The 57,671-nt window shown below is 60.0% G+C and carries 47 protein-coding genes and 1 pseudogene (1 of these 48 running past the window's edge); 20 read left to right on the top strand and 28 right to left on the bottom strand.

Annotated elements, in window-relative coordinates; translation table 11 throughout:
• The 8 genes in view from AC0L3S_RS28140 to AC0L3S_RS28105 are tightly spaced (each overlapping or abutting the next) and all read right to left on the bottom strand, a layout consistent with a single transcriptional unit that may run on beyond the window.
• A protein-coding gene (locus AC0L3S_RS28140; protein WP_473282743.1) for an SCO family protein crosses the window boundary here: on the bottom strand, nt 1–557 show its 5' portion. 217 nt of this gene lie to the left of the window's left edge; only the first 557 of its 774 coding nucleotides appear in the window; the start codon lies at nt 555–557; its stop codon lies beyond the left edge, outside the window.
• The gene (locus AC0L3S_RS28135; RefSeq protein WP_473282741.1) at nt 554–961 is read right to left on the bottom strand and encodes a hypothetical protein; all 408 of its coding nucleotides are present in this window, start codon (nt 959–961) and stop codon (nt 554–556) included. Before AC0L3S_RS28135 ends, AC0L3S_RS28140 begins: the two co-directional genes overlap by 4 nt.
• Nucleotides 951–2,012, bottom strand: coding sequence for a hypothetical protein (locus AC0L3S_RS28130; RefSeq protein WP_473282739.1), 1,062 nt, complete (start codon nt 2,010–2,012; stop codon nt 951–953). The genes AC0L3S_RS28135 and AC0L3S_RS28130 overlap by 11 nt, the downstream gene beginning before the upstream one ends.
• A complete protein-coding gene (locus AC0L3S_RS28125) occupies nt 2,009–2,536 on the bottom strand; it encodes a c-type cytochrome (RefSeq protein WP_473282737.1) in 528 nt (175 codons plus the stop codon). The genes AC0L3S_RS28130 and AC0L3S_RS28125 overlap by 4 nt, the downstream gene beginning before the upstream one ends.
• Nucleotides 2,533–3,060, bottom strand: coding sequence for a DUF3341 domain-containing protein (locus tag AC0L3S_RS28120; RefSeq protein ID WP_473282735.1), 528 nt, complete (start codon nt 3,058–3,060; stop codon nt 2,533–2,535). The genes AC0L3S_RS28125 and AC0L3S_RS28120 overlap by 4 nt, the downstream gene beginning before the upstream one ends.
• Nucleotides 3,057–4,424: an NrfD/PsrC family molybdoenzyme membrane anchor subunit gene (gene nrfD / locus AC0L3S_RS28115; protein WP_473282733.1), complete on the bottom strand. Its 1,368-nt coding sequence runs from the start codon at nt 4,422–4,424 to the stop codon at nt 3,057–3,059. The genes AC0L3S_RS28120 and nrfD overlap by 4 nt, the downstream gene beginning before the upstream one ends.
• A complete protein-coding gene (locus AC0L3S_RS28110) occupies nt 4,421–7,279 on the bottom strand; it encodes a 4Fe-4S dicluster domain-containing protein (RefSeq protein WP_473282731.1) in 2,859 nt (952 codons plus the stop codon). The genes nrfD and AC0L3S_RS28110 overlap by 4 nt, the downstream gene beginning before the upstream one ends.
• Nucleotides 7,267–7,920, bottom strand: a complete 654-nt coding sequence (locus AC0L3S_RS28105) for a cytochrome c3 family protein (protein ID WP_473282728.1) — start codon at nt 7,918–7,920, stop codon at nt 7,267–7,269. The genes AC0L3S_RS28110 and AC0L3S_RS28105 overlap by 13 nt, the downstream gene beginning before the upstream one ends.
• Before the next feature lie 441 nt (nt 7,921–8,361).
• On the opposite strand from AC0L3S_RS28105, the gene AC0L3S_RS28100 reads away from it, so the two are divergent.
• From AC0L3S_RS28100 to AC0L3S_RS28080, 5 genes are all read left to right on the top strand, one after another.
• Entirely contained in the window at nt 8,362–8,763 is a 402-nt protein-coding gene (locus AC0L3S_RS28100; RefSeq protein WP_409189783.1) for a hypothetical protein, read from the top strand.
• 395 nt (nt 8,764–9,158) lie between these two features.
• Nucleotides 9,159–9,926 carry a gluconate 2-dehydrogenase subunit 3 family protein gene (locus tag AC0L3S_RS28095; RefSeq protein WP_473282726.1) on the top strand — a complete coding sequence of 256 codons (768 nt, stop codon included), beginning with the start codon at nt 9,159–9,161 and terminating at the stop codon, nt 9,924–9,926.
• An 11-nt stretch (nt 9,927–9,937) separates the two neighbouring features.
• Nucleotides 9,938–11,704, top strand: a complete 1,767-nt coding sequence (locus tag AC0L3S_RS28090; protein WP_473282724.1) for a GMC family oxidoreductase — start codon at nt 9,938–9,940, stop codon at nt 11,702–11,704.
• Nucleotides 11,705–11,716: 12 nt separating this feature from the next.
• Complete coding sequence (locus AC0L3S_RS28085) at nt 11,717–12,970, top strand: c-type cytochrome (protein WP_473282722.1); 1,254 nt, start codon at nt 11,717–11,719, stop codon at nt 12,968–12,970.
• Nucleotides 12,967–13,215: a hypothetical protein gene (locus tag AC0L3S_RS28080; protein ID WP_085350399.1), complete on the top strand. Its 249-nt coding sequence runs from the start codon at nt 12,967–12,969 to the stop codon at nt 13,213–13,215. Before AC0L3S_RS28085 ends, AC0L3S_RS28080 begins: the two co-directional genes overlap by 4 nt.
• A gap of 106 nt (nt 13,216–13,321) precedes the next feature.
• On the opposite strand, the gene cax is transcribed toward AC0L3S_RS28080, so the two are convergent.
• The 6 genes from cax to AC0L3S_RS28050 form a co-directional block, all read right to left on the bottom strand.
• Entirely contained in the window at nt 13,322–14,416 is a 1,095-nt protein-coding gene (gene cax / locus AC0L3S_RS28075; RefSeq protein ID WP_473282720.1) for a calcium/proton exchanger, read from the bottom strand.
• Between the two features lie 7 nt (nt 14,417–14,423).
• Entirely contained in the window at nt 14,424–15,473 is a 1,050-nt protein-coding gene (locus AC0L3S_RS28070; protein WP_473282718.1) for an AI-2E family transporter, read from the bottom strand.
• 80 nt (nt 15,474–15,553) lie between these two features.
• Entirely contained in the window at nt 15,554–15,919 is a 366-nt protein-coding gene (locus AC0L3S_RS28065) for a BA14K family protein (protein ID WP_473282716.1), read from the bottom strand.
• A gap of 292 nt (nt 15,920–16,211) precedes the next feature.
• Nucleotides 16,212–18,371 (bottom strand): amylo-alpha-1,6-glucosidase, encoded by a 2,160-nt coding sequence (locus AC0L3S_RS28060; RefSeq protein ID WP_473282714.1) that lies wholly within the window; start codon nt 18,369–18,371, stop codon nt 16,212–16,214.
• Nucleotides 18,371–19,678, bottom strand: coding sequence for an MFS transporter (locus tag AC0L3S_RS28055; RefSeq protein WP_473282712.1), 1,308 nt, complete (start codon nt 19,676–19,678; stop codon nt 18,371–18,373). The genes AC0L3S_RS28060 and AC0L3S_RS28055 overlap by 1 nt, the downstream gene beginning before the upstream one ends.
• A 224-nt stretch (nt 19,679–19,902) precedes the next feature.
• Nucleotides 19,903–20,307 carry an SIR2 family protein gene (locus AC0L3S_RS28050; RefSeq protein ID WP_473282710.1) on the bottom strand — a complete coding sequence of 135 codons (405 nt, stop codon included), beginning with the start codon at nt 20,305–20,307 and terminating at the stop codon, nt 19,903–19,905.
• On the opposite strand from AC0L3S_RS28050, the gene AC0L3S_RS28045 reads away from it, so the two are divergent.
• The 11 genes and pseudogenes from AC0L3S_RS28045 to AC0L3S_RS27995 form a co-directional block, all read left to right on the top strand.
• A complete protein-coding gene (locus tag AC0L3S_RS28045; RefSeq protein WP_473282708.1) occupies nt 20,281–22,056 on the top strand; it encodes a thiamine pyrophosphate-requiring protein in 1,776 nt (591 codons plus the stop codon). The two genes, AC0L3S_RS28050 and AC0L3S_RS28045, sit on opposite strands and share 27 nt — an antisense overlap.
• Nucleotides 22,057–23,154, top strand: a complete 1,098-nt coding sequence (locus AC0L3S_RS28040; RefSeq protein WP_473282706.1) for an enolase C-terminal domain-like protein — start codon at nt 22,057–22,059, stop codon at nt 23,152–23,154.
• 156 nt (nt 23,155–23,310) lie between these two features.
• Nucleotides 23,311–24,096, top strand: a complete 786-nt coding sequence (locus AC0L3S_RS28035) for a hypothetical protein (protein WP_473282704.1) — start codon at nt 23,311–23,313, stop codon at nt 24,094–24,096.
• On the top strand, nt 24,096–24,764 hold the full coding sequence (locus AC0L3S_RS28030; protein ID WP_473282702.1) for a gluconate 2-dehydrogenase subunit 3 family protein: 669 nt from the start codon (nt 24,096–24,098) through the stop codon (nt 24,762–24,764). Before AC0L3S_RS28035 ends, AC0L3S_RS28030 begins: the two co-directional genes overlap by 1 nt.
• Nucleotides 24,754–26,406, top strand: coding sequence for a GMC family oxidoreductase (locus tag AC0L3S_RS28025; protein ID WP_473282700.1), 1,653 nt, complete (start codon nt 24,754–24,756; stop codon nt 26,404–26,406). The genes AC0L3S_RS28030 and AC0L3S_RS28025 overlap by 11 nt, the downstream gene beginning before the upstream one ends.
• Nucleotides 26,407–26,442: 36 nt before the next feature.
• On the top strand, nt 26,443–26,886 hold the full coding sequence (locus AC0L3S_RS28020; protein WP_085350409.1) for a PPC domain-containing DNA-binding protein: 444 nt from the start codon (nt 26,443–26,445) through the stop codon (nt 26,884–26,886).
• A 1-nt stretch (nt 26,887) separates the two neighbouring features.
• Complete coding sequence (locus AC0L3S_RS28015; protein ID WP_473282697.1) at nt 26,888–27,262, top strand: sensory rhodopsin transducer; 375 nt, start codon at nt 26,888–26,890, stop codon at nt 27,260–27,262.
• A 55-nt stretch (nt 27,263–27,317) separates the two neighbouring features.
• Nucleotides 27,318–28,328 carry an SDR family oxidoreductase gene (locus AC0L3S_RS28010; protein ID WP_473282796.1) on the top strand — a complete coding sequence of 337 codons (1,011 nt, stop codon included), beginning with the start codon at nt 27,318–27,320 and terminating at the stop codon, nt 28,326–28,328.
• Nucleotides 28,329–28,606: 278 nt separating this feature from the next.
• Nucleotides 28,607–30,418 carry a glycoside hydrolase family 15 protein gene (locus AC0L3S_RS28005; protein ID WP_473282695.1) on the top strand — a complete coding sequence of 604 codons (1,812 nt, stop codon included), beginning with the start codon at nt 28,607–28,609 and terminating at the stop codon, nt 30,416–30,418.
• Between the two features lie 21 nt (nt 30,419–30,439).
• Nucleotides 30,440–31,309 carry an SDR family oxidoreductase gene (locus AC0L3S_RS28000; RefSeq protein ID WP_473282693.1) on the top strand — a complete coding sequence of 290 codons (870 nt, stop codon included), beginning with the start codon at nt 30,440–30,442 and terminating at the stop codon, nt 31,307–31,309.
• 93 nt (nt 31,310–31,402) lie between these two features.
• Nucleotides 31,403–31,614: pseudogene (locus AC0L3S_RS27995) on the top strand (low affinity iron permease family protein); the annotation flags it as partial.
• A gap of 64 nt (nt 31,615–31,678) precedes the next feature.
• Here the strand turns inward: AC0L3S_RS27995 and AC0L3S_RS27990 are convergent.
• The 5 genes from AC0L3S_RS27990 to AC0L3S_RS27970 form a co-directional block, all read right to left on the bottom strand.
• Nucleotides 31,679–32,524 carry a carbohydrate ABC transporter permease gene (locus tag AC0L3S_RS27990; RefSeq protein ID WP_085350414.1) on the bottom strand — a complete coding sequence of 282 codons (846 nt, stop codon included), beginning with the start codon at nt 32,522–32,524 and terminating at the stop codon, nt 31,679–31,681.
• A 1-nt stretch (nt 32,525) separates the two neighbouring features.
• Entirely contained in the window at nt 32,526–33,455 is a 930-nt protein-coding gene (locus AC0L3S_RS27985; RefSeq protein WP_473282691.1) for a carbohydrate ABC transporter permease, read from the bottom strand.
• Between the two features lie 14 nt (nt 33,456–33,469).
• Nucleotides 33,470–34,501 (bottom strand): ABC transporter ATP-binding protein, encoded by a 1,032-nt coding sequence (locus tag AC0L3S_RS27980; protein WP_473282689.1) that lies wholly within the window; start codon nt 34,499–34,501, stop codon nt 33,470–33,472.
• A gap of 110 nt (nt 34,502–34,611) precedes the next feature.
• Nucleotides 34,612–35,946, bottom strand: a complete 1,335-nt coding sequence (locus AC0L3S_RS27975; protein ID WP_085350417.1) for an extracellular solute-binding protein — start codon at nt 35,944–35,946, stop codon at nt 34,612–34,614.
• 886 nt (nt 35,947–36,832) lie between these two features.
• Complete coding sequence (locus AC0L3S_RS27970) at nt 36,833–38,032, bottom strand: ABC transporter substrate-binding protein (RefSeq protein ID WP_369726493.1); 1,200 nt, start codon at nt 38,030–38,032, stop codon at nt 36,833–36,835.
• Nucleotides 38,033–38,423: 391 nt separating this feature from the next.
• Here AC0L3S_RS27970 and AC0L3S_RS27965 point away from each other — a divergent pair, with 391 nt between their 5' ends.
• The gene (locus AC0L3S_RS27965) at nt 38,424–39,533 is read left to right on the top strand and encodes an efflux RND transporter periplasmic adaptor subunit (RefSeq protein ID WP_473282687.1); all 1,110 of its coding nucleotides are present in this window, start codon (nt 38,424–38,426) and stop codon (nt 39,531–39,533) included.
• 7 nt (nt 39,534–39,540) lie between these two features.
• Nucleotides 39,541–42,624 carry an efflux RND transporter permease subunit gene (locus AC0L3S_RS27960; RefSeq protein WP_473282685.1) on the top strand — a complete coding sequence of 1,028 codons (3,084 nt, stop codon included), beginning with the start codon at nt 39,541–39,543 and terminating at the stop codon, nt 42,622–42,624.
• Between the two features lie 661 nt (nt 42,625–43,285).
• Here the strand turns inward: AC0L3S_RS27960 and hpnN are convergent.
• The 9 genes from hpnN to AC0L3S_RS27915 all read right to left on the bottom strand — a co-directional run bounded on the left by hpnN (nt 43,286) and on the right by AC0L3S_RS27915 (nt 54,634).
• Nucleotides 43,286–45,904, bottom strand: a complete 2,619-nt coding sequence (gene hpnN / locus AC0L3S_RS27955) for a hopanoid transporter HpnN (protein ID WP_473282683.1) — start codon at nt 45,902–45,904, stop codon at nt 43,286–43,288.
• Between the two features lie 474 nt (nt 45,905–46,378).
• Nucleotides 46,379–47,710 carry a S41 family peptidase gene (locus AC0L3S_RS27950; protein WP_473282681.1) on the bottom strand — a complete coding sequence of 444 codons (1,332 nt, stop codon included), beginning with the start codon at nt 47,708–47,710 and terminating at the stop codon, nt 46,379–46,381.
• A 215-nt stretch (nt 47,711–47,925) separates the two neighbouring features.
• A complete protein-coding gene (locus tag AC0L3S_RS27945) occupies nt 47,926–48,285 on the bottom strand; it encodes a hypothetical protein (protein WP_085350424.1) in 360 nt (119 codons plus the stop codon).
• Nucleotides 48,286–48,594: 309 nt separating this feature from the next.
• Nucleotides 48,595–49,065, bottom strand: a complete 471-nt coding sequence (locus tag AC0L3S_RS27940; protein ID WP_085350425.1) for a low affinity iron permease family protein — start codon at nt 49,063–49,065, stop codon at nt 48,595–48,597.
• Nucleotides 49,066–49,402: 337 nt separating this feature from the next.
• Entirely contained in the window at nt 49,403–49,825 is a 423-nt protein-coding gene (locus AC0L3S_RS27935; protein ID WP_473282678.1) for a hypothetical protein, read from the bottom strand.
• A 12-nt stretch (nt 49,826–49,837) separates the two neighbouring features.
• Nucleotides 49,838–50,059: a hypothetical protein gene (locus AC0L3S_RS27930; RefSeq protein ID WP_085350427.1), complete on the bottom strand. Its 222-nt coding sequence runs from the start codon at nt 50,057–50,059 to the stop codon at nt 49,838–49,840.
• A gap of 304 nt (nt 50,060–50,363) precedes the next feature.
• Nucleotides 50,364–52,442: a pyrroloquinoline quinone-dependent dehydrogenase gene (locus AC0L3S_RS27925; RefSeq protein WP_473282675.1), complete on the bottom strand. Its 2,079-nt coding sequence runs from the start codon at nt 52,440–52,442 to the stop codon at nt 50,364–50,366.
• Nucleotides 52,439–52,792: a hypothetical protein gene (locus AC0L3S_RS27920; protein WP_085355045.1), complete on the bottom strand. Its 354-nt coding sequence runs from the start codon at nt 52,790–52,792 to the stop codon at nt 52,439–52,441. The genes AC0L3S_RS27925 and AC0L3S_RS27920 overlap by 4 nt, the downstream gene beginning before the upstream one ends.
• A gap of 102 nt (nt 52,793–52,894) precedes the next feature.
• Complete coding sequence (locus AC0L3S_RS27915) at nt 52,895–54,634, bottom strand: molybdopterin-dependent oxidoreductase (RefSeq protein WP_473282673.1); 1,740 nt, start codon at nt 54,632–54,634, stop codon at nt 52,895–52,897.
• Nucleotides 54,635–55,706: 1,072 nt separating this feature from the next.
• Here AC0L3S_RS27915 and AC0L3S_RS27910 point away from each other — a divergent pair.
• Together AC0L3S_RS27910 and AC0L3S_RS27905 are read left to right on the top strand one after the other, a co-directional pair.
• Nucleotides 55,707–56,972 carry an ABC transporter substrate-binding protein gene (locus AC0L3S_RS27910; RefSeq protein WP_473282794.1) on the top strand — a complete coding sequence of 422 codons (1,266 nt, stop codon included), beginning with the start codon at nt 55,707–55,709 and terminating at the stop codon, nt 56,970–56,972.
• Nucleotides 56,973–57,175: 203 nt separating this feature from the next.
• Nucleotides 57,176–57,670 carry a peptidoglycan-binding domain-containing protein gene (locus tag AC0L3S_RS27905; protein ID WP_473282671.1) on the top strand — a complete coding sequence of 165 codons (495 nt, stop codon included), beginning with the start codon at nt 57,176–57,178 and terminating at the stop codon, nt 57,668–57,670.
• Nucleotide 57,671 lies beyond the last annotated feature (1 nt).

Below are 57,671 nucleotides of genomic sequence, written 5' to 3'. Positions count from 1 at the left end.
TCGAATGGTTGCAAGCCCAGGCTCGAAAACGCATGCGAAACGTGACCGTCAGGCGTAAGGGTAACGAACGCCGCCGGGTGAGCGACGGCGCTATTTTGGCCATCAGTTTCGAAGCGATACCCGATGGTCGTCGTAAGATGGTCGATTGCTGTCTGGCTTCCGATTAGAACCGATACCCCGGGGCCGCCGACTTGTCCGCCCACGAATCTGCGCGCTGCGGCCGGATCGTCCCCGGCATCGATCCCGAACACCACGACGCTGTAATCGCGTCCAGCCGCCAATCCCGTCTGCTGCAGCGCACTCGCAACAATCGTGAGCGCCGGGCCACAGATTTCGGTACACGTGAAGTTCGCAGGCAGCAGCACAGTGGGCCGCCCGTCAATCGCGTGACCGAGGGAGGTCTCATTGCCATTCATGTCCTGGAACTCAAGCGTCATCGGCACGCGAGCTCCTTCAGGAGGCGCCAGCGCGACGTTGTCGAGCTGCTGTTTCGTCAAACCGGCGTAGGCGCTGGAGGACCAGACGGCCATGAGCACCGCAAGCGCGAGCATTCTCATTGCCGCACTCCGTTGACGTTCTCGGCCGCCGGGGGATTTGACTTGTCGACAGGATCGTAACCGCGGTCGCCTCTGGCAATCACGATCTCAATGGCCTTATCGATGGGTATCCTGGCGAGACCCCTGCCTTGGTCGATCCAGCTGTACTGAGAGAGAGGCTTTCGCTCATTCTGCAATGCTCCGGCGAGATCCTGGTCCGGAGCGGTTTGGAGGGCGGGCTGCGGGAATTGTCGTCGGGCAGGCGGGGTGAAAGCGGCAGGCGCATCCGCCTCAACGTAAAAAAAGATCGCTATCATGGCCACGCCCACGAAACCGAGATAGCCCCCGACCGCAATGAGAATGTTGCGGGTGGCAACGTCCGGCGATTGCGGCAACGCCCGGCGCCCCATTTCTTCATTGGCCATGCTGAGCCTCCAAAGCGGGACTGATGGCACCTCCGATCAGCAAAGCACTCACGCCCAAGGCGACCAGCGCACCCATGCCAAAGATGAGCACCGCGCCTTGCTGATCAAAGGCAGGAACGATCAGCCAGCAAAAGTGGAGAACGGTGCCGAGCAGCACCAATATCCCAGCCGATTGCAGGCCGTAGCGGCTCCGCCGACACCTGCGTACGATCAAGATGCAGAATGGCAGAGCAGCGCCAACAGCAAACGCAAGTACGATCGTTGTGGCCCAACCTGGAGAGCTTCGCTTGAGGTACCATGCGGCCTTGTCGGGCAGATCGCCGTACCACGCGACAAGATAGGTCATGAATTCCAGGTAGACGACGCCAAGCAAGACCGCGAGCAGCAGCGCGCCGACATCGGATGCCGCAGACTCATCCAGGGCGGGTGCGGTCAGGAGCGCAACAAAGGCCAGCGTCGCTGCGAGCTGCTGGATCGCAATCATCGCCGGAAAGGCAGTCTCGACGTAGTGCGGCTCGACAGACAGAAACCAGTCCACCGCAACGAGGCTGATGGTGGCGCCGTAGAAGGCAAGCCCCAGCCCCGCGAGGAGACGACCGCCCTTGCCCAAAGCAAACGTGATCCCGAGGACGCTCCATCCGCCGAGGGCAAGGGCAGCGCGCAAAACATAGGAACCCCAGTTCAAGTACCAGCGTCCAACATCCTGGGCGATCTGCGAGCCGTCCTGTGCCCAGGGGTAGAGTTGGCTGGAGGTTGCCAATATAGGAAGAAAGGCGATGGCCACCGCCGCGGTGAGCGCGGCCGACGGTCTCAACATTGCGGCCGTTACAGTGCCCCATCGGCCGCCGGTTAGTGAATGTATCAGCAACAAGATCATGCTGCCGATCGGCAGGCAGCTCAAAATGGCGAACGCGAGCAGCCAGCCCCGAGAGAGGGCTGGTGTCCTATATCCCGCTGTTACAATTACCGCGGCGCTCAGCAGCAGAATTCCGGAAACCGCTCGAAACCGGCGAAGATTACGGAAGCGAACGATTGTCGCATCGGAGCTCATGGCAACCTGCTCCGTAGCTCGGGAGCATCCGCTACATTCGCGCCCTGGGATTCCTGGAGTGCCCGTATGTAGGCTACGATCGCCCACCGGTCGTTTGGATCAACCCGGGCAGCGTACGAGTACATCACCCCGTAGCCATTGGTGATCACGTCGAAGAAGTGCTCGGCGGGAGCGGCCCGAAGCCGGCTACCGTGGTAGGACGGCGGCGCCGGAAACCCGCGCTGCACGATTATTCCGTTGCCCATTCCGGACAGCCCGTGGCACGGAGAACAATAGATCTCGTAGCGCTGGCGGCCACGCGCGAGCAGCCTCGCGCCAATAGGCGGGCGCTGCTGCGTTTGCCTTTGACGTTCGATGTCTCCTTGCGCCACGCTACCCTCCGGCAGTGGCTGTGCTTCCGTCTCGTCCTCGAATAGGGCCGCGCGCGAAAACGTTCCATATCGTCGCTGCTGCGTCATCGAGACGTCGTTGCAGCCGGAAAGCAGCAACGCCAGGGTGAGGGGGATTGCCAGGCGGCCGATCATGGTGCACGCACTTCCGTAACTCTCGTTGCGCCGGTCGTGCGAAGCAGTTGGCGGAGCTCGCGCGTCGTCTCGTCGTTCTCTCCGCACGCGAGCAGGAAATAGTGGTCCTGCGAAGCCCGCTCGAAGCCGACAACGTCGAACAATGGATTGTGCAGTTGCGGCAGCCCTGTTGACCACAGCAGAGCAATGAACCCGGCGAGGGCGGCTGCGAATATGCCAACTTCAAAGGGCACGAGGAGGAAAACCGGCCATGAGTTCAGGGGACGTCCACCGCTGTTGATGGGATAGTCGACGACCGCGCTGTACCATTGCAGGGCAAATGCAAACGCAGCGGTGGAGAACCCGGCCAAGAGCATGGTCGCTCGAGTACCGGAGCGCCTGGCGGGGATGATCTGCTCGAGCTCCTCGACAGGAAAGGGGGTGAAAGCATCGAGGAGGCCGAATTCCGAGCGGACCTTCAGGCTCCGAGCGGTAGCGATCAGAGTGGCGGGATCCGGAAATTCCGCCAGGAGAGGCCCAGTCATGCCACGTTCTCCCGGTGTGCGAGTTCGCGCATGTCGAACATCGAAACCGCAGGGATCAGTCGCACGAAGATCAGGAACAGAAACGCAAAGAAGCCCAGCGGTGCAATGACGAATGCCAAGTCCCAAATGGTGAAGTGAAAGACCCGCCAAAGGCTCGGCATGTATCCATGAGAGAGTGTATTCCAGACGATCAATATGCGTTCAAACCACATCCCGACGTTGATCGCGATCGCAATCGCGAATAGGGCAGCAAAGGACCTTCGGACGCGAGGAAACCAGAGCGCCTGGGGCAGGATGACATTGCAGCTCAGTAAAGCCCAGAAAAGGGGTGCATAAGTCCCGGTAAACTCGAAAGCCACGAGACTGCGGTCGCTGCGCGCGCCGCCATACCATCCCATGAACCATTCCGTTGCGTAGGAATAGCCCATCACGATCGAGGACATCAGCAAGACACGACCGATGACGTCGAAGTGCCTGCCCGTAATGATGGCTTGAAGTCCGAAGCCCCAGCGGATCGCCAAGGCAAGCACGACGACCATGGCGAACCCCGAGTACATCGCGCCAACAACGAAGTACGGCGGAAATATGCTTTCCTGCCATCCGGGCATCAAGCTTGCCGCGAAATCGAGCCCGACGATGGAATGCACGGAGCACACCAGCGGCACACCGAGCGCGGCCATGGTCGTATGAAGGATCCTCAGGGCACGCCAGTGCCGCACCGAGCCGCTCCACCCGAGCGCAAATGCGCCGTAGAGCAACTGACCCGTGCGCGACCTGGTTCGATCTCGCATGGTTGCGAGATCCGGAATGAGGCTGACGTACCAAAACAGGATCGAGAACAGCAAATAGCTGATGATCGCCCAAAAATCCCAAACGAGCGCGCTTCGCCACTGCGGCCACAGCGACATCGTGTTGGGGTAGGGAGCCAGCCAATAGGCGTAGATCGGACGTCCGAGATGCACGATAGGCATCAGCCCCGCGATGGCAACCGCAAATAGCGTCATGGCCTCGGCGAACCGGTTGATTGAGGCGCGCCATCGCTGCCGTGTGAGCAGCAGCATTGCCGAGATCAGCGTGCCTGCATTGCCGATGCCGATCCACCACACGTAGTCGGCAATCGCAACGCCCCACACGACGGTGGAATTGACCCCCCAGACGCCGATGCCCTCGTAAAACACCCAGACCAGTGCTGCCACGAGCCAGGCGACAAAGGGCGCGCTGACCAGGAGAGCAATCCACCAGAATTTTCCCGGCCTTGCAAACAGAGGCGCCGTCACAGCCTGCGTGATCTCGACATCGCTGGCCCGGTACGAAGAAACCCATGGGGCGGGCGCGGCCGCATTCGGTTCAAGCACGGCGTTCATTTGCCATCACCATCAAGAGATGGAGGATTGCGAACGTCGGCCAGGTAGGTGGTCCGAGGACGCGTGTCCAAGTGGCCAAGGAGCGCGTAGTGTCGAGGATCCGATTTGCGCCGACTAACGCTCGATCCATTCTGATTGACATCGCCAAAGACGATCGCGCTGGTCGGACATGCGTTCTGGCAGGCCGTACGCACTTCGTCGGTCCCGATTACCCGATCCTCGCGCTCTGCCGCTCGCCGCGCCGAACTGATCCGCTGGACGCAGTAAGTACACTTCTCCATCACGCCACGAGCGCGTACGGTTACCTCTGGATTCTTTTGAGCCAGATAGGATTCAAAGCCGAGATTGGCGTATTCCTGGCCGTCGGCGTACCCCCTGAAATTGAACCGACGTACTTTGTAGGGGCAGTTGGCTTCGCAGAACCGCGTGCCGATGCACCTGTTGTAGACCTGTGCGTTGAGCCCTTCGCTATCGTGAACCGAAGCGGCGACAGGGCACACGGGCTCGCACGGCGCGTGCTCGCAATGCATGCACGGGATCGGCTGGAAACCGAGCGCCGGATCGGCCACTGTTCCATGATCGTAGGCGTCCACCCGCAACCAGTGCATGTCCCGACCACGAGCGACCTCCTCCGGACCGACCACGGGCACATTGTTCTCGGCTTGACACGCGACCACGCATGCATTGCAGCCGATGCACAGCGAGGTGTCGATGACCATGGCCCAAGCGTATCCATCCCCGCTGCGAGGCGCTTTCTCCGGCAGCAGACTGGGAGCGTGCTCCTCCTCCGGAGACGAGCGCGTCCTTGCAGCCTCCGCGAGTTTCCGCACCGGGTAGAGTTCGGAAACATAGTCCGCCGCGCGTACGATGTTCTGCGTTGTGAGCGGTTCTTGATTTCGGCCGGTCCTTGCGATGACAGCTTGCGTGATGGTCCAGGGATCTTTTGTGGTCCGGAGCCGATTGGCATCGCATCCGATGCCGTTTCCGATCGCGCCGGCGCGATTGCGGCCGTACCCAAGCGCCAGACTGCCGACGCCGACCGCGGCACTCGGCTCAATAAGCACCGGTGCGTCGATCGAGGCCTCGCCTGATCGGATCGAGACGACCTCGCCGTCAGAGACACCGCGCTGGCGAGCGTCTTCGGGGTTGAGCGCGAGAGCGTTACCCCAGACCTGCTTCGTCAGCGGCTTCGGGCATTCTTGGAGCCAGGCGTTGTTTGCGAACGATCCATCCCAAATACCTGGATCGGCCTGCAACACCAGCTGGAATCCGGACGCGGCACCAGGTTCTGGAAACTGCGGTAGCTTGGGCTGTGCAGGTCGCTCCGGCGCCGCGGCACTGCCAGCGATGACACCATCATGAAGCGCGCGTGTCCACCAGGCCTCAAAGTCGGCTCCGCCTTGGGCCTGCCAGGTCTGTCGAACGAGATCGCGCGGCGAGGCCATATCGCCGCTCGTGAGAAGCGCAACGAGCTCGTGCTCCGTATGGGTGCGATATAGCGGCCGGATCAGCGGCTGGACCAGACTGGCTGTCCCGTCGATGCTACGCAGGTCAGACCAGGCCTCCAGTGGATGGCTCAGGGGAACGTGCCAGTTCGAAAGCGCTGCGGTCTCATCGGCATAGCAGCCAAGGTGCAGTCGAAACGCCGCTTTTCCGGAAGCGTTGGTGAAATTGAGATCGGCAGGAGCATCGTACGCTGGGTTGACGCCCAGCGTGACGAGCTGATCGACGCCGCCCCCCTCCAAATCGCGAACCAATTCACCGAGCGTTCCCGGCCGGCGCCCGGCAGGCGTCTGATCCATTGCATCGATGAGATCCAATGGCGCATTGAGGCGAGCGTTGATCCAATGCACAAGCGCGTGGGTCTCGGCAGAAAGCGTTGGGCCGGCGAGAACGATGGAGCTGTCGGGACTGGAGTTAAGATCGGAGGTAATTTTCCCTACGAGCTCTTTCAAATTGTCCGGCACTGCGGGGGCCCGGACAGCTGCGCCAAGCGATTTGGCGATTGCAAGCGCCACTTCATTCATGATTGCCGGCCGCAACGCGAGCCGATGATCAGCTTTCGCCCCGGTTAGCGTTGGGGCCGCCTCAAGGCAGTACAAACGCGAGAAGCCGTCGTGCTGCGGCTGGCGGCGCTCGGCAAATCCCTTTGCGTTTCGGAGTTGGTCCGGACCATGGCCCAGCGGGTCGGCACCAAGCGCGACCACCACGCGCGCGCGCGCGAGGTGTGGCACTGTCTCGAGGTGTCGGTCGTAGGCCAACATTGCGCCCGCGCGAGCGCTGACATCATCGGCGGGGTCATAGGCGTGCCACGCAGCGTTCGGAAATTGGCCCAGCAGATCGTCGATCTGTCGCAGCAGCGTGGGCGAACTCACCCGACCCGTGAGAAGTCGTAGCCCCTTGCCACTGCGTTGCTTGAGCAGTCGGTTTTGGCCCAGCAGAGCCGCGCCGAATGCCTCGGCGGGGGCAAGGGCGCCTTCGTGAAGCGTTGTCCGTGAGCGGTCCGGATCGTAGAGCGACAATACGGCGGCCTCCATGAAGACGTCGGTCGCACCGAGGCTCGCCGGATGCCTGGGGTTGCCTTCGACCTTGATCGGGCGCCCATCGACGGAACTTACGAGCACTCCGCGCCCGTAGCCGGAGAGCGCCAGAGTCGTCGCAAATTTCATCGGCTCGCCCGGCACAAGGCGGTCCGGCATCCTTACATAAGGGATGATCTGTTCGTCGGGGCGGCTGCAAGCCGCCAGTCCGCTTGCGACGCCAGCCGCGAGGAGGCTCAATGCCTGGCGGCGGTCCAGTTTGGGGCCGGCTACGCGCGGGACCATTTTGACGGGCAACTGATCTATCTGTGGCATACCGAGCAGTCCGTCAGATGATCAACGTGGATATGGTATTTTGCCACCAACGCGCGGCCGAGCTCCTCCTGGTTCTTTGGTGCTGTCCATTTCGTGTCGAACACCTCCTCGCGGGGACGCAGCGCTTTTTCGGGTGCACGGTGGCAATCGATGCACCACTGCATGGTCAAGGGCGCCGCTTGGCGCATCAGGGGCATCTGATCGACGGGGCCATGGCACGTTGTGCATCCAACGCCGTTCGTGACATGAACCGAGTGGTCGAAGTAGACGTAGTCGGGCAGTTTGTTGACCCGCTGCCAGGCGATCGGCTTATTCCTGGCCAGGCTCGAACGCACCGGGGCGAGCATGCTTGCGTTTGTCCAAAGCTGAGAGTGGCAGGTCATGCATGTCTCAGTCGGTGGCAGGCCGGCGAAGCGTGCCTTTTCGACCGAGGTGTGACAGTAGCGGCAATCAAGCCCTAAACCGCCGACATGATGCTGATGACTGAACGGAATGGGCTGGTTGTGCGTCACATCTTGTCCAGTTGCGTAAGGCGAACTCATGATACTGTAGGCTAACCCGACCAGAAGGATCGGGGCGGCGCCGCACGAGGCCAGAAGCACCTTTGCGACCGTGTCAGCGCCTGGGCGGAAAATCTGCATGCGTTTGGCTCGGCTGGCGGTATCTCATCGCCAATCCCGCTCATTCGTCATTCTCGGTTTAGGGTTGCCGAAGTCTCTGTGCGGCCTGCTTATGCTGGCATGTGCAGTCGTGAGCGCGCTTCCTGTCGGCACGCAGCGTCGCCGGAGGTAAAATCGGATGGATCTGTCTTCCAGCATGAGCGGCCCCGGAATGCGCTTCAGGCTGCGGCGGTTCCGCGGCTGAGGCAATGCTCAACGATTTGACCGTAGCTCCGTGCCTCCGAGGGACGGAAGGCGCTCAGAATCTTTGCGCGGTAGCGTACAAACGGAATTCATCGCCGCGGCTTCCGCTCTGTTCGCTGACGTACCGACGTTAAATCAACCGAGAGCCCCAATGGTCGGAACGTCGTGGCCGTCCATTAGCTATATCGATATGGAATCCTCCACTTGGAAAGGTCTCACATGAACAGGATGCTCATTACCGCTTCTGCCGTTGCCCTGATGGCGCTGGCAGCACCCGCCGTCGCACAGAACGCCACGAACGGATCTCAGGCCTCGTCACAACCCTCCGGCAATTCCGCGAGCAACTCGAACCAGAATCTTGCCGCGGCGCAAAAGATCCAGCAGGATCTGCAAAAGGCCGGCTTCACGGACGTTAAGGTCGTCGCGGAGTCCTTCGTCGTACAAGCCAAGAGCAAGGACGGCAATCCGGTGGTGATGACGATCGGACCGCATGGAATGTCCGTATTCGAAGCCATGAACGCGAATCCTTCCGGCTCGAATTCGGCCTCCTCATCTCAAGGCACCAGTGGATCTCAAGGCACCACTGGCTCGAACTCTTCGCGGCAGGGCACTTCCAAGTAAAGGCGAAAGTCGGAGTCGTAGCTGCGGCGTCCAGATGAGAAGCGAGATGAAGCGGTTGGCACGGCGAGCTGCGGAGAAGCGTCCACGAAAACGCCGGCGTCGGGGCCGGGGTGAACAACTCGCTCCGCTGCCCCAACGATTGAAGCAACTCGCGGATCGGGCCAGGAGGGCGGCTGACGAACTCCCTCCTGGCGAAGAGCGGGAGAGCTGTCGAATCAAAGCAGCTCAAGCAGAAAACGTCTTGGAGTTCGTGCGTTTGCTGACGGGGACCCTTTGACCTTATCTGGTTAGATGGTCCGCAACCGTACGAACTTTCGATAAGTGCCCCCTCCTTCGGCGCGAACCCGCAGTCCTCGTGAGTTGTTGTTGCGTCCACAAACAAAAGGGGGCCGGCGATGGCGAAGACAGAACGAAGGGCGAGTTCGGGGGTCAGCCGGCGGGAGCTGCTCGCCGCCGGAATTGTCGCCGGGTCGTCGCTGGCCATTTCTTCCGGCACGGCAAAAGCCGACACAATCTCGCAAAAGGTCCCGTGGGCGCCGGGCGAAGCCAGCAACCCGGTGCCTGTTTCCAAGAGCGGCTATCAGTTTTTCTCCCCGGATGAAGTTGCCTGGGTGGATGCCGCGGTGTCTCGACTCATTCCGAACGACGAACTTGGACCGGGCGCGCAGGAGGTGGGCGTTACCGTCTTCCTCGATCGGCAGCTCGCCGGGGCCTACGGGCGGGCCGAGCGGTGGTACATGGGCGGGCCTTGGGCGAAGGGCACGGAGAGCCAAGGATACCAATCAAGAATGACGCCGGCTCAGCTGTATCGAGCGGCGATCAAAGCGATCGATGGCTACTGCCGAACCAAGTTCGGCGGCAAGCCCTTCGTAGAGCTTAGCGCAGAGCAGCAGGACGAGGTGCTCGGCGAACTCGAGGAGGGAAAAGCAAAGCTCGATCAGGTCGACGCGAAGACATTCTTCAAGCAGCTCCTGCTCAACACCCAAGAGGGATACTTCGCCGATCCCTTGTATGGCGGAAACAAGGACATGGCGGCGTGGAAGATGATCGGCTTTCCGGGCGCGCGATACGACTACCGCGACTTCGTCAGTAAGCACGGCCAGCGCTACCCGTTACCGCCAGTCTCACTTTACGGCCGTACCGATTGGACTCCAAAGGGATAGGGGGACCCGACATGGCTACCAAGCTCCCTCCGGTGGATGCGCTTCTCGTTGGGTTCGGCTGGACGGGCGCACTGCTCGGCCAGGAACTGACCGATGCCGGGCTGAACGTCCTGGCGCTCGAGCGCGGTGGTTGGCGGGATACCACGACCGACTTTGCCACGACGTTCGTTCAAGACGAGCTCAGATATTACTATCGTCATGCGCTTTTCCAGGAGCCCGCGCGCGAGACCTTGAGCTTCCGAAACTCGACGAGCGAGACAGCTCTACCGATGCGTCAACTCGGCTCCTTTCTGCCAGGGACGGGCGTGGGCGGGGCGGGAATTCATTGGAATGGACAGAACTGGCGTTTCCTGCCGAGTGATTTCCTCGCCCGGAGCCACAACACGGACCGCTATGGCGCGGCAGCACTACCGCAGGACATGACTGTCCAGGACTGGGGCGTCACCTATGACGACCTGGAACCCTACTACGACAAATGGGAGTACCTCTGCGGCATCTCGGGCAAGGCTGGGAATATCAAAGGTCAGATCCAGCCCGGCGGAAACCCGTTCGAGGGTCCGCGGGTCAGAGACTATCCGAATCCGCCCATGGAGATGACGTACGGTCCCACACTGTTTGCAGAGGGCGCCAAAGACATCGGACTAAAGCCTTTCCCGGCCCCATCGGCCAACATGTCTCGTGCTTATACCAACCCTCTTGGGGTGCAGCTCGGTCCATGCACATATTGCGGCTTCTGCGAAAAGTTCGGCTGTGGGAATTACTCCAAGGCGAGTCCTCAGACCACTATCCTGCCGGTTTTGCTTCGCAAGAAGAACTTCGCGCTCAAGACCGAGTGCGAAGTCACCAAGATCAACCTGGACAGTGACAGGAAGCGGGCGGTCAGCGTCACCTACGTCGACACCCAGGGTGACGAGTACGAGCAGCCAGCCGATCTGATTATTCTCAGTGCCTTCGTTCTGCACAACGTGCATCTGCTTCTGCTATCGGGCATCGGCACGCCCTATAACGCGAGCACTGGAGCAGGTACGCTCGGCAAGAACTACGCCTACCAGATCGTCTCCAGTGTCGACGTGTTCTATGACGACAAGATCCTAAACCCGTTCATCGGTGCCGGTGCACTGGGAATGGTCGTTGACGAATTCAACGGAGACAACTTCGACCACACGAATCTCGGATTCATAGGAGGCGGCTATATTGCCTGCTGGAATACCAACGGCCGCCCGATCGAGACCCATCTGGTGCCTGATGGCACGCCGAAATGGGGGCCTAAATGGAAGAGGGCGGTCGTCCACGACTACCTCAAATCAATGTCGGTGGCCACGCATGGCTCGGTCATGAGCCATCGAGGGAATTACCTCGACCTCGATCCCACCTATCGCGATGTTCTCGGCAGACCGCTGATGCGGATGACGTTCGACTACACCGACAACGAACACAAAATGTCGGATTTCCTGACCGGGAAGGCTGAGCAGATTGCCCGGGCCATGAAGCCCCGGGAGATCAGGAGTAATCCCCGAAAGGGCCATTACGACATCACTCCCTATCAAACGACCCACAATACGGGGGGCGCGATCATGGGCTCGAACCCGCGTGAGAGCGTTCTCAACCGCTACCTCCAGCATTGGGACGTTTCGAACCTGTTTGTGATGGGGTCGTCGGCCTTCCCGCAGAACCCGGGCTACAACCCCACCGGTACGGTTGCTGCTCTGGCGCTCTGGTCCGCGCAGGCCATCAAAACGCAATACCTGAAGAATCCCGGCCCGTTGGTTCAGGCATGAGGAGATCGGGAAATGTCATTTACGCTTCTGAGATTGGCACTGCTTGTTTCGTGCTACGCGTTTGCTGCAAGTTTCTTCGTTTCGCCCGCTCACTGCGAACAATTGTCCTTCGGCCAAGTCGAGAGAGGACGCTATTTGGCCGCGGCTGGGGATTGCGAGGCTTGTCACACCGCGCCTGGGGGCAAGCCATTTGCAGGTGGCCGTGCCATTCCGACGCCGTTCGGCACGATCTACTCGGCCAACATCACGCCGGATCGAAAGACCGGAATAGGCAGCTGGTCCGATGATCAGTTCTATCGCGCGCTGCATCAGGGAATTGCCGCTGACGGAAGCTATCTCTACCCTGCCTTCCCATATCCCTGGTACACCAAGGTCACGCGCGAGGATTCTGACGCGCTCAAAGCCTTCTTGAGCTCGCTTGAGCCGGTAGCAAAGTCGCCGCCGCCTAACGAGCTTGCATGGCCGCTGGATGACCGCCTCGTCATGAAGGGCTGGAACGAACTGTTCTTCAGGGAAGGAACATTCCAGTCAAATGACCAGAAATCCCCCGAGTGGAATCGCGGTGCCTATCTGGTGCAGGGTTTTGGACATTGCGGCGCCTGCCACACCCCCACGAATGTTTTGGGCGCAGCAGAGAAGCAGTCCGCCTTGCGTGGCGGCAAACTGCAGGACTGGTTCGCCCCGAATTTGACGGCCGACCTCCGGTCGGGGTTGGGCAACTGGAGCATCGACGAGATCGTTACGTTCCTCAAGACAGGCCGGAACGACCGAACGGTTGCGTACGGCCCCATGTCCGAGGTGATCACCTTCTCGACCTCGAAGCTGAATGATGACGATCTCAAGGCGATCGCGACTTATCTCAAAGACGTTCCAGCAGCTGCCGAAGACAACAAAGCTGCTGAACCAGATCCCAAGAATATGGCCGCCGGCAAAGCACTGTACGTCGACAATTGTGCGGGATGCCACCAGGCTGATGGTCAGGGCGTGCCGGCGATGTTTCCGCGCCTTCAGGGAAGCAGCACCGTGCAGGACCGAGATCCGACCACCATCGCCCGGTTGATCTTGTATGGTGCGCACGCCGCGACCACTGACGCCCGGCCGACGCAGGTATCGATGCCGCCCTTCGATTGGAAGCTTTCGGACCAGCAGATTGCGGACCTCGCTACTTACGTGAGAAACGCCTGGGGCAATTCGGCGCCTCAAGTAACCGCGTCAAAGGTCGGAGATCTGCGTCGCTCGAGTCCCCAGGAGCTCAGCGGCCGATGAATGTTCTGCTTGCAAGGAGAATCGGCATGAAGTCTATGACCTGTTTCGGCATCTGCACTGCGGCGCTTCTGCTGACAACGGCGGCTTACGCCGCGCCAGACAAATCGAAGGAAACGCCGGGAATCGCGGCGTATCACGCCACGCAAGGCGCGTTCAAGCGTGACCGAAAGATTACCAGGCACATTCTCCGCACCGAGCGGCAAAAGCATGCGCGCGAAGACCGCCACACAACTTATTCCCGGTAGCAGCAGCTCAGGCTCTGCCTGTCGGCTTAGTACGCGAACCTGAGATCAAGCAGTCCGATCTGGCGGACCTCAAGCCGCGCACATCGGCCATCCTCAACGCTTATCGTCAGGCCGGACCAATCAAGAAGAAGCCCAGTCCAAACAGAATGTACACGCCGAGCAAAAGCAGGCCCTCGAACCAGGTCGTCTCGCCGTCGCGGGCGATGGCGTTGACGATGAATGCCGTGCTCGCGATTGCAAAAAGATAGAGAGGATTCCTGAACACCAGGCTCATCGGCTTTTCCATGAACGCCGACAGAAGGACCAAAATCGGCGCGACCACCAGCACAAGCTGGATCGCGGAGCCAATGCAGATATTCAAAGCAGCCGTCATGTTGTCGCGGTGAGCGAACCAACTCGCCGCGAAAATATCGGCACTTGTCCCAACGAGAGCCAGTACGATCACTCCAAGAAAAGTCGGCGAAATCCTCAGCGCTGTCGCCGTGTGGGTCAGCACCTCGGAGACGATCTCCGCTTCGACCGCGATAATGGCAGTACCACCAACGATGATCCCGATCGAGATTGCCAGCCCCCAGGCAGGACTGCCCTGGGTTTCCTCATCGGCGAAGGCATCACGATGAGTGATCAGCGTGTAACCGATGTTTCCTGCGTAGAGTAGAAGCACTACGATCGATGCGCCCAGGCTCAGCTCCTCATCGGTGAGGCGGATGTTGTGCAACTGATCCTGCCGACCCGTATAGTCGAACACTGCCGGCAGCAGCAGTGCGATGACTGACAAGATCAGGAGCGTCGATAGCAGTCCGGCCTTGGCTGGATTAAATGTCTGCCGCTGCCGCGAGAGACCGCCTATCAGGATCGCGATTCCCAAGCCCAAAAGGCTGGTGCCGATGATCGAGCCGGTAATCTGGGCCTGAACGACGGCCGTTTCACCGCTCGAAAGTATGAACAAGGCCAACACGAGCTCCGCGACGCTACCGAACGTCACCATGGTGAGGCCGCCGATGGTAGGTCCTGCGTACCTCGCGAGTTGCTCCGTGCCGCGGCGGATCCACTCCGCCAGGACAGCAATCGCCGCGGCGCTGGTGACGAATCGCAGCACTGGCGGCGCGTTCATGTAGGCGAGGCCGAACGAGAGGGGCGTCAAAGCCAGTAGGAGCAGGAGCACCGTTGGTGCTTCACCCCCCCTGTTTCCGGTGTTCATTCCCGCACTAGAAGTCATGCCGCGGCTTCTCACGTGAATTTTCTGCACCAAGTCCCTGGTCTGGACCAACATGCGCATTGCGCGCCTTCAGGGCGCTTGTCTCCAAAGCCGCATAGATCATCACGCTGATCGGTGCCGCGAAAATCACGCCCGCCACTCCGAAAAAGCTGCTGACCGCCAAGATGCTAAACAGGATCAGGGCCGGCGGAATGGCGATGAGCCGCCGTTGGATGATCGGGAGCAGCACGTTTCCCTCAATTTGCTGTATGGCAACGTAGGCCAGCGCGGTCCAAAGCAGTGGCGACCAGCCTTGCGCCGTGGCGACGAGCAGCGCAGGGACCGCCGCAATGAAGGGGCCTGCGTACGGGACGAATTCCGCGAGGGCGGCGATGACACCCAAAGCCAGCGGAGACGGCAAGCCGATCAACCAGACTGCCGCCGTCGTGAGCACGCCTACGAGCAGCATCTGGATGGCTTGACCGATGCTCCACATCTGAAGCGACTGAATGATGTGCTTGGCTGCGGCTTCGAGCGGGTTTGCCCATCTCAGCGGAAGCAGCTTGCGGACCTCGGTTCGATATACCGCTGGCTGAGCCGCCATATACGCGCCCATTGCGATCATGAGCACCAACGAGGCGAGCACGCTACTGCTCACGCTGACGATGTTGCCGACCCAACTTGTGAGTGAGAGCTGGCTTGCGTCCATGTGCTCCAGGAGCGCTGCCCCCCACCCGGAATGCTGCAATGCATTCGCGATCGTCTTGGCCGCGACATCGGCGCGCTTCAGCACGTCTTGCATCTCGCTCGACAGCGTCGTGCCGAACAGGTACGCGATTACGCCGAACGATCCGAATACAAGGAGCACCGTCAGGCCGACCGACGCCGGTCTTGGCACTCTGCACCAGCGCAGCGGACGGCACAGGAGGTCCAGGACGACCGAGAGGAGGATCGCGCCGACCGCCACCAGCAGCACCGAGCGAAGGTACCATAGCAGGAACGGAATGGTTGCGATCGCCACCGCGATCGCAACGCGTTTGGTGAACTCGCCCGTGTCCATTCAGCAGGTCCTCGGCATCGCGGCGGTCCAGCCAGCGTGCTTGAGGACGGAAGCGTCGCCGCAGCGGCCCGCCAGATCAGTCATGGGCACGGATGTCGGACACCATCGTAGCCGAGATAGGTGCCGGATGCAGGGTCATAGGATTTATACCGCTGCGCGCAGTAAGCACTGGCATCGGCTCTTGCTTCGCTGTTCGCAATCGCGCCCCCGATGAGAGCACCGGCGGCGAGACCGCCGATAACGGCGGCACCGGGCCCGTATTGTCGGTGCCAGTACGGCCGATCCCAGCCATGATGATGCCAATGCCGGTACTGCACCTGCTGAATCGATGCAGCCGCTGGCGCGATCGACACCGGCGCAATCGGTGCGGCGAGTAAGGTTGAGGTTGAGGCAAGGGTAATCGCGGCAGCAGTAGTGACGAAGAGAAAGGGAGTTCGCAAGCTCATGCATGCCTCCATGGTGGGTTGAGTACGGGTGCAACGGTCTTTCTTCAGCTTGCGTTCCGATGATGCTTTGCGGGATCAAGCGTCAGAGGGTCGCAGGTGCGCTGTTGCTCGCGGTCGCGCCAACATGCCGCGAGAGGAGCAGTCTCGGTCCGCTTCCGAGCAGACGGGCTCTCGAACCGACATCATGGAGGATCAGGGTGAAGCCTCGTCAGACGTATAGTCGGGCGCACGACCTCAGGGGGCGCTAAGGACGAGACAATGAACTGTCCGCAGAACTCCGACGGTTGACAGCTTAATGGGGATGCAGATACCTGCCCGTCGAAAAGCTCCGGCCTACGACGTTGGATGCGCCGCCACTAAGAACCTCCCACTGCGTAGTGCCGCCCTCGCGCCGAAAACGGACGTCGAACTGCAACTCTCCCAGCCGGAGATCCGTGACAGTAACGTCCGGCAGCCATTCGGGCAGTACCGGGTCAACGTGGAGCCTTTGCTCGGGGGCATTCGGCTGGATTCCCAGCATTGCTTGGAGGAACAAGAACGTCGATCCGGCCGCCCACGCCTGCGGAACGTTCGCGCCTAAATATTGCACGGGGAAACTGATCTCGTCGCGCTGCAGTCCCGCGTAGAGCTCCGGCATTTGATGCTGGGCGAAGTAGCTGCCCGCGCGGGTCACATCAAAGGCCACGCTCGCGGCTTCCGCCGCGAATCCGTAACGTCGGAATCCGATAGCGATGAGGCTGTTGTCGTGCGGCCAAACAGACCCGTTTTGGTAGGACAGGGGATTAAACGCCGGGTGCTCGGCTGAGAGTGTCCTTATGCCCCATCCGCTCCACATGTCCGGCGCCATGAGCCGCCGGACCACGCTTTGTGCACGATCGACAGGAACAATGCCCGACCAAAGGCAATGCCCCGGGTTTGACGCCACGCTGAGAACCTTACGCTTATCGCCATCCAGCGCGTAGGCGTAAAATCCGGAGGCTTCATCCCAAAAGGCCTCGTTAAAGCGATCGAACAGCGCCCGTGCCTTGACGCGCAAACACTGCGCGTCCTCCTTGCTTCCGAGTTCGTCGAATATCTCGGCCATCTTCTGCCAGGCGTCATAGACGTAGCCTTGCAGCTCACAAAGCGCCTTTGGCCCCTTGACGAGGGAGCCGTCCGCGTCGACAACGGCGTCCCCGGCGTCCTTCCATCCCTGGTTTTCGTAGCCTGCCGGAGAGCGCGTCTGATACTCTTGGAAGCCATCCCCGTCACGATCTCCATAGTCGTCGATCCAATCGAGACAACGTCGAGCGGTCGGAAGATGGCGCTCGAGCAGACCCCTGTCCCCGGTGCAGCGCCAAGCGCTATGCAATACGATCAGGTAAAGCACGGTAGCGTCCGCGCTGCCATAGTACGGGGCATGCGGCACGACGTTAAAGTGTGCCAGTTCGCCGAAGCGCAATTCGTGTAGAATCTTGCCCGGCTCTGCGTCACGAAAATCATCGCGTGTTGTGGCCTGACGCGCACCCAAAATTTCAAGCGCTCCTCGCGCAAAATCCGGGTAGACGAGAGCATTCTGCAGTGACGCAATAAGGCTGTCTCGGCCGAACAAGGCGACGAACCAAGGCACCCCGGCAGCCGGAATAAAGTCGAGGTGGTTCGTTCTTTCAATTGGCAGCCGAAGCGACGCCACGTCTTTGATCGCCTGGTCGAATAGCCGGCGGAATTCCTCGTTGCTGGTTTGGACCTTTAAAACGGTTTTTTCCCAGTTCTCAAGCCGCTGGCCGACCTTCGATTGCCGGATATCCGCGATGCATTGATCGGGTGCCTTCGCGCGGGCCTTACCGTCCCCCAACTCGTAAAGGAGACAAGCATGCCATTCTTGGCGAGGCTCCATTCGCAACTCGAAGCTAATCCACCCGTTCGCATAGACAGGTTCAGAATTACTTCGCCCAATCACCACCCGAAGTTCGCGACAGAAATCTTTCTCGCGATAGATGCTCCTCAGTGCTGATGGGCTCTTCGACCATTCAGTCGTTATGCGGCCCCGTCGAACGATATTTCCGGATTTGACTTCGAACAGGTCGGCGAAGTCGCTCTCAATCTTGATTTCCAGGTTGAAACGGACCGGCTCCGATCCGTGGTTCACGACGTCAATGTCCTCGTGCACCCCGCCATCGATCGACCGGCTGACCCCCAGTTGGAGCGTGTTTGGTGTGATCGTCCCTTGCTCTGTGGCAATGGCTGGATTGGTCAAAAATATGCGCGACGCGTAATAGAAAAGATTGCCGCTGTTAAGTAGCCGCCACGGCGTCCCGTTTGCGCAGATTGTCCAACTGCTGATCAGCCGCGTATCGAAGAAATAAAGCCCCTTGTTGGATGGGAATGGGATTTGTCCGTCGGGATCAGTAAGCAGAACACTGTGTCCCTGATTAATAGCAATTTGAGGTGGCCCTACCTTGATCTCATGCATCAGATGTTTCGCTCCGCTACTGCATGCGGCGTTTCGTCGACGATCTCATCGGGCCCAGGGGGCTTGGTCTCGGAAAGGAATACCCAGATGAGCGCTGTCGCCGCAGTCGCAATCACGGCGATCACAAGGAACCCGGTCCAGGAGCCAAATCCCTGGAAGAAATAACCAGTTGACACAGTACTGGCCGATGCGGCCAATCCGCTCATTGCTCCGATGATACCCTGAGCGAGGTTGAACCGTCCGCTTCCCACCGTGAGATCGGCTATGACGACGATCATGAGAACGCCGATGACGGCGCCAGTGACGCCACTCAGCACTTGGGCAATAATGAGGAACGGCAACGCCGTCGTAGACGCAAGCAGGCCAGCACGAACGGGTTCAAGTGCAAAACCGATGAGCAGAAGCTGCCGGCGCCCTCTCTTTTCGGAGTGATACCCTATCCAGGGAGAGATGGTCGCCACCACAATCTGCGGAACGATAACGAGAAGGGAAATCGATACGGATCCTTGTCCGGCTCTCGCGATATTTTCGCCGATGAGCGGCAGTGTTGAGGCGTCCGCCAGCTGGAATAGCGTTATTGCGGCCGCGAAGAGGACGAGCGGCCGATTTTTGGCAAGGTCCAGTACGCGACCGACGTTCTTAGCTTGCTGATTTATCGCTGCATTGCGGGCCCGCGCGTAGTCGATTTCATTTGGCCGTATGAAACTGAGCGAGATCAGCGCGGGAACGCATAGCGTTGCCGCGGCCAGGAACATCGCGCCTGGCCAATAATAGGCGCCCGCCAGTCCCATCAAAACGGCAGTGACGGCGTGCCCTCCCGCAGCGAATCGATAATTTCGGCCGGTGCGCAGCGACATCGCTCGGCGGCCCACCAAACCGAGACTGATTGCTCCAATGGCGGGCGTGATCATTCCGGCAGTAACCCCGTGCAACACCTCGGCGCAGAGGATCGGCGCGAACGAGTGCGACAGGGCAAGGATCAGCGCTGCCGCGCCGATCGCAATTATCCCAATCGCGACCAGTCCACGTTTCCATGTCAGAACGTCGCACAGGGCGCCCCCCGGGATCTGGCTCAATACCCCTGCAAGTCCGCCGACGGTGAGCGCCAACCCGGTGCTTCCTTCGGACCAGCCGTTCCGCGCGAGATAGAAGGCGACGTAGGTACCGAAGCCGGTCTGTACGTCGGCAATAAAGAAGTTCATCCAGTCGAGACCCCACCGACTTTGACGGGAGGATGCCTCATGAAGCGAGTTGCTGGCCGCGCGATAGCCGGCGACTGCCTCTCGAAGGTTGGTTCGGGCGCTCATTGGGAAGCGGCTCAGGCAATGTGCTACTGCACATTCAAGCCGATCTGACCGATGAGGTTCCTTGAGGCTCGGGTCGGGATCTTTTTGCCGAAACCGCACTACCCGCATCGCGGGGCTAAACGATCCCTCCAGGTCGTTGGAAGCGCAACGCGAGCTGCCGCTTTTTAATGACGCCGGTACGGCGGTCACAGAAGCGGGATCGCCGTCCCTTCGAACAGGAAAGATCAGGGCGATGGTTGAAGTAGGTAATGACGCTTCAATCTGTAGCTCGTCTTCCGTTCGGCTTCTTGTAGTACTTCAATGTTGGCATTCTTGTCGCGGTAGCTGCTGTAACCCGCAATCAGAAGTGTTGATGCGGTAATCGAGTCTCGGCGTAGTTCGCGGTGACGCACGAGTTTGCGTATGAAGTGGCGCTGTTGGTCGCCGGGTCGCGCCAGGAATGCCAGACGCGATCTCGGTCCGCTACCGTACAAAAACAGGTTAGCCTCAGGCCGGATTGCGTGGCCGCCGAAGCTAAATAACCTGTAACGCTGCAACGTTCGCGAACATTCCACGTTGGATTCGTCTGAGCCGTTCGCGGCGCCATCACCGAGATCAATCCAATGAACATCAGCGAATTCGTTTGGCATCGGCTTTCCGAATGGGGCTTGAAGCGCGTCTATGGCTATCCCGGGGACGGCGTCGGCGGGCTGGACGTGGCGCTCGATCGGGCCAAGGACTCGATGGAGTACGTTCAGGTCCGACACGAGGAGATGGCCGCGTTTATGGCCTCGGCGCACGCGAAGTTCACGGGTCAAGTGGGGCTCTGCTACGCCACGTCGGGACCGGGGGCGATCCACCTGTTGAATGGTCTGTATGATGCGAAAATGGATCATGTCCCGGTGGTCGCTTTGGTGGGACAGCAGGCGCGAAGCGCGATCGGCGCGAGCTATCAGCAGGAGGTCGATCTCCAAACACTATTCCAGGACGTCACGGAGTACGTCGCGCAAGCGAGTGTCCCCGAGCAGGTGCGCCACCTGATCGATCGGGCGGTTCGGATCGCGCACTTTAGACGCGCCGTTGCGTGCGTAATCTTGCCGAAGGACGTGCAGGAGCTCGAATACGTCGATCCGCCGCTCGCGCATGGCGCGACCCACACCGGGGTCGGCTATGCCGGCCCGGCCACGCTGCCGAACCAGGCCTTGCTACGTTCCGCCGCGGACGTGCTCAACAGCGGGGACAAGGTCGCCATCCTGGTCGGCGCAGGCGCACTCGAAGCTACGGATGAAGTCATCGCCGTCGCGGAGCGCCTTCAGGCGGGTGTTGCGAAGGCGCTGCTCGGAAAGGCTGCGTTGCCGGACGATTTGCCATTCGTGACCGGTTCTATCGGGTTGCTCGGAACCAAGCCGAGCTGGGATCTGATGAAGAACTGCGACACGTTCCTCATGGTGGGTTCCGCATTCCCATACAGCGAGTTCTTGCCAGAGCCGGGAGACGCGCGTGGGGTGCAAATCGACATCGACGGGTCGCGGCTCAGCCTGCGGTATCCAATGGAGGTCAATATTGTTGGCGACAGCGCGGCAACATTGAACGCGCTGCTCCCACTTCTTCAGCAAAAGCAGGACTCGGCCTGGCGCCGGGACATCGAAAGCGGCGTGCGCGAATGGTGGGGCACGCTGGAACGACGTGCTATGGACACTGCCGATCCGCTCAACCCACAGCGCGTGTTCTGGGAGTTGTCACCGCGACTTCCGGATAATGCGATCATCACGGCCGACTCCGGATCCGTCGCGAACTGGTATGCCCGGGATCTGAAGATCCGCCGCGGCATGAAAGCCTCACTCTCGGGCGGGTTGGCTTCACTTGGCGCGGGCACACCTTACGCGCTCGCGGCCAAGATGGCTTATCCGGAGCGGACCGTCATCGCGTGCATGGGGGATGGTGCCATGCAGATGAACGGGCTTAACGTGCTGATCACCATCTCCAAATACTGGAAGCAATGGTCGAACCCACGCGTCATCGTTCTCGTCCTGAACAATCGCGATCTCAACCAGGTCACGTGGGAAGAGCGCATCCAGCTCGGCTCCGGCAAGACGGAATCCACACAGAGCATCCCGGATTTTCCATATCATCGCTACGCCGAGCTGCTGGGTTTGAAGGGAATTTTCGTCGACAATCCGGACAGGGTTGGAGCCGCCTGGGATCAAGCCCTCGCGGCCGACCGGCCCGTGGTGCTGGAGGCCTACACCGACCCGAACGTGCCGCCCTTGCCACCGCACATCACGCTCAAGGACGCGAAGAACTTCATCAGCATGATTCCGTCCGAACCTGAGCTCGGGAGCGTGCTCAAGAACAGCGCAAAGGAGCTGCTGACCAGTCTCGTGCCCGGGAAGGACTAGATGAAGCCTGACCCTTCCATCGACCGCCTGCGCGCGCGAGCGTTTGCCATTTCGACCGATCGGCCGGAAGCGGATGGGACGTTCGGCTGGGATTCGACGACTCTTGTCGTCGTCGAGGCGTGGGCCGGCAACAAGAAAGGCCTCGGCTACACCTATTCGAGCGCATCCATTGCCCGCCTGATCGAAGCCGAATTGTATCCATCCATCAAAGGTCAGGATGCCATGTCTCCGCAGAGCTCGTGGGCATCCATGCAGCGCGCCGTGCGCAACCTGGGTCGAGAAGGACTCGCAGCGACCGCTATTTCGGCGGTCGACGCGGCGCTTTATGACCTCAAGGCCCGGCTCCTGGACATGCCGTTGGTCGGCGTGCTGGGCAGCTACCGGCTTGGCGTCCCGATCTACGGGAGCGGAGGCTTCACCTCTTACTCCGATGATGAACTTCAAGAGCAGCTTGGAGCGTGGGTTGCCGAACAGGGGTGCGCCTACGTCAAAATGAAGGTCGGCTCGCAGCCAAAACGCGACCCGGAGCGTGTGAGGCTCGCCAAGCAGGCGATCGGTGAACGCGCGAGCCTCTTTGTCGATGCAAATGGCGCGTATACACCCAAGCAAGCGCTCGAGCTTGCGAACGCCTTTGTCCAGGAAAGCGTGAGCTGGTTCGAGGAGCCCGTCTCCTCAGATGATCTCGACGGTTTGCAAGCGGTTCGCGCGCGCGTCCCGCCCGGAATGGATGTCGCGGCAGGTGAATACGCCTACACGGCGGATTACGTGCGGAGAATGCTCGCCGCGGGCGCGGTCGACGTGCAGCAAGCGGATATGACGCGCTGTGGCGGGATCACCGGTTTCCTCCAGATCGCTGCCCTGTGTGACGCATTTCACGTCGATTTGTCCGCCCATTGTGCGCCTTCGTTGCATCTGCACCCGGCTTGCGCTGCGCAGCGCCTGCGCCACCTGGAATGGTTTCATGATCACGTCCGGATCGAGCACATGCTGTTCGACGGCGCTCCCGTCCCGAAGAACGGCGTCATCCATCCCGATCTGTCGCAACCGGGAAACGGGCTGGTCTTCAAAGAAGCGGATGCCGCCCCCTATGCCATTTGAGTACACCACATGACACGAACAACGCGCTCTGCTTGCCAGTATGCCGCAGATTTTTCCCGTTCGCTGGCCGACAGGTCGGCCGGCCCGACGGGATCGGTCGTTCTCTGGCGACCAAAGAAGTCGACGCAGAAGAAGTCCGTAGTGGCGGCGCGCCGATTGAACCGGGCGGCCGGCGGCTTGGCAGCCTCGGTGCTTGCGGATAGTGCGATCGAGCACTACCGCGGCTCGTTCAAGAACAAGGCCATGTTCGCGCCGCTCGTCGTATCGGCGGTGACGCTTGCGATGAGTGCCCACGGGACTGCGGACACGCGTCCGGTCGCTCACGGAGCGCGCGATACAACTTATCTGTTGGCTGCCGCGACCGGTCTGATTGGAACCGGCTTTCATTTGTACAACGTGACCAAGAAGGTCGGTGGGTTCAGCTGGCAGAACCTGTTTTATGGCGCGCCTGTCGGCGCGCCTATGGCGATCCTGCTCTCTGGCCTTTTGGGATATTGCTCGGAGCGCGTGCGCGAGAGCAAGTCACAAACAAGGCCCCAGGTCCTCTCGCTTCCAGCCGGTCGGACCATCGCGGCGGTGACCGCGGCTGGGTTGCTGGGGACCACGGGGGAAGTGGGATTGCTGCATTTCCGCGGGGCATTCCACAATCCGGTCATGGCCATTCCAGTCACCCTGCCGCCGATCGGAGCCGGGTTGCTTCTGGCGGCGTCAGCCGGGGCACGGCACCCGCAGCGGCTCGCGCGCTGGTGGATGCGACTGCTTGTAGGGATGGGCTTGGCAGGGGTCGGTTTTCACGCCTACGGCGTATCCCGGAATATGGGGGGCTGGCGCAATTGGAGCCAAAATCTCCTCAGCGGGCCGCCGCTGCCGGCGCCGCCGAGCTTTGCCGGGCTCGCCCTTGCAGGTCTTGCAGCGCTCGAGCTGATGAGGGAGTACCCCTGATGCATGACAGGACGCGCCCTGTTAGCTCAAGCGAGCCTTATCCCGACTATGACGTTCTGAAGAAGTGGAGCGGACCATCATGGAATGACAAGACCCGGGCGGTCGTGGCGCGCCGTTTGGCGATCGCACCGGAGCCGCGGTTCTTCACAGTCCCCGAGTTCGAGACAGTTTCGGCAATCGCCGCCCGTATCCTCCCGCAGCCGGCCAATCGGTCGAAAGTTCCGGTTGCGGCGCTCCTCGACAGCAAACTGCATCAAGGTACTCGCGACGGCTATCGCGTTGCCGGAATGCCGCGAGACGGAGAGGCATGGCGGCAGGGGCTAAAGGCCATCGACGCCGAAGCGCAACTGGCCTACCAGCGACGCTTCGCCGAGATCACCGAAGCGGAGCAGGATGAACTGCTCCGTCAGGCTGAAGCTGGTGCGCTCACCGCTTCGGAGTGGGGCACGATGCGCTCTGCGGACTTTTTCAAACGCAGATTGTTGCGCGACATCGTGCTTGCGTACTACGCCCACCCGACTGCGTGGAGCGAGATCGGCTGGGGTGGACCGGCAAGTCCCCGCGGCTATGTGCGTCTTGATTTCAACGAGCGCGATCCCTGGGAGGCAGCTGAAGCAAAGCCGGGCGCTGAGGACAAGGCAGCGAGGATCAATCGCCATGTCCGATGACCCCCTGCAAAGTCCGCGCGCCCGGGACGGCCACGCGCCGGATGTTTTCCGACCCGGCGGTTGGGTGCCGATGAAGCAGTACCGCGAGGACGAGGTTGTAGACTTCGCCATCGTGGGAACCGGGGCGGGCGGCGGCACGCTCGCGTGCAAGCTTGCCGAATATGGCTTCTCAGTCGTTGCGTTCGATGCCGGGCCATATTTTCGGCCGCTCGAAGACTTTGCTTCCGATGAATCCGAGCAAACCAAACTCTACTGGACCGACGATCGCATCGTGGACGGGGAAAATCCGCTGCAGCTGGGCAGCAATAACTGTGGCAAGGCCGTCGGAGGCTCGACCGTGCATTTTGCCATGGTGTCGCTTCGCTTCCGCCCCGAGTGGTTCAAGGCGCGCACGCTGCTTGGCTATGGGGCCGACTGGCCGTTGGATTGGCGCGAGATGTGGGACTATTACACCGAGGTCGAGCAGGCACTGAAAATATCCGGACCGATCAACTATCCCTGGGGCCCGCCGCGACCGCGGTACCCCTATCGAGCCCATCCGCTCAACGCGGCTGCGCGTGCACTCGCCAAGGGTTGCGACGCGATGGGGATCAAGTGGACCGAAACACCGCTTGCCACTCTTTCCGCTCCCCGAGGTCTGGCGCACCCTTGCGTCTATCGCGGCTTCTGCGTCACAGGATGTTCGACGAACGCGAAGCAGAGCGCGCTCGTGACGTGGATTCCACGGGCGCTCGCTGCAGGCGCCGAAATCAGGGACCTTGCCATGGTCGGCCGTGTCGAGGTGAGCCGGACCGGTCTCGCCTCGGGCCTGCACTACCATCGCGACGGCGCCTGGCATTTTCAGCGTGCGCACAACGTCGTTGTCGCCGGGTATGCGATCGAAACGCCAAGGCTCTTGTTCAATTCCGCGACGGACAGATTCCCGGAGGGGCTTGCCAACAGCTCGGGTCTGCTCGGCAAGAACCTGATGGCGCAGTCCAATCAGGCCGTGTGGGGCGTAATGGATGACGAAATCCGATCGTACAAGGGGCCGCCTTCGCTCGCGATCACCGAGCACTGGAATTATGAGGATGCGGGCAAGGATTTCTTTGGCGGTTACGCCTACATGAGCCAAGGGCCACTGCCGCAACTCTGGGCGAATACGCAGGCGAGCGCGCACGGCCTGTGGGGGGCCAGGCTCGTGGAGGAAATGAAGAACTACAACCACGTCGTTGGCCTGAAGATCGTCGGTGAAATGCTGCCCCAGGAAAGAAACTGCGTCAGCTTGACCGAGGAGGTCGATCAATACGGGTTGCGAATTCCGCGCGTGACCTATTCATGGTGCGAAAACGACAAGCGCTTGATCGATCATTCGCTCAAGTTCATGAGCCAGGCCCTTCGAGCTGTCGATGCCAAGGACATCTGGGTCCAGAAGGATGATACCTGCCATCTCAATGGCACTGCTCGCATGGGCACCGATCCCGCAAGCAGTGTCGTGAACGCGGATTGCCGCAGCTGGGATATCCCAAATTTGTGGATCTGCGACGGCTCTGTTTTTCCGACCGTCGGGGGAGCCAATCCGTCCCTAACCATCCAAGCGATCGCGTGCCGTACCGCCGATCGTATTCGCGCCCTCGCCCGTCAAGGAGAGATCACGATGTGATCAGCGAGAATGTCTAACGAGAAATAGGTGAATTCGATGCAGCACAAGATTCTCAACAAGAGCGCAGGTCAGCGAACCTTTGCGGTGGTGCTTGAGACGGGTGAAGAAGCAATGGATTGCTTGGCTTCACTGGCCAAGGAGCAACGGATCTCAGCGGCACAAATGACGGGGATCGGCGCCTTCAGCGAGGTTGTTCTGAAATACTTCGATTGGGAAAAGAAGGAGTATTTGAATAATGCCGTCCACGAACAGGTCGAGGTGGCGTCTCTGATGGGTGACGTCGCTCTGGGACCCTCAGGCGAGCCGTCGATCCACGTTCATTTGGTGGTCGGCAAGCGCGACGGGGTGGCGCTTGCCGGGCACTTGGGATCCGGTGTGGTGCGCCCAACGCTAGAGGTCATCATTACGGAAAGCCCGGCCCATTTGCGCAAGAGAAGGGATCCTCAAAGCGGGTTGGCGCTGATCAGGTTGGAGGATTGACATGCGAGAGCTCGGCTGCACCGTTTGGGCGATTCCGGAGGGATATATTCCCAGCGGTAGCGTCAGCGACGCCCATGATCTTGTCTCGCACGAAGCAGCTTGCTTCCTGAACACGGGAGACCGCGACGCCGAGATCAAGATCACGTTGTTCTTCGAAAATCGCGACCCTGTCGGCCCCTACCTCGTCACCGTACCTGCCAGGCGAACGCTGCACATGCGCTTCAATGACCTTACCGACCCCGCGCCGGTGCCACGTGACACCAGCTACGCCTCGCTCATCGAGGCGAGTGCACCGATTGTGGTTCAGCATACAAGGCTCGATTCGCGACAGCCGGCAATGGCGTTGCTGACCACCATTGCCTTTCCGGCGAACTAGCAAGGCGTGCATCCGCTCAGTCGCTATCAACATCAGGAGCCAAGCCGTGAATCATCTGCCGGTCAAGCCAAGTCAGGTGGTCGTCATCACCGGTGCGTCTGCAGGCGTCGGCCGTGCGGCGGCCCATAGGTTCGCGCGGGCGGGTTTCTCGATGGGGCTCATTGCGCGCGATGGAACAGCTCTCCAGGAAGTTCGGGACGAGGTGGAAAAGCTGGGAGGCCGAGCCATCGTTCTGCCTCTCGATGTCGCGGATGCCGACGCGGTATTTGCGGCCGCTGACCGCGTGGCAGCAACCTTCGGACACATCGATGTGTGGGTGAACGATGCCATGGTGACGGTGTTTTCGCCGGTGTGGAAGATGACACCAGATGAATTCCGCCGCGTCACCGAGGTTACCTATCTCGGATTCGTACACGGCACCATGGCCGCACTCCGCCACATGCGACCGACAAATCGAGGATCAATCATCCAGATCGGCTCGGCACTGGCGTATCGCGGCATTCCTCTGCAGTCGGCCTATTGCGGAGCCAAGCACGCCATCAGGGGCTTCACCGATTCGCTGCGTGCCGAGCTCATCAACGAGCGAAGCGGGATCAACTTGACCATGTTGCAGTTGCCGGCCGTAAACACCCCCCAATTTGACTGGGCAAGGGCGCATATGCGCCGTGCGCCGCGGCCGGTTGCGCCGGTCGTCGAGCCGGAAGTGATAGCGGGCGTTGTCTTCAAGGCGGCGCTCAAGCCGGCGCGGGAATATTGGATTGGCTTGAGCACGCTCAAGGTCATCCTCGCCAATATGGTCATGCCGAGCTTCATGGACTGGTATCTCGCGAAGGTTTGCATTGGAGGCCAGCAGACAAACAACCCGATCGGACCCGATCGCATCGACAATCTTTACAAGCCAGCACATTCTCTGCACCGAACGCGAGGTAGCTTCAGCGCGGAATCAAGAAATGCAGCTGTTGTCGTCCCCGGCACTGTCGGTCGGTTGCTTCCTTATGCTGCCACTCTGATCGGGGCAGGCGCGCTCGGAGCGCTTTTCGTGTTCAAGCGGGCACGGCGCCATTGAGAGCAGCTCCATCGCGGCCGACCGGGCCGATGATCTGCCCGCCGCCCATCGACCGTAGTCCGTCGGTATCTCCGCAAAAGCGCCGGCGGATCATTCTCGCCGACGTCATCCAGTCGTCTCGGCCCGCCGCAAGCGCTTGGTGAGCGCGCAAGGGCGGTCGCGCGCATACAGAAGATCGCGAAAGCGAGAGAGGCAAAACGGATTGCCGGCAGGCCTGATTTGCACCCCGTAAGGGAACCGACGTCGGTCCTCCACACTTGGATGTTGTGGTAGCTTCCATGTCCCGAATCGAGGATTACGCGCTCATCGGCGATTGCGAGACGGCCGCCCTGGTCGGGCTGGACGGTTCGATCGACTGGCTGTGCCTGCCGCGCTTCGATTCGGACAGCGTATTCGCCAAGCTCCTCGGGGACGATGACAACGGCCGTTGGCTGATCCGACCGGAGGAACAGCATTCGGCCTCTCGCCACTACCGGCCCGGAACGTTAATCCTCGAGACCACGTTCAAGACCGATAACGGTTGCGTGCGGCTGACCGATTTCATGCCGCCGAAGGTGAACGGTTCGAAAATCGTCCGGATCGTGGAAGGGCTCGCAGGGACAATCCGGATGTGCACGGAACTGGTCGTGCGCTTCGACTACGGGGTGACGGTGCCCTGGACAAGCCGTCTCGATGACGGCGCGCTGAGCGCCGTCGCCGGTGCTCACATGCTGGTGCTCAGGACCGGCGCTGCTTTGCGCGGCGGATCCGAGAAAACCGTGGGCTCCTTTTCTGTCGAGGCGGGCCAGCAGCTGACATTCGTGCTGTCGTACCAGCCATCGTACCTCCCGGTGGAGGCGCCGATTGATCCAGAAGAAGCCCTCCGAGAGACCGACCGCTTCTGGCGTGATTGGTCCGGTCGCTGCAATCAGGCAGGCCCCTATTCCGATGCCGTTGTCCGATCGCTCGTCACGCTGAAGGCCCTGACGTTCAGGCCGTCGGGCGGGATCGTAGCGGCGGTGACGACCTCGCTTCCGGAGCAGATCGGTGGATCGAGAAATTGGGACTACCGCTTCTGCTGGGTTCGCGATGCCACCCTGACGCTCCTGGCTCTTATGGGCGCCGGCTACTACGACGAGGCGCGCCGTTGGCGGGACTGGCTGTTGCGCGCGGTCGCGGGCGACCCGACGCAGCTTCAGATCATGTACGGAGTGACGGGCGAGCGCCGCCTCACCGAATGGGAGGTGCCATGGCTCGCCGGATACGAAGGATCGAAGCCCGTCCGCATCGGCAACGCGGCGCATGCGCAGCTTCAGCTTGACGTCTATGGCGAGTTGATGGACGCGCTTCACCAGGCCCGTTGCGGGGGACTACCCGAGAACGAGCGAGCTTGGGACATTCAATGTGCACTGCTGCACCATCTCAAATCGATTTGGACCGAACCGGACGAAGGGATCTGGGAGGTTCGGGGCGGGCGCCGGCATTTCACATATTCCAAGGTGATGGCTTGGGTCGCCTTCGACCGCGCGATCAAGAGCGCCGACGAGTTCGGAATGGCAGGCCCTGTCGATGAATGGAAGGAACTCCGCGCCGAGATCCACGATGATGTCTGCAGGCGCGGCTACGATCCTAAGCGGCAGTCCTTCGTCCAAGTCTACGGAGAGCCCCCACTCGACGCAAGCCTGCTGCTGATCCCGGCGGTCGGCTTTCTTCCGCCCGAAGATCCCCGCGTGACCTCCACAATCTGCGCCATCGAGCAGGACCTTCTGACTGACGGCTTCGTCCGCCGCTACGACACGGGCTCAGCCGATGATGGGCTGCCTCCAGGCGAGGGCATGTTTCTCGCTTGCAGCTTCTGGCTCGCCGATGCCTATCAGATGGTCGGCCGAGATGCCGACGCGGTGAAGCTGTTTGAGCGTCTCGTGGGTCTTTGCAACGATGTCGGCCTGCTTTCCGAGGAATACGACGTGTCGCGTCGTCGATTGGTGGGAAATTTCCCGCAGGCGTTCTCGCATATCGCCCTGGTGAACACAGCGCACAATCTGACGCACGCCGAGAAACCATTCGAACAACGCGGCGGCAGCACCAGCCGCGGCTGTCGACGAAGCTGAATGGCCGCGAGGGAGGAACGCATGAATGAGGCAGCAGCCCCGGCCTCCACGCCAACAGCGATCGCTCCCGAGCATCCGGCCAGCCGCTTCCCGGTCGTGCTCGAACGCCAGCCGGCGCTGGTCACCGGAGCGAACTCCGGAATCGGAAAGGCGGTCGCGCTCGGACTAGCGGCAAGCGGTGCCGACGTGGTGGTCAACTACCTCGTCGATCCCGCAGCAGCGGAAGAGGTCGCCCACACGATCGAGGCCTCCGGTCGGCGGGCGATGTCGATCAAGGCGGACGTGAGCGACGAGGAGCAAGTGAAGTCGATGTTCGCACAGGCCATCGACCATTTCGGAACGTTGCACATCCTGGTGAACAATGCTGGACTGCAGCGTGACGCTGCTTTTGATCGCCTGACGCTCGATCAGTGGAACAAGGTGATCGGCGTGAACCTCACAGGCCAATTCCTCTGCGCCCGGGAGGCCGTCCGGGAATTCATGAGGCGCGGGGTAGTCGGCGAGATCTCGGCCGCCGCCGGCAAGCTCGTCTTCATGAGCTCGGTCCACCAGGAGATCCCCTGGGCGGGTCACGTCAACTACGCTTCTTCCAAGGGCGGCGTGATGCAGTTGATGCGAAGCATCGCCCAGGAAGTCGCCCCCTTGGCGATCCGCGCCAACGGCGTAGCGCCGGGCGCCATTCGCACGCCCATCAATCGTCCCGCATGGGAGACCCCGGAGGACTACGAACGGTTGATGTCCTTGGTGCCGTACAAGCGCATCGGAGAGCCGGAGGACATCGCGCAGGCGGTGGCCTGGCTCGCTTCGGATGCAGCCGACTACGTGACCGGCACCACGCTCTTCGTAGACGGAGGAATGAGCCTCTACCCGGGATTCGCGAGCGGCGGCTGATACGTGCCGAGTGCAGTCGGGGGAGCCTTTAGGCGGCTAGGGAGGGCGGCATGCAGCAAAACCGTCCGGAAAGCGAGCGGCACGCCAACCGGACTGCTCGCATCCGTTGCAAACAAGGCATCGCAGCGGGCCGGGCGCGCTTCCACCTTTTTCCTGGCTTGCGCGGTGGTCCTCACCGTGCCCGACCTCTGTTCCACTTCTCCGACACTTGGCAGCTCGTCATCAACACCGGCACGACCATCGTGACGTTGTCGATGGCCTTCCTGATCCAGAAGTGGCAGAACCGGGACAGCGCGGTGCGCCAAACCGGTGTGGGACAGGAAGGTTGGGATTCAGCCTCCGGCGTTGAGATGTTCGCCGCAGCCATGGTTATTTGACGGCCCCCCCGGTGATGCCGGAAATGAAGCGATCCAGGAACAGATTGTATGCGATAGCCACCGGGGCAGCGGCGATCAAGGCGCCAGCCATAATCTCGCCCCAGAAAAACACATCGCCACGGATCAGATCGGTCGATACGCCTAGGGTGATCGGCTTCTGGTCGGACGATGAGATGAAGGTCAGTGCATAGACGAACTCCTGCAGGGTCAGGGTGAAAGTGAAGATCACCACGGTCAGGATAGCCGGCACAGACAGCGGAACGGCCATCTTGATGAACGCGCCGAACACGCTGCAGCCGTCGACGATCGCTGCTTCCTCGATCTCGACCGGCAGTGCCTTGAAGAATCCCATCAGTAGCCATGAGCAGAACGGGATCGTGAACGTCGGATAGACCAGCACCAATGACCACATCGAATTTTGCAGGCCGAGTTCGGCGATGATTCGGGATAGCGGCAGAAACAGCAAGGTTGGCGGTACGAGATACGTCAGGAAGATCGCGATGCCGAACGTCTCTCCCCTTCGACTCGTCATGCGGGCGAGGGCATAACCCGCGGGCACCGCAGTGACGAGAGTGATCATGACGACACAGACGCCGATGAGCAGCGAGTTTAACAACCAACGTGCGAACAACGTCTCCTTGAAGAGGTACATCACATGATCGAGCGTCGGTCGTTGATTGAACCAGAACGGGTTATTGCTGAGGTTGTAGAGGTCACTGTTCGGTTTGAATGCGGTGATCAGCATCCAGTAGAACGGGAACGCTGCAAGGATTACGAAAAATGCCAATGCGGTAAAGAACGCGACCTGACCTAGCGAGCGGGAAATCGCGGGGCGCATTTCAGATCTCCCGGCGACGAATGAAGCGAAGCATAAAAACGACAACGATCAGGAGCACCGGCAACATAAACAGAGAGATGGCCGCGCCATGCGAAATGTCGCCTGAGACGATGCCCGTCTGGAAGCCCGCAAAACCCAGCACCGAAGTCGCTCCGACTGGGCCGCCTTGGGTCAGTAGAAAAACGATCGACAGGTCGGTAAACGTGAACACGATGCCGAAAATCAGGCCAATCGCGACGATAGGCAGAATCATCGGCAGGATAATCTGGTAGTTACGGCGCCAAAAGCCGGCGCCGTCGATCGTCGCGGCATCGAGCACATCCTGCGGAACCGCGGTGATGCCGGCGAGGAAGATCACGATGGCAAATGGAAAAAAACGCCAAGCATTAATGATGATCACGCATAACATCGCCAGATGAGGATCGCCAAGCCAGTTCGGCGCGTTTGCGCGGTCGACGAGCCCCATAGCAATCAACGTCCAGGTGATGACGCTGTAGAGCGAATCGAACATCCAACGCCAGGCGATGGTCGCGAGCGCAACCGGCACCGCGAAGGGCAGGATGATCAGCGCCCGCACAAGTTTTCGTCCGGGGAATGGCCGCAGCAACAGGAAGGCGCCGAACTTTCCGAGCACCAACCCGAGCAGTTGGGATCCGAAGGTGAAGATGAACGTATTGACCAATGTATGGGTGAAGGTAGGGTCTTGGATGATCTGCTCAAAGTTCGCCAGCCCGACAAAGCGCCAGGTCGGATTGTAGATGGTGTAAGCGCTGACCGAGTAATAGATTGCCAGCAGCAGCGGCAATCCAACCAGCAAAAGAACATAGAGGATCGCCGGTGCGATCAGGACCACTTCGAGCAGATCGCGTCGGTCCAGCAGGAATCGAAGCCGGGAGGCTGGTCTGGGGATTGTTTCAGTGATGACGGCCATGGAGGAAAGTCCGTTCAATGGGGAGTGATTCGGTTGCCGTTGCCATTGAAGTACCGAAGCGAGTTCCTGTTCACTGCGAATGCGTGCCACTCGCCGGTGCGGATACTTGCCTCGGCGACGTGGGCGCCGGGCAGCTTGGCGGTGATCGGCTGCCCCGAATCGAAGCCTTCCATCACCCCGTAGACGATCCGCTCCGAGCCGAGATATTCTGAGCGATCCACCCGGAACGAAAATTCGGCCGCACTTTCATCTTCGACCATCGCCCTCGGCAGGAAGTTTTCAGGACGGAAACCTAGATACCCGCCGCCCTTACGAGTCACGATGTTCATGGGCGGCGCGCCGACAAAGGTCGCGACGAAGAGATCGGCGGGATCGTTATAGATCTCTACCGGTGTTCCCACTTGGCGAATCTTCCCCTTATCAATGACGGCGATGCGGTCGCCCATCCCCATTGCCTCGACCTGGTCATGTGTCACATAGATTGTGGTGAGCCCGACGCGTTGCTGAAATTGTCTGATCTCCTGGCGGGCCGATGTGCGCAACTTGGCATCCAGGTTGGAAAGCGGTTCGTCGAGCAGCAGCGCGGTCGGTTCTCGGACGAGAGCGCGCGCCAAAGCAACGCGCTGACGCTCCCCGCCAGACAGTTGGCGCGGCCGTCGCTCGAGCAGATGCCCGATGCCTAGCAGCTGCGAGGCCCACTCGACTTTCTTGTCGATTGCGACTGTTGGAACTCGCTGCGTACGCAGCGGGAAAGAGATGTTGTTCCGCACCGTGTAATGCGGATAGAGGCCATAGCTCTGGAACATCATCGCCACGCCGCGAGCGCGTGGGGGTATCTCGTTTACGATGCGGCCGTCGATCAGAAGGTCGCCGCTGGTCTGCTTTTCGAGGCCACAGATGATCCGCAGCAGCGTCGTTTTACCGCAACCTGAGGGCCCGAGCAGCACCATGAACTCCCCGTCAGGTACCGCCAAGGTGATTCCGTTGACGGCTGGCGCTTCGCCCCCAAACGACTTGACGATGTCTTTGGCAAGAACTTCGGCCATTGATCTTTCGGATCTCCGCTGGATAGCGGTGCGCTCCCCGCCGATCGGAGAGCCTCCCGTCATCTTGTTCGCCCCATCTCGGCCGCGCGCGTGCGCGATCCGCAGTAGCCCTAGCTGCCCTGCCATTTTTTGAAGACAGCTTCACTTTGCTGTGCGGCCCATTTGACCGCTTCCTCTGCGGACAGCTGGCCCACCGCCGCCTTCGCCATCATGTCGCAGATGACAAAGTCGTTATAGACCTCGTCGACGGCGGGCCACGACGGCCCGGGATAACCAGGAGCGGCCGACCACGCGTCCGAGCCTTGGAGCATCGCCAACTTGTCGCTGGGTGTCGAGGTGGGGTCATTTGACAGGATCGGCATCGGCTTCGGTACGAGGTTGGCGAAGCACGGGTTGTTATAGCCTTCGCTTGCCTTGAAGGCCTCGGGCCAATGGTCGGCGTAGTACTTGAGGAACTCGATCGCGCCTTCCTGATTCTTGGCGAACTTCCAGATACCGTAGTACTCCGCCGAGCCGCCCATGATCTGGCGCGCCGGTCCCTTCGGCGGCACCATCACGAAAGTGTCGTCCGCTCCTTTCGGATTACTTTTCTGAAACGTCCGGTAGGCCGAGATCGGGTTGATGATCATCGAGCCGACGCCGGAAGCAAGATAGCGGTTGTTGCTGGAATCGTCCCATGACAGCACTTCTGACGTCATAGCCTCGTTGTACAGCGCCGCCACGAACTTGACGGCTTCAAGGGTCTCCTTGCTGTCGAGCACGACCTTCTTGCCAGACTCGTCTTGCAGCGCGCCACCGAACGCCCACAATAGGCCGCGCCAGGTTGTGTTCGGGTCATTGCTATGGCCGAGCGAAATGCCCACCGGATGACCTTTGGTCTTCAGCTTGGCGCCGCCTTTGCGCACGTTGTCCCAGGTATCCGGCGCTACTCCGATCTCGTCCCACATGCTCTTGCGATACATGGATGGGAAGCTGATGTAGAAATCAGGGAAAGCCGACCAGGTCTTGTCGTCCTGGTTATAGCCTATCTGGCGGCCGATGGTGGAAATCTCGCCGTACTTCTTCTCGGTCGCATCGACCAGACTAGTCAGATCGACCAGGAATTTGCGATAGAGATGTGCGCCGCCGGAGCCGTTCCATCCGAAGATGTCGTGACCCGCTCCGGCGGAGGCTTCGGCAGCCGCACGTGCAGCAATATTCCCGACCGGAATGTGGTCGACGGTGACTGAAAGTTTGTTCTTGTCGCCCCAGTCCTTAGCGAATGCGTCGAACCACTTGTCGTATTCGGGGACGAAATGGCTCCATTGCACGATGGACAGCGCCTTGGTATCCGCTAACGCTTGTGTCACGAATGGCGCGGAAATCAATGGGGCAGCAGCCAGTGCAAGCCCCGCTTGCTTCACGAACCTACGTCTCGTGACACGCGAGATGTTTCTTGTGCTCATCTTCGGTGCCTCCTGTTTTCGCTTTCAGTTCGGTGAGGTGACCGATCTCGAACGAACGGCACCAACGTGAGGATTACGGCGCACCAGACGCCGATGGTCTCATGCCTCACGTGCAGTGTCACCGCGAAGGTGGCCCATCCCAGTAGCAAGAGCATCGATACTGAAGCCGACTTACAGCCGATGCGATCCTTGCAACTATCAAAAATGGTCGCGCCGAACGGACGGACGACGAAGTCGATTCCGCGGGCGGTGAGGGCGTCGATGTAGGCAAGAAATCCGTGAACTACGTGCCGTTCGATCGCACTCCCTAGAGCGCAAGAGCTGATCTCGCTGCGAAGTCGAACTCGATATGCGGAGCGTGAGGGGATGTCGACGTCGAGTGTTGCCATGAGCGGCACCTGCGCACCAACCCCCTGTCAAGAAATGGGCCCTGTCATATGAATGCGTTGGCCGATCGAAGGTTTCGATTAAGGTTAGTAGACCTTAGATGGAGTGGTCAGGTCTGGATCACATCATCGATGGTGCAGATTCGGAATCACCAACTCGCGTAGGATACAGCGCCAGCTGGACGCCGGCGGCTCATGCAGCCGACGCGAGAATTTATGTGCTGGAGTGTGAGTGGCCGAGAGAGCTGGGATTGATCCAAATCGCAGAACAAAGTTCAATCGGAAACCAGCGCGATCTGCGGTGGCCCGTTGGTGATCTCAACACCCAAATGTTGCTGACTTATCGGGCGAGCCGCATACTGGAGTCGCTCGCGATCTGCCTCCTCTTTTTCTCGGTGGTGTGAACTGTCAAATTCAGGCCCGGCCAAGCTTACCGATATTTCGACTCGAACGAGACCCCTTTGAGTTCAGGAGAACTCCGGCGAACTGTAAAAGTTGAGCTAGTGGCTCAGCAGCGGACAGGCACTGTCAGGAAGCGCCCCAAAGGCCTGATCTCCGGGAATCGCACGAACCAGACGGTAGTAGTCCCACGGGTACTTCGATTGTACCGGTGTTTTGACCTGCATGATGTACATTTCATGCTCCATAAGCCCATCTGGACGGATCACTCCACCGGACGTGAACATGTCGTTGATCTTTGTTCTTCGGAGCTGTGCCATGACCTTGTCCGGATCAGTTGATCCGACAGCCTTTACAGCGTTCAAGTAGGTGAGCGTCGCCGAATAATACGCGGCTTGCGTCATCGTCGGCTCGCGTCCGGTGCGTTCAAAAAAGCGCTTGGAAAATGCACGGGTTTTGTCGTTAAGGTCCCAGTACCAGCCAGTCGTGAGGTAGAGACCTTGAGCGGTGCTTAGCCCGAGGGCGTGGATATCGGTAATGAAAGCCAGCAGCGCCGCCGGCTTCATGGTCCGGGCGATTCCAAATTCGTTGGCGGCCTTGATTGAGTTCGTAAAATCCTCGCCGGCGTTTGCAAGCCCCAGCACATGCGCGCCGGAGCTCTGGGCCTGAAGTAGATAACTTGAAAAATCGGAGGTCCCCAGCGGCACCCGGACTGAACCGACCACCTTTCCTCCGTTGGCTTCGACAACCTTCGACGCTGCCTGCTGTAGCTGGGTGCCAAAGGCATAATCGGCTGTTACAAAGAACCAGGACTTGCCGCCGTCCTTGACAACCGTGCTCGCAGTCCCGTTCGCGAGCGCTGTCGTATCGTATGCGTAGTGTACCGTATATGGCGTGCAGTCTTTTCCGGTAAGGGAGGCACCAGCCGCGCCGATAGAGAAGAAGGGGGTTTTCTTTTCCTTTGCGATGGTAGCCATCGCAAGGTTAACCCCCGTGTTTGAGCCGCCGAGAACCATCGTCACACCGTCCCGGTCCACAAATTCACGAAAGCTTTGCGAACCAAGGTCTGGTTTGTTTTGATGATCAGAGACAAGCAGCTCGATTTTCTTGCCGAGTATGTTGCCTCCAAAATCGTCGATCGCCATTCTGGCGGCGGTCTCGCCGCCAGGTCCGATCACATCAGCATAGACGCCTGACATGTCGTCTATGTCACCAATGACCACCTTGTCGGACGCCGCAACGGCCATCTGCGGTACCAACAGCGAAAGACTTGAGAGCAGTATGATCATGCGAGCGCGCATCATGGTGCGTCTCCCTTGGTCCGTGCCTACCTCCCGCAGACAATCTAGTTGTTCGAAGTGGCCCGACCATGGGACGCTTGGCCAACTGTGCAGAAGATGGTACGGCAACGTACCAAGCGCTCCGAAAACTAACCAAGGAGGGCCGCTCCGTCAGACCGGAGCGCACCCGCGCGGATCGGGAGAACCAGTTCACGGGCTTCGAGGCACCAGCACTGCTGTGTCGGCGGAAGTGAGGCGAACCGGCAATGCGCAAGGCGTGCGCCATGTCTGGCCTAGAGCTGGGCGCTGCGAGACAAATCTGCGAGAGCGTTGCGACCTGGAGCGTCGCACCTGCGTTATCGAAATTCCTCGTGTTCTCCCGAGTGCGCAGATGTTTCGACGAATGGCCATAATGCTTGTGCTAGTTGGCGCGGCTTTCGCGGCGGTGGTCGGTTTTCAGGCATTTAAGGCTCGAATGATCCAGAAGGCGATTGCCGGCTTGCGCGACCCGCCGCAAACGGTCTCGACCATCACCGCCGCCACGCAAGCCTGGCAGACGCGGCTGGACGCTGTTGGCAGCGTGAGGGCGGAAAGGGGAGCCGATCTCAGTGCGCAGGTTGCTGGTATCGTCAAAGCGATCCGATTTCAGTCCGGTGCAAAAGTCGAGAAGGGAGCGTTGCTGGTTGAGCTCGAGGCTGCCGACGACATCGCGCATCTGGAATCGCTCAAGGCGACCGAAGCACTCGCGCAGCTCAACTACGACCGCGACAGCCACCTCTTGAAGTCTGATGCCGTCAGTCGGCAAACGGCCGACACCGACTTTGCGACGCTAAAAAGCGCAGAGGCACAGGTTGCGCAGCAGCAAGCGTTGGTCGGATACAAATCGATTAAGGCACCATTTTCGGGCCGACTAGGCATACGTCAGGTCGATCTCGGCCAGTATATCGCGCCCGGCACGCCGATCGTGACGCTACAGCAGCTAGATCCCATTTTTGTCGACTTCTATCTGCCCCAACAGGCACTCGCGCAGATCAAGGTCGGGCAAGACGTCAGAGCCGGGATCGATACATATCCCGACGTGCAATTCACCGGCAAGATTCTGGCGATCAACTCGCTCGTCAATACGGCCAGCCGGAACGTCGAGGTCAGAGCGATCTTCGCTAATCCCGACGAGAAGCTGCTGCCAGGCATGTTTGCGACGGTGGAAATCGACGTGGGCGCGCCTCAGCATTACGTGACACTGCCAAACACGGCGATCTACTACAATTCGTACGGCGACATCGTCTATGTCGCGACGAAGGGGCAGGACACGGGGGAGGGGAACAGGCAATATGTCGCCCGACAGGTCTTCGTGAAAACAGGGCAGACTCGCGGTGACCAGGTTGCGGTGCTCGATGGAGTTGAGCCTGGCGACGTCATCGTGACCGCGGGACAGAATAAGCTCCACAACGGTTCACGTATCAAAATCGATAACAAGGTGCCTGTTCCGTTCAATCCAAACCCGCAAGTGTCCGAAGAGTGAAGCCGCGATGAGATTTACCGATGTCTTCATTCGTCGGCCGGTTCTTGCCACTGTGGTCAACCTGATGATCCTTGCGCTTGGACTGCGCGCGATGACCTCGCTGCCGGTCCTGCAATATCCGCGCACCCAGAACGCCGTCGTGACGATCACAACAACTTACTACGGCGCCGATCCGGACGTGATTGCCGGGTTCATTACAACTCCCCTGGAGAACGCAATCGCGCAGGCAAATGGTATCGACTACATGAGCTCACAAAGTGCGAGCAGCGTGAGCACGATCACCGTCTATCTGCGCTTGAACTACGACGCCGACAAAGCGCTGACGGAAATCAACACGAAGGTAAGTTCAGTGCTCAACCAGCTTCCTTCCGGATCGCAACAGCCAGTGCTGACGGTGCAGGTGGGGCAGACCATCGACGCCATGTACCTCGGGTTCGACAGCAACGTTCTGGCGCGCAATCAGATCACAGACTACCTCATCCGCGTGGTGCAACCCAAACTGCAGGCAGTGCCGGGCGTGCAGACTGCAGAAGTCCTTGGGGCGCAGAATTTCGCCTTGCGCGCGTGGCTCGATCCGCGAAAGCTTGCTTCGTACGGGCTCACATCGGCCGATGTTTCGGCTGCCCTGGCTCAGAACAACTATATTTCGGGCTTGGGGACTACCAAGGGTCAGATGGTGGAGGTCAATCTGACGGCGTCTACGGGTCTCCATACCGAAAGCGAATTCGCCAACCTGATCGTGAAGCAGGCCAGCGGCGCAGTCGTGCGTCTCAAGGATGTCGCCGACGTTTCGCTTGGCGCCGACAGTTACGAGACCCAAGTCGCATTCGATGGCAAGCCCGCGGTCTATGTCGGGATCCAGGTGGCGCCAACGGCCAACCTGCTCGACGTCATAGCTGGGGTTCACAAAATCTTCCCGGCCATTCGTGCGGCGCTTCCGAACGGCCTCAAGGGACAGATCGTCTATGACTCGACCAATTTTGTGCACGCAGCGATCCGCGACGTCGTGCGGACGCTGGTTGAAGCCCTCGTGATCGTCAATGTTGTCGTATTCCTGTTTCTTGGCTCGATGCGGTCGGTGGTCATCCCCATGGTCGCGATCCCGCTGTCGCTGATCGGCGCGTTTACCCTGATGCTGGCCCTTGGCTTTTCCATTAACCTGCTGACTCTGCTGGCGTTGGTACTCGCAATCGGGCTCGTGGTCGACGACGCCATCATCGTGGTCGAGAATGTCAATCGTCATCTGGAGCAAGGCAAGACTTCGTTCGCTGCGGCGATTGCTGCGGCGGGCGAGCTCGGCCGACCGATCATTGCCATGACCGTGGTTCTCATCTCAGTCTACGTCCCGATCGCGTTTCAGGGCGGCTTGACTGGCGCGTTGTTCACAGAATTTGCATTCACGCTCGTCGGAACTGTCACTATTTCGGCTGTTGTCGCGCTGACGCTCTCTCCGATGATGAGCTCGCGGCTTCTCACCCGGCCAGGCGCGGCGCGTGGGTGGCAGCAGTGGTTCGGAAATATCATCGATCGCCGCTTTGAGGACATGCGCAATTTCTATTTGCGACGGCTGCACAATAGCCTGGACTATCTACCTGTGACCGCGGTGTTCGCACTGCTGGTCTTGTCCAGCATCTATTTCCTCTACACCAGTGCCAAGAGCGAGCTTGCACCACAGGAGGATCAGGGAGTCGTGATCGCTTCATCGACGCTGGCCCCCGATGCCACCTTGCAGCAGAAGGTGCTGTACGCAAAGCAGGTCTATCAAATCATGAAGGAATATCCGGAGACCGATCACGTATTCCAGATCAATGCACCAGGCAGAGTGGTCGCCGGAATGGTGCTTAAGCCATGGGATGAACGTAGCCGAACCAGCAACCAGCTTCAGCCGATCGTTCAACAGCGCCTGAACGAGGTTGCGGGGGCCCGGATCGCGGCGTTTCAATTGCCTCCGTTGCCGGGCAGCCAGGGTTTGCCGGTGCAATTCGTAATCAAAACTACGGACTCATTCGACAGGCTCAACGGCGCGACCGAGAAGTTTCTCAAGGCCGCAATCGACAGCGGCATGTTCATCTTCCTCGACACGGATCTGAAGGTCGACAATCCCCAGTCGATCGTCGAGATCGACCGCGATAAGGCCGCGCAGCTCGGGCTCAAGATGAGCGATGTTGGTAGCGCGATGACGACAATGCTCAGTGGCGCTTATGTGAACTATTTCAGCCTCGATCAGCGGTCTTACAAGGTGATCCCGCAGGTGCAGAGGCGTTTCCGGCTCAATACCGATCAGCTGCTCAATTATTATGTTGCCACCGTCGCTGGCATTCCGGTCCCGCTCGCGGCAATTGCGACGATTACGAACAAGACGGTTCCGGAGACGCTCAATCATTTTCAGCAGGTCAACAGCGCCACGATTCAGGGCGTAGCGGCTCCTGGCGTGGCGCAGGCCGACGCGCTTGAGTTCCTGACTGGACTCGCCGACAGGACACTGCCGGCGGGCTACACCATCGATTACGGCGGTCTGTCCCGTCAATACGTCCAGGAATCGACCGGCTTCATCGAGACGTTCGGCTTTGCACTTCTGATTATTTTCCTTTCACTGGCCGCCTTGTTCGAAAGCTTCCGGGATCCGTGCATCATCCTCGTCTCCGTTCCGATGTCGATTGCTGGTGCGCTCGTCTTCGTCAGTCTCGGCCTCGGCGGGGCGTCGCTGAACATCTACACCGACGTGGGTCTTGTCACGTTGATGGGCCTGATTAGCAAGCATGCGATCCTCATCGTGGAGTTCGCAAACGATCTGCAGCGCAATGGCGCATCGAAGCGGGAGGCAATCGAGCAGGCGGCGGCTATTCGGTTGCGGCCAATCCTGATGACTACAGGGGCTATGGTGCTGGGGGTCATACCGTTGATCGTCGCCAGCGGGGCTGGCGCGGCTTCGCGCTTCAATATGGGGCTTGTGATCGCTACCGGGCTTGGCATCGGGACGCTGTTCACGCTGTTCGTGGTCCCGGCGGCTTACATGCTAATCGGGGCCGTTCACTCCCGACAGGCCGATGGAAGTGCGCCCTTCTCCGTGGCCGGCGATGCCTTGGGCTAGTCGGGCCGTGCTCCTGCTTTGGTAGCCGCAGTGCAGTTCGCCGGTATATCGCAATCTTGTCAAAAAGGGCTGGGTCGGACCGTTCCAGTGTGCGCTCGCTTGCTCCGGCCTTGGCGGCATGTTCCGCCAGTTTTGGCAAGGCGATCGCATCTCTGCGATTTCTCAGGCGGTGTGAAAACGACTAGTTTGCGAGTAGGAGAGAAGTGGTCCCGCGTTCGTCCTGCTCTTGGAATCTCGCGAGGAAGCATCGGACCCCTTTGAAACTAGGAGTGACTGGAAGGAGGCACCAGGGTGCCCGTTCGTTTCCTGCGCTTGGTCGTCTGGCTGCTTTGTTTGGCAACCGCGTGGATGCTGCAGCCTTACGTCTCGGCATATGCTTCTCTGCCTCCCGCGCCGCATGGTTAGCGCGCGGGCCGATCTTGCTTCGAACGAATAAGCAACCGTTCGTCTCTTCAAGAATCATTACCGTCGCTGGTTCGTGTGTTCGCTCGCAGCGCGCGCAGCATCTGTGTTTTTGGCATCGGCAAGGAGATCGAGTTGACCATTGACCGTGCCGGACAAACGCGCATGGTCAAGTTGACCATCTCTGACGGCTCTCCGCTGAGCCAGCGATGAAGCTGAGGCGGATCTGAGGTCTGGCTCTTCCGCTCCGCGTTTGCTGCTATTCGGCCGCCTCGCGCAATGGAGGCACCTCCGCATGCGGCTTGATCTGACGCGGCGGTCCCATCAACACCGGCTGAAACAGCACGGCTGCAGCCATGGTGCAGGTGAGAGCCAGCGCCATCATCTTTCCCATGCTCGACATTCCAGGATAGCTGGAGGCCCACATGCTGCCGAAAGCGGCCGCATTGGTCATGGCACTGAACACCACGGCGCGGGTCAGCGTCGATTGCAGCAGCCCGGTTTTGCCGGCGCGCCAGGCCATGATGTAGTAGATCTTAAAGGCGACTCCGACCCCGAGCAGCAGCGGCAGCGCAACGATATTGGCGAAGTTGAGCTGCGGACCCACCAGCACCGACAGCTCCAGTGTGAGTGCGCCAGCGACGAGCAGTGGGATCAACGTGAGCAGGACGTCGGTGATGCGCCGCAAAGCGATCGCAAGAAGAATGGCGATCGCAACCAGCGCCAGGATTCCGGCTTCCACAAAGGCCCGGAGTACAGTCCTCGCCGACTCGTAGTAGCTGACGGCCGCTCCCGCCGCGGTTGGTTCGACGGCCAGCACGGCGGCAGCGAATTTCCGTAGCACCTTCACATCGTTGGCATCGCCTTTGGCAAGTGCCTGCACGCGGGCACGTCCATCCGGCAGTTGCCAGTCGCGAACGAGATCCCGCGGCAGACTTCCCACGGCGATCGGTTGGACCGAAAGGCTTTTGCGCAGACGGTCCAGATCGTACTTCAGAGACGGTGTGACAGCTGCATCTGCCTGGCGACGAACTTCAGGCGGCGCATGTGCCAGTTGCTCGAGTTGCGACGCAACCGCACGTGCGTCCTCCGCGACGTTGCCATTCGCGCCGACTGCCGCTTCTGAAACCGCTTCTGCCGTGCTGCGAAGCGCAGCGACCGTGTCCTCGTCGGTAGGAGCGGGTCTCGTGGTATGGGGGCTGATTACGCGTCCAACCGCGCGGTCGGCGGCGCGAAGGGCGGCAATTTTGTCCTCCTGATGGGCGGGAACGAAGCTGGTGAGGGTCACTACGCGAGCCACCTCCGGCAGCGAGGAGAGTCGCTTTGCAATCTCGTCGGCCTGCTGCTGTGACGGGGCGAGCACCTCGGCGTCGTTGCCGTTGGTTTCCGGTTCCGACTGCAGCTTGCGATAGGCAACCACCGATGGAGAGTCGGGGTTTTGGAGGTCGACCGGATTGAAGTCGAACGGCAGATGAAAGAGCAGCGGAGTTCCCGCCGCGACCACAAGAATGGTCCCGGCGATCACCAGGAAGCGGTGGCGCTGCAGAAATGTGTCCACCGGCGCGAGCGACTTGAAGCCCACCCCGGCGGGTTCTCCGGGTGGATTGAGCGCGGTCAGCATGGCGGGCACCAGCGTGATGCTGCAGGTAAAGGCAATCAGCATGCCGGACCCTGCAATCAGCCCGAGTTCGGAGAGCCCGCGATAGTCAGTGGGCAGGAAAGCGAAAAAGCCAATCGCCGTGGCTGCCGCCGCAAGCGCGAGCGGCGCTCCGGACTTGTGCGCCGAGCACCGTAGCGCGTGGCGCAAGTTGTCAACCTCATGCCGCTCTGCCCGATAGCGGACACTGAACTGGATGCCGAAATCAACGCCCAGTCCAACGAATAACACGAAGAAAGCGATCGAGATAAGGCTAAAGGAGCCGACCATCAGGAGCCCCAGAGCGGCAGTTGCGGCGAGCCCGACCACCAAGCTGAACAATACAGCGGCAATGAGCTTGAATGACCGCAGCGCGATCCACAAAATGAGCAGCACGCCGAACAAAGCGGTGAGGGTGTCGCGCACCACGCTGGACCGGATGACGTGGAACTGGTCGTCATTCATCGGGATCTCACCCGTGATGCTGACGGCCGCGCCGAGGCGCTCTCTCAACTTGAGATCCGAGGCAACCCTCCGGATTCCTTCTGTCGCGGTCCGTCCCGGTTGAAGCGCATTGAAATCCAGTTTCGGCGCGACCTCAATGAAGTGCCGGGACTGGTTCTTGGGAATCTGATGCCCCTCCAGAAGCTCCTGCCAGGAGAAGAACACTCGTTTGCCGGTGAGGACATCCCCGAGCAGCTTCCGCGTCAGCGAAAGAGTCCAGCCGAGTTGCTCGAGCGTGAGCCTGCCAGCCCGAACCCCTTCCGCCGCCGAGCCAAGCGCGCGCGCTGCGCCACGTAAGGTCGGATCCGCCGCCAGCGCCTGGAGCAATGGCCGGGCGCGGGCGAGGCCGTCGACCGTCCTTTCCACCTCCGCGGTTGAGCCGAACAGCAATCCGTTACGCTCGAAGAAGTCTCCGCTGTCGGGCTGCACGACCTGGCGAAACAGCTCCGGATTTTCCTTCAGTTTGTGCGCAAGCTCGTCGGTCGCAACCTCGGCGTTTTCGGGTGTCGAGGCCGTTACCACGACCGAAGTCCCCTTCTCCGGAAAGCTCCGCGAGAGCTCCACCTCACGTCGATGCCAGGGGACCTTCTGGGAGACTAGCGTTTCGATATCGCTGTTGATGGAAAACTGCGTCAGCGCGTAGACGGCAGATCCAACCAGCACCAGTGTTCCCACGAGGATGACAATTCGCCACCGGCGCACGCAAAGATCGACGATGTTGACAATCGCTTGGGTCATCGGCGTGGGCTCGTCTGGCGGCATCGTGCCCGAGCTGCGCCAACAGGAAGCTGCGACGAGGTCCGGACCGCGGCCTGATCGGCTAGTAACCGCAACGCCACCTGCGCGACGAGAGCTTTGTGCGGGCGCCGAGCTCAGAACCGTGAATTAACGTCGGAGAGGCGGGTGGGTTGCTAGAGGCGCTTCGAACAATACGTCTTCGGCATCTACTCACCATCTACGGGCGCTACCGATGACGGCGGCGCTCCGCGAGTATTCACAGGCGTTGCTCCCGATCGGAATCGCCACGTCACCGGTGAGATATGGCAGGTCGTCGCCAATGATTGCCGGTCCAATCCGGCGCCCGTGCCGACCTGCGAGGCGAGCCGGGTCTCCTTCAGATGCGCTCTGGTCGGGCTGCTCGACCAATGATTGCGGACGACAGCGACTCGTGCGGAGCAGGTCTCGTCGAAGATCCCACACAGTTCGTGCAGATCAGCGTGCTCCTGTTTCCTTGCCGGCGATCTGCACGAGATGATCGAGTGCAGCCTTGAGCTGCGCGTCCTCGGGCTTACCGATAAGGTCCGCCCTGATCGGCGCAGAATACACAGCTTTGATTTGCCCTGTCGGTTGCTCGCGCCCCGTGCCGGCTTCTCGGTTGAGCGGCCCCGGGTTTGCGAACGCGCCATGCAGTGAGCTTTCCCTGAGCAAGGCGCCGCTCGCAATCTGTTGCTCTTTGGGCGCTTCGACGACAATGTCGGGCGAAATGCCTTTGTCCTGAATAGAGTTTCCCGAGGGGGTATAGTAGAGCGCAGTCGTCAGCCGGACGGCGCCATGGCCTTGCAGGGGAATAACCGTTTGCACCGATCCTTTGCCAAAGCTTTGAGTTCCCATGACTGTGGCCCGGCGGCGATCCTGCAGTGCGCCCGCGACGATCTCCGAAGCCGACGCGGAGGCTCCGTTGATCAGTACTACGATCGGGATGCCCGACAACATGTCGCCGTGTGCGGGAGCCTTGAATACCTTTTCGTCGCTGGCATCCCTTCCGCGGATGCTGACTACTGGACCGCTGTCAAGCAAATCCCCGGCCACATCGACGGCACCGGTAAGAAGCCCTCCTGGATCATCGCGCAAATCAAGTACGAGGCCCTTAATGCGTCCGTTTTCACCCTGTTTGAGATCGGTAATGGCCTTCTTGAATCCGTCTGCCGTGTCGTCGCCGAACTGGCTGATGCGGATGTATCCGATCCGGTCGGACTCCATCTTCGATTTCACGGATTTGACCTTGATGATCTCTCGCGTGAGCGTGACATCAAACGCTGGCTGCTTGCCCCGTAGGACAGTGATCGTGACGCTCGTCCCGGGCGCACCCCTCAAGAGGCTCACCACCTCCGAAAGACTTACGCCGTGTGTGCTCGAGTGGTTGATAAGGACAATTTCGTCACCTGGCTGGAGCCCGGCACGGGCCGCCGGCGTTGCATCGACGGGCGAAACGATCGTGGGAATTTCATTCTGTTCGGATATTTCCATACCGAGTCCACCAAAGCTGCCGGCCAGGTCCGCCTGCGATCGCCTGAACTCCTGCTCATCCATGTAGTCGGAATGTGGGTCAAGCCGCGTAAGCATTCCCTTCAAGGCGTCCTTGGTCAGTTCGTCCGAGTCTATTGGATGTACATAGGCGCGGTTTACGAGCTGGATCACGCCAGCGAGCAACGTGATATCTGGTCCTGCAGATCTGGCGCTCTGCATCGCCACGGCCATGAGCGGCAGGATGGCAAGGCCTGCGGCAGTGAGAAGGCTCACGAGAAGCACGCGAGATTTGATCATGGTTCAATCTCTTCTGAGCAACTGAGGGCCAAGGGCAAAAATCGTCTGCGCGCACAACAAAACAAATGTCAGGGACGCCGTAGGTTCCGCAAGAGACTCAAGGGCTATGGCCACCACGCTCAAGAGCACCAGGAGATCGCCTAGCGGGGGATAGTCAAACTCTCAGTTCGAGCAATGCCTGGCCCACGGGGGTGAGGAGAGAGCCATCTCGGATGCTAGGCGCTAATGTGTTCGGCGATGTGCAGCGCGATACCAATGGCCGTCATGCCGAGCGCCGCCGCCGCAAGCGGCAGCAGTATTTGGACCGCGGCCTCGTTGAACCTGATGTGACCCTGCCGGGTATCGAGGTCCCATTCTCCTCGTTCCGTAAAACGGGGCGAGGCGTCGGCTGTCCCGGCGGTGGTGTCTCTGCCGCGGACGCGCGACAGGATTAGCTGCAGCAGAACGACGACGAAAATGAATCCACTTACAATGGAGAGAAGGTAGTCAGTGGGGCCGCTTGCGGAGAAGAGCCAAGCTGCTAGAGCGAACCACGCGGCAAGCCCGATAAGGAGCCGGTACAGCCACTGCGGCACGCGAACTGTCACGGGGCGAGCTGGCGGACGATCAGTCTGGCACTGTTGTTCCATGACTTGCTGCTCGACGAGATTATCAAACGAGCGCCACGCAATTCCAGAAGGTTCGGAGCGAGATAGCGCCAGGCCCAGGCGTTTGATTTCCGTTTCCGATGTCGGTGCCTATGTAAATGACCGTCTCGACCTGATGTTCCGGCCCTCATCTGCAGAACGATCAGCAAGCGGTACGGGACCGCACACAAACCATGGTCGAGAGGGCGGCCCGATACGTCGCCTTTAGGCGGTCCGACCGAATCTTACCTACGAAGCTTACTTCGTGACGGCTCGTTCGGCAGCCCTCTTGGCTTTCGTTCCGGCTTTGCGCACGGATCTCTCGCCCGCTTTCTCAGCCTTGGCTCTCGCTTCGCATTTTTCGCGCAGCTCGGCCAATTCTTCGTCTGTGAGATGCTCGATCCCGACAAATGAATTCCGGGCGGCACCCGCGCGAATCAGCTCGTCCAGCTTTACTTGGATCGCTGCGCTGTCCCGGTTCTGCGAATTCTGGATCAAGAACACCATCAGGAACGTGACGATCGTCGTGCCGGTATTGATGACGAGTTGCCAAGTGTCGGAGAAGCCAAACAGCGGGCCGATGAGGGCCCATATAATGACCACGGCGAGCGCGAGAATAAACGTGGATGCTCGGCCTGCTGCCTGAGAGGTGCGATTAGCCAAGTGGGCGAATAGCTTCGCTGCCCTGGACGGCTCGTCTGGTTTGTCCAGCAATTTGCGTTCGGTCATCCCGAGTTCTCCGGCGGCTAACAACCTGACCAACGCTTCCCAGTTCCGCTTTGTGCAACTAGCCTTTAGCCTAGCGCTTGACAGCGAAAGCGTGCCCGCACGACTGCATTGGCGGCGTGAGCTGGCCAAGCACCGCACCAGGGGCTCGGTCCAGAGCCTTCTGATCCGGAAACAATACGGTCCAGGGACTGCCGACTTTCGGTTCAATAGGCGGAGCGGCCCCGTTTTTCGTGATCCGTTGTCCAGGTCGTGCCCGCAAGAACGTTGAATGACGCTCATGCCCGCAGACTGCAATCCTCTAGGCAGCTGTTTCTCGGAAGACGGCTGCTTTCCAAGCTTACCGCAGCGGCCGTGAGCGGCTGAAGAAGAAGCCACTCGGGGTGAATTTTCGCGCTACTGCAAGAGCGCTGCCCTCACAGCTTTCGAGAGCGATCTTCTGGGCCAACATGACGTCTCCGATCGGCAGATCGCCACGTGGCAGGAAACAGAGCCCAACCTTTGGACGACCATTTTCGTCGATTTCGCAGACGTTTGTCGACGCTCCGGTATAGATCCTGTATCGGTTGCCGGTTTCGCCACCGACCACTTCGAAATAACCCATGTGAGCGTACTGCGCCCGCTGCGCAGGCGAAAGCCAACGGCGCAGGAGCTGCAGAGAGCGCCCCTCCGGCGTCTTCTCGGCGCCGTGCCTGACGTAGAGAGCCTTTGCGGCCCTCCATCGTGGGCGGTCACCGGCCGTTATAGCGAAAAGCGCGAACACGAGCGCAACCGACTAGCCGCCGACCAGCCGGGGAAAGAACACCGTTTCTTCCGCAGTCGGATCGAAGGATCGCAGCTGCGAGATCTGCCCTGGACCGGTCCTGGCGGCGGCCGTGAAGCCGCGATTAGTCAGCTTACGGAATCGCTGCTCCGCGTCTTTCACTGCTCGCGCGTCGCTCGAGTCGAAAGAATGACGGCTGTCACCTGTATGGTCCATTACGATTTGAATAGCCATGATGCCTCCTCGGGATGCTGTGGCCAAGGGACGCCACCAGAGTATCTGGCTGAAAGCGCCGACTTTCAAGAGCGAAGAGGCTTGCAGAATTGCGCCTTAGCGCTGCTGGCCTTAAGTTGAGTTCCGGTGCTTAATTCTCGCAGCGCCGGGCTTTCGGCGAGGTCAAGAATTCGACCAGCGTTCTGGCGTGGATCTTTCACGAACTCGCCAGCGCCGGCATAGAACTAGGTGCACCCAGGGACTGTGATGCATCGGGCACGGAGCTCATGAATCCGCCGCGCTGATTGGCAGTTCTTTGTTTTTCTCAGCCCGGCAAAGCAAAAGAGACCACTTGGTCACTCACCTTGGGCAAAAGGATCGAATTGCCGCCCACCACGAAGGTGACGTATTCCTTTCCTTTGTAGTCATAGATAGCTGGCATGGCGACCGCTGGAGCATCGACGAGCTTGCTCCACAATTCCGTACCCGATTTGAGGTCAAGTGCGCGAACCCGCGAGTCCATCGAAGCGCCTATGAAGATCAAACCTGATTGAGTAATCGCGGGTGCTCCGATGGTCACCGAGCCCCAGGATTTTGGCATGTAGAAGCCGTATTTCTGCACTTCACCGAAAGGCTCGTTCCAAAGACGCTTACCCGTTTTCAGGTCATAGGCAGCGATCGTGCCATAAGGAGGATTCCAGCACGGCATACCCGCCCAGTTGAGGAAGGTCTCCAGTTTGAAGCCATATGGAGCGCCCTCTTGAGCGTAGTAGCCTGAACTTTCACCATTTTGTGCCTGTTGCTTGAAATCTTCCCGCTTGATCAGCCGATAAATCTGCACGACGCTGCTGGAGTTCACGACGAAGACACCGGTGCGCGGATCGACGGCGCCGCCGCCCCATTCGGTCCCGCCGGTTGTCGGAGGATATGTGATGCTGCCCTGCAGACTCGGTGGCGTAAAGCGACCGTCGTAGCGCAGCTTCTTGGCTTCCCGGCTGCAACTGCCGAAGCCGATCCAGTCCGCGAGAGGAAAGACGCCCGGCCACTTGTCCGGTATCGTGGGGGCTGGCGTTGCCACATACGGCTGTGTTGCCGCAGCCTCTTCGCCCGGCACGTCGGATTTCGGCGCTGGTCGTTCTTCGATGGGATAAATCGGCTCACCGGTCTCGCGATTCAGGACGAACAGGAAGCCTTGCTTGGTCGTCTGCACTAGCGCCGGCACCTTCTTTCCGTCCTTCTCGAGGTCGACCAGGGTGGGAGCAGCGTTGGTATCAAGGTCCCAGATGTCGTGGTGCACGAGCTGTCGGCTCCAGACCACCTTGCCCGTCTCCGCATCGAGCGCCGTTACGGAAGTCGCAAGCGGGATCTTCTCCTTCCGATCCCCGCCGTAGAAGTTGGGGCTGGGGGAGCTCACTGGCACGTAGAGAAGCCCCCTTTCGGCGTCGATCGACATTGATGCCCAGACGTTTGCGGTCCCGCTGTGCTGTGCAACGGCGGGGTCGAGCGGGTGAAATGTCCATTTCAATTTTCCGGTGCGCGCGTCGAGCGCGAACACGGTACCCGGGGGGGCCTGCTCGTCAGCCCAATCCTTGCCGGCCCAGCCGAGATAGAGTGTGTCGTGATAAACGGTCGGCGGCTGCAGGAGCGATAGCGGCCACTTCGCATTCACGGTGTTCCATTGGTTGACATCGACCATGCCGTGCTGACCGAAATCGCGGCAAGGGTTGCCGGTATCGGCGTCGACCGCGTAGAGCTTGGCATCCATCGTGCCGATGTAGACGATCTTCTGGCACTCCGTTCCTGTTTGCACATTCTCGGCCTGCCAATAAGCTACTCCTCGGTTCTTCAGATCCGGTTGGGTGAGCGCCTTAAGCACAGCGTGGGGGTCGAACTTCCATTTCTCTTTTCCGCTGCCCGGATCGAGCGCGATGATCCGGTAGAACGGGGTCCCGACGTAGAGGGTATTGTTGACAAAGAGCGGCGTCGCGGACCACACGCTCATTGGTCTTTGGCCGCTACCGTCAGAGACGTCGCCGGTGTGGTATTCCCAGGCCTTCCGCAAGCCTTTTACGTTCTCGGGCGTGATCTGGTCGGCGGCGGAAAACTTCTGGGACTTGAGGTCGCCGTTGAATGTCGCCCACGTATTCGGCGCACTCATCCACTTGTCAGGTTGCCTGTTGGAGGGCTCGCCCTGAGCAGTCGCATCGGATGGGCCTTCCTCTCCTCTCGGCACTTGGTTGGCGGAGTTATCTGTTGCGACAGCGGCCTCCCTATCCTGGTGGCGAAAAGATGGCTCGCTTGCAGCTCCCGCCGCGGCGCTGAATTGTCCGAATGCGAGCGAGGGGGCCGCCAGGAGCAGGAGCCACGCTGTGAAAGCGCACGAAATCCTGTGGGTTGTATTCATCTGGTGCTCCTTGAAGAGGCGAGCGAAAAGTTGTCCTCTGCCGGATGCGACAGAACGTAGACTATCCATCCGACGAGCCCGAGTGCCATGAATGCGACAAGGATTGGGGTCTCCAGGAAGTAGGCCGCAAATGCGGTGCCGAGGAGATCGAGCAAGACAAGTATCGCAAGAACGATAGTCAGCCATTTGCGCTTGCGATGATAAAGCACGAGAACCAGAGCCGCCGCGGTGAGAAGGAGCGTGGTGACCAGCACGAGATAAGCCCCGCCCGAACGGGCGATCCCATTGCCCTCGTCAAAAGTGGCGGTCACTGCCGCGATGCAGCCAGCTAGAGAACCCGCGAGCAGCACCCAAAGCCCATAATTCGCGGGCCGTGCCGATATTCTAACCATGCCATTTCCTCACGTTTCTGCTCCGTCGTTGCACCCCGCCGAGCACGAGGCGGTCGGCTTTCAAATCGGCATCCGATAGCCGTAGAATTCGTGGTCCTCGTTGTAACCGCCCTGTCCCGCGCCGAGGTCGCTAAACTCGTGCACGAACTCGATGGCTTCGATCCATTTGACCATCTTGAAGCCGAGTTCGTTCTCACACCGGAGCCGCAGCGGCGCGCCGTGCAGCACACTCAGCGCTTGACCGTTCATTTCGTAGGCCAGGATTGTGAGGCGGTGACGCATGTTGAACATCTCGTGGACGTCGTAGTAGCGGCCTCCGTCAGAGCCGTCCGCGAGCGAGTAGAAGACGGCATACCGAGCCTCCGGAAGGGGTTTCACTGCATCAAGGATATCGCTCATGCGCACGCCGCCCCACTCGGCCACGCCCGACCATCCCTGGATGCAGAAATGCGTGGTGATCTGTTTCTGCTTCGGCATGCGCTTGAGCTCGGCCAGCGAGAACTCCCGAGCGGTCTCCACCAGCCCACGGACTCGCAAGCGATAGTCGCGGAAGTTGCCTGCGAGCAGACGTTCGTATTCGGCGGAGTTGGGCATGGTGCCGTTCGGCCAGAAATGCGGCGATATGTCAGATTTACTCAGCTCCGCAGTCGGCGCCCACCATTCGGAGACGCCCTTTATCCAGCCAACCATCAGGCGGCCTGTCTTTTGCACCAGACGGGCGTGCTTGACTGTGAACGGCGAAGCGGCCCACCAAGCCAAGCCCACCAACATGAGCGCGAGCACGAACAGCGGAAATCCGACCCAGTGCTGGCTCTTCACTCCCGCGAACATGTGGTTCGTGTTTTCCCGCAACCCGGTAATAAAAACCATGATCCCGTGCGCGAGGATGAAGAAGACGAACCAAGTGAATGAGATGAAATGAATGGAGCGGGCGACCTGCCGATTAAGCACAGTGCCGAGCAAACCTAGACGGTTGGAAATCGCAGGAGCCTGCAGGAGCCCTGTCGCAATCGAAACCGGTGCGGCGATGAAGACCGTCACGAAGTAGCTGAGCTGCTGCAGACCATTGTATCGGGTCCAGCTGGATTCGGTCGGAAAGTTCAGTGACGCGTACTGGATGGCGGTCGAGAGGGCATTCGGGAAGACGTCCCACGTCAAGGGCACAAGTCTCAACCACTGATCCGTGGAGAACAGCATGATGTAGAAGACGGCACCGTTCAGTACCCAAAGAAGATCAACTGAGAAATGCCACCATCTGGCAAGGCCGATGGTGTGGCGCAGCCCGGGAATACCAAGCCAGCCCGGCAGGCTCACCGCATCGTCCTTGGCCGTCCAGATGCGATCCTTGGGTACGGGGTGCTGAAATCGGAACCACTCCGTGCCTGGCGTACAATCCCTGTTCCAATACAGCCGTGGATGATCTGCCAGAATCTGGATGCCTGCCCTCATGATCAACATCATGAAGAGCATGTTCAAAAAGTGCTGGAGCTGTAGCCACCATGGAAAACCAGTGTCCACCGAAGGCGCGTTCTGCGCGATCCCGGGATAGCGTTTGATAAACTCTTGGATGGCTGAGAGCTCTCGTAGATTTTGCGCCAAGGCTATCAGGAGGACCAACGCCGCACCGCCGAGCGGGACGACCCACAAAACGTTGAACCACCTTTTCCCGAGCCGGATGTGAGGAACGATCCCTTCGCGGGGCGGGGTCCATGTCGAAAGCACGATCCGATCGTCGGCCGAACTTAACGTTGCAGTAGTTGCTCCGTCTTGCGCAAGTTTGATTTCGACAGAGTCCTGCATTCCGGCCTCTCGTGTTCTGACCCCTCGCTCAGCGAATTGTTCGAATGCGACGTCCAAGGCAGCCGTGTCTAAGGTTGCGCCTGACGTTCGTGGGCGGGTACTACTCAACCTGAGCGCAGGAATCGCGTTCCCTACCTCGCACTGGGCACCTTGTGCGGTAACGGACCAACATCACCCGCCGCGAAGCACCGGTGCCTGGGAGCCGGGAGCCCGGGGCGGAAACCGGCGTTCAGCTCGGATCGGGGCTCATGCTGCGGAGATACTCTCGCTGGTCAAGGCTACGCCTGACATGACACTGGCCGAGATCGCTGACCATCTCCTCAAAGTCCACGGCAAGCGTTTCGTGCGCGATTGCTCGATCGCCGCAACAGTGACGCCCCCTGCCTGAGGGCCTCTGCCGAGGCGGCGTAGCCATGCACGTCAACAAAGTTCACGCCGTCTTCACCATCGATCGCGTCGCAAGAGATTTGGGCGAAGACCACGACTGGCTCTGGATCCAGCCATCGGAATGGACACAGAGGATGACGTCATCTGGCGTTATGGCGTAGGTGACGACCAGTTCATGGCGTTCACCGACCTTCGGCATCGAAAGCTGACGGAGCTCATCAGGATCCGAAGGAAGACCCCGAACTCCTCAAGGGGCGGAATCGGTGAGCCCCTGTCCGCCGGCCAAGCTTGGATGGATACGGCGAATGGACATGTGCGACCAAAGGATATGTCCGCATGCTCACGATCCATTCGCCGCCTATTTTGAGCGTCTCTCTGAGTTTACGCCGAAGTGGGGTGCCAGCGCATGCAGTAGCCTCAGCATTAAAGTGATTGAGGTCCATTCCGTGCTCCCAGGTCGCCCGGCCGAGCGAGCTAGTCTCGCGATACCGCTCGATCCTCGAAACAGTGCGTACGGTGCCGGACTGTGTTTGAGAATGGCCGAAAGTGATAGCGTTCCGTCAGTTATCGCGAAGGTACATACTCCTCGAGCGAACTGCCTTGGCGCGCTGCATGCATGAAGCCGCACATGCCGGTCAGCGGGGCGCCATGGCTCCATGTTTTAGCTTTCGAAGGAGAAATGCTAATGTCTGGAGATCGTACTAGGAAAGAGTTCGAACGACGCGAAGTCCTGGAGTTCGTTGGCGCGCTTGGACTGCTATCCCTCGCCGCGCCAATCCGAGCAAGAGCAGCCAGTTCGTCGAAGAAACAATACGGTCCAGGAGCCTCCGATACTGAGATCAAGATCGGCAACATCATGCCCTATAGTGGGCCGGTCTCCGCTTACGCAGCGATCGGCAAGATTGAAGACGCCTACTTCAAGATGATCAACGATCAAGGCGGGGTAAATGGCAGAAAGATCTCGTTTATTTCGTATGACGACGCGTATAGTCCACCAAAGACATTCGAGCAGGCACGTAAATTGGTGGAGGACGACAACGTTCTACTCGTCTTCAACTCTCTGGGAACGCCGACCAATAGCGCTATTCACGGCTACATGAACCAGAAGAAGGTGCCGCAATTGTTCGTCGCAACCGGCGCGACCAAATGGAATGATCCAAAACACTTTCCATGGACGATGGGTTGGCAACCAAGTTACCAGGCCGAGGGTCGAATTTACGCCAAGTACATACTGAAGGAGAAGCCGAACGGCAAGATTGCGATCCTTTATCAGGACGATGACTACGGAAAGGACTACGTCAAAGGCCTAAAGGACGGCCTGGGCTCGAAGGCCGGCGCGATGGTCGTGGGAGAGCAGGCCTATCAAACCACCGAGCCGGTAGTAGATTCAGAGGTCGTTCGGCTGCAAGCTACCGGAGCAGACGTCTTCTTCAACGTCGCGACGCCGAAATTCGCAGCGCAAGCGATCGTAAAGGTGTCCGACATCGGGTGGAAACCCCTCCATATCCTGAACAATGTCTCGGCATCCATCGGCAGTGTGCTTAAACCCGCCGGCTTCGACCACGCACAGGGGATCGTTTCTGCAGCCTACATGAAAGACCCGACCGATGCTCAATGGAAGAGCGCGCCAGACATGGTTGCCTGGAACTCCTTTATGGACAAGCACATGCCGGGAAGCGACAAGACCGACGCAAATTTCGTTTACGGCTACAGCGTCGCACGCACTATGATACAGGTCCTCCAGCAATGCGGTGACGATCTTACGCGTGAAAACATCATGGCGCAGGCAGCCCATCTAACAAACTATGAGCCAGGGCTCTTGCTTCCCGGTATCGCCATCAACACTTCGCCGATAGACTTCGCGCCGATCGAACAGCTCCAGCTGATGAAGTTCGAGGGCCAAAGCTGGCAGCTGTTCGGTGATGTCATGAGCGGCCAATTGGAAGGTTGATCCGAGGCGCACCACGAGCGCCTGACCGGGTCTAAGCGCCGCGCGTCCAGAGCCTTCAGAGCGCGGTGCGCAAGCGCGACCAGCGAACCATTTGTAGCGATGAATTAATCCGCGGATCAGCCGCACGGCGGAAACATCCCGTGTGGGAAGCGCATTGGTTCTGGAGAGTGCCAGTCTTCTCCAGCCAAAAAGGAAAGTCTCTCATGACCAAGTTCGCCCTAGTTCTTCTCGCCAGCGCTGCGATGGCAGTGCCCGCTTTTGCTGCCTCGAACCCGCCACCTCAGCAGCAAGTACCGGCTCAGCAGAACGCACCAGCGAATCAGCAAAACAAGACGCCGCAGCAAACCAACAACTCGCGGCAGGGCGACGCTGCTTCACAGCAGGCGAAGAACAATGGAACGATTGCTCCGCGCAGTTTGTCCAAAGCTCAGATAAAGAATATACAGATGGCTCTCAACAAAGAGGGGTTTGATGCCGGTGCGGTTGATGGACATTGGGGCCACAAAACCCGGGACGCGATCCAGCATATGCAGCAGATGAAACATCTGCAAGCCAATGGCCGCCTTGATCAACAGACGCTGAAGGATCTCGGGGTGAATAATGTGCAAGTAGCAGGGCACGATGAACCGCCCCGGGTTTGCCGGAGGCCATTTGGTTTAAGTTATGCCGCCATAGCTGGTTGTTCCAGCATGGCGTAGT

This window comes from Bradyrhizobium sp. Ken01 (genome assembly GCF_055807355.1).
This window is presented reverse-complemented; position numbering and strand designations above follow the sequence as displayed.

Bases quoted from the DNA above. Each gene is read 5' to 3' on its own strand.
- AC0L3S_RS28135 (WP_473282741.1), bottom strand. From the start codon at position 961: ATGGCCAATGAAGAAATGGGGCGCCGGGCGTTGCCGCAATCGCCGGAC.
- AC0L3S_RS28130 (WP_473282739.1), bottom strand. From the start codon at position 2,012: ATGAGCTCCGATGCGACAATCGTTCGCTTCCGTAATCTTCGCCGGTTT.
- AC0L3S_RS28125 (WP_473282737.1), bottom strand. From the start codon at position 2,536: ATGATCGGCCGCCTGGCAATCCCCCTCACCCTGGCGTTGCTGCTTTCC.
- AC0L3S_RS28120 (WP_473282735.1), bottom strand. From the start codon at position 3,060: ATGACTGGGCCTCTCCTGGCGGAATTTCCGGATCCCGCCACTCTGATC.
- nrfD (WP_473282733.1), bottom strand. From the start codon at position 4,424: ATGAACGCCGTGCTTGAACCGAATGCGGCCGCGCCCGCCCCATGGGTT.
- AC0L3S_RS28110 (WP_473282731.1), bottom strand. From the start codon at position 7,279: ATGCCACAGATAGATCAGTTGCCCGTCAAAATGGTCCCGCGCGTAGCC.
- AC0L3S_RS28105 (WP_473282728.1), bottom strand. From the start codon at position 7,920: ATGCAGATTTTCCGCCCAGGCGCTGACACGGTCGCAAAGGTGCTTCTG.
- AC0L3S_RS28100 (WP_409189783.1), top strand. From the start codon at position 8,362: ATGAACAGGATGCTCATTACCGCTTCTGCCGTTGCCCTGATGGCGCTG.
- AC0L3S_RS28095 (WP_473282726.1), top strand. From the start codon at position 9,159: ATGGCGAAGACAGAACGAAGGGCGAGTTCGGGGGTCAGCCGGCGGGAG.
- AC0L3S_RS28090 (WP_473282724.1), top strand. From the start codon at position 9,938: ATGGCTACCAAGCTCCCTCCGGTGGATGCGCTTCTCGTTGGGTTCGGC.
- AC0L3S_RS28085 (WP_473282722.1), top strand. From the start codon at position 11,717: ATGTCATTTACGCTTCTGAGATTGGCACTGCTTGTTTCGTGCTACGCG.
- AC0L3S_RS28080 (WP_085350399.1), top strand. From the start codon at position 12,967: ATGAATGTTCTGCTTGCAAGGAGAATCGGCATGAAGTCTATGACCTGT.
- cax (WP_473282720.1), bottom strand. From the start codon at position 14,416: ATGAACACCGGAAACAGGGGGGGTGAAGCACCAACGGTGCTCCTGCTC.
- AC0L3S_RS28070 (WP_473282718.1), bottom strand. From the start codon at position 15,473: ATGGACACGGGCGAGTTCACCAAACGCGTTGCGATCGCGGTGGCGATC.
- AC0L3S_RS28065 (WP_473282716.1), bottom strand. From the start codon at position 15,919: ATGAGCTTGCGAACTCCCTTTCTCTTCGTCACTACTGCTGCCGCGATT.
- AC0L3S_RS28060 (WP_473282714.1), bottom strand. From the start codon at position 18,371: ATGCATGAGATCAAGGTAGGGCCACCTCAAATTGCTATTAATCAGGGA.
- AC0L3S_RS28055 (WP_473282712.1), bottom strand. From the start codon at position 19,678: ATGAGCGCCCGAACCAACCTTCGAGAGGCAGTCGCCGGCTATCGCGCG.
- AC0L3S_RS28045 (WP_473282708.1), top strand. From the start codon at position 20,281: ATGAACATCAGCGAATTCGTTTGGCATCGGCTTTCCGAATGGGGCTTG.
- AC0L3S_RS28050 (WP_473282710.1), bottom strand. From the start codon at position 20,307: ATGCCAAACGAATTCGCTGATGTTCATTGGATTGATCTCGGTGATGGC.
- AC0L3S_RS28040 (WP_473282706.1), top strand. From the start codon at position 22,057: ATGAAGCCTGACCCTTCCATCGACCGCCTGCGCGCGCGAGCGTTTGCC.
- AC0L3S_RS28030 (WP_473282702.1), top strand. From the start codon at position 24,096: ATGCATGACAGGACGCGCCCTGTTAGCTCAAGCGAGCCTTATCCCGAC.
- AC0L3S_RS28025 (WP_473282700.1), top strand. From the start codon at position 24,754: ATGTCCGATGACCCCCTGCAAAGTCCGCGCGCCCGGGACGGCCACGCG.
- AC0L3S_RS28020 (WP_085350409.1), top strand. From the start codon at position 26,443: ATGCAGCACAAGATTCTCAACAAGAGCGCAGGTCAGCGAACCTTTGCG.
- AC0L3S_RS28015 (WP_473282697.1), top strand. From the start codon at position 26,888: ATGCGAGAGCTCGGCTGCACCGTTTGGGCGATTCCGGAGGGATATATT.
- AC0L3S_RS28005 (WP_473282695.1), top strand. From the start codon at position 28,607: ATGTCCCGAATCGAGGATTACGCGCTCATCGGCGATTGCGAGACGGCC.
- AC0L3S_RS28000 (WP_473282693.1), top strand. From the start codon at position 30,440: ATGAATGAGGCAGCAGCCCCGGCCTCCACGCCAACAGCGATCGCTCCC.
- AC0L3S_RS27990 (WP_085350414.1), bottom strand. From the start codon at position 32,524: ATGCGCCCCGCGATTTCCCGCTCGCTAGGTCAGGTCGCGTTCTTTACC.
- AC0L3S_RS27985 (WP_473282691.1), bottom strand. From the start codon at position 33,455: ATGGCCGTCATCACTGAAACAATCCCCAGACCAGCCTCCCGGCTTCGA.
- AC0L3S_RS27980 (WP_473282689.1), bottom strand. From the start codon at position 34,501: ATGGCCGAAGTTCTTGCCAAAGACATCGTCAAGTCGTTTGGGGGCGAA.
- AC0L3S_RS27975 (WP_085350417.1), bottom strand. From the start codon at position 35,946: ATGAGCACAAGAAACATCTCGCGTGTCACGAGACGTAGGTTCGTGAAG.
- AC0L3S_RS27970 (WP_369726493.1), bottom strand. From the start codon at position 38,032: ATGCGCGCTCGCATGATCATACTGCTCTCAAGTCTTTCGCTGTTGGTA.
- AC0L3S_RS27965 (WP_473282687.1), top strand. From the start codon at position 38,424: ATGCTTGTGCTAGTTGGCGCGGCTTTCGCGGCGGTGGTCGGTTTTCAG.
- AC0L3S_RS27960 (WP_473282685.1), top strand. From the start codon at position 39,541: ATGAGATTTACCGATGTCTTCATTCGTCGGCCGGTTCTTGCCACTGTG.
- hpnN (WP_473282683.1), bottom strand. From the start codon at position 45,904: ATGACCCAAGCGATTGTCAACATCGTCGATCTTTGCGTGCGCCGGTGG.
- AC0L3S_RS27950 (WP_473282681.1), bottom strand. From the start codon at position 47,710: ATGATCAAATCTCGCGTGCTTCTCGTGAGCCTTCTCACTGCCGCAGGC.
- AC0L3S_RS27940 (WP_085350425.1), bottom strand. From the start codon at position 49,065: ATGACCGAACGCAAATTGCTGGACAAACCAGACGAGCCGTCCAGGGCA.
- AC0L3S_RS27930 (WP_085350427.1), bottom strand. From the start codon at position 50,059: ATGGCTATTCAAATCGTAATGGACCATACAGGTGACAGCCGTCATTCT.
- AC0L3S_RS27925 (WP_473282675.1), bottom strand. From the start codon at position 52,442: ATGAATACAACCCACAGGATTTCGTGCGCTTTCACAGCGTGGCTCCTG.
- AC0L3S_RS27915 (WP_473282673.1), bottom strand. From the start codon at position 54,634: ATGCAGGACTCTGTCGAAATCAAACTTGCGCAAGACGGAGCAACTACT.
- AC0L3S_RS27910 (WP_473282794.1), top strand. From the start codon at position 55,707: ATGTCTGGAGATCGTACTAGGAAAGAGTTCGAACGACGCGAAGTCCTG.
- AC0L3S_RS27905 (WP_473282671.1), top strand. From the start codon at position 57,176: ATGACCAAGTTCGCCCTAGTTCTTCTCGCCAGCGCTGCGATGGCAGTG.